Origin of the sequence: Henriciella aquimarina, from assembly GCF_002088975.1 — a bacterium.
Classification (GTDB): Bacteria; Pseudomonadota; Alphaproteobacteria; order Caulobacterales; family Hyphomonadaceae; genus Henriciella; species Henriciella aquimarina.
The window spans coordinates 1-53,103 of record NZ_NCST01000073.1 but is presented as its reverse complement, the minus strand read 5'-3'; the positions used below and the strand labels follow the sequence as shown (position 1 = coordinate 53,103).

Annotated in this window: 52 protein-coding genes, 1 tRNA gene and 1 pseudogene; 28 read left to right on the top strand and 26 right to left on the bottom strand. The window is 64.2% G+C overall.

Annotation, left to right across the window (positions count from 1 at the left end):
• The 3 genes from B8784_RS12095 to B8784_RS12085 form a co-directional block, all read right to left on the bottom strand.
• A partial coding sequence (locus tag B8784_RS12095) for a sensor histidine kinase (protein ID WP_084398212.1) occupies positions 1-1,094 on the bottom strand: 1,094 nt, incomplete at its 3' end.
• Positions 1,081-1,758: a response regulator transcription factor gene (locus B8784_RS12090; protein WP_084398211.1), complete on the bottom strand. Its 678-nt coding sequence runs from the start codon at positions 1,756-1,758 to the stop codon at positions 1,081-1,083. The genes B8784_RS12090 and B8784_RS12095, both read right to left, overlap by 14 nt.
• Positions 1,759-1,834: 76 nt before the next feature.
• Entirely contained in the window at positions 1,835-2,137 is a 303-nt protein-coding gene (locus tag B8784_RS12085) for a PepSY domain-containing protein (protein WP_084398210.1), read from the bottom strand.
• A 210-nt stretch (positions 2,138-2,347) separates the two neighbouring features.
• On the opposite strand from B8784_RS12085, the gene B8784_RS12080 reads away from it, so the two are divergent.
• From B8784_RS12080 to B8784_RS12050, 7 genes are all read left to right on the top strand, one after another.
• On the top strand, positions 2,348-3,727 hold the full coding sequence (locus B8784_RS12080) for a dicarboxylate/amino acid:cation symporter (protein ID WP_084398209.1): 1,380 nt from the start codon (positions 2,348-2,350) through the stop codon (positions 3,725-3,727).
• A 221-nt stretch (positions 3,728-3,948) separates the two neighbouring features.
• A complete protein-coding gene (locus B8784_RS12075; protein WP_084398208.1) occupies positions 3,949-4,359 on the top strand; it encodes a BLUF domain-containing protein in 411 nt (136 codons plus the stop codon).
• Positions 4,360-4,430: 71 nt separating this feature from the next.
• Positions 4,431-5,426 carry a hypothetical protein gene (locus B8784_RS12070; RefSeq protein ID WP_143435455.1) on the top strand — a complete coding sequence of 332 codons (996 nt, stop codon included), beginning with the start codon at positions 4,431-4,433 and terminating at the stop codon, positions 5,424-5,426.
• A gap of 4 nt (positions 5,427-5,430) precedes the next feature.
• Positions 5,431-5,898 carry an ion channel gene (locus B8784_RS12065; protein WP_084398206.1) on the top strand — a complete coding sequence of 156 codons (468 nt, stop codon included), beginning with the start codon at positions 5,431-5,433 and terminating at the stop codon, positions 5,896-5,898.
• A 112-nt stretch (positions 5,899-6,010) separates the two neighbouring features.
• Positions 6,011-8,008, top strand: coding sequence for an acetyl-CoA carboxylase biotin carboxylase subunit (locus B8784_RS12060; protein WP_084398205.1), 1,998 nt, complete (start codon positions 6,011-6,013; stop codon positions 8,006-8,008).
• A gap of 77 nt (positions 8,009-8,085) precedes the next feature.
• Entirely contained in the window at positions 8,086-8,625 is a 540-nt protein-coding gene (locus B8784_RS12055) for a DUF805 domain-containing protein (protein ID WP_084398204.1), read from the top strand.
• A gap of 79 nt (positions 8,626-8,704) precedes the next feature.
• On the top strand, positions 8,705-9,532 hold the full coding sequence (locus tag B8784_RS12050; protein ID WP_084398203.1) for a DUF805 domain-containing protein: 828 nt from the start codon (positions 8,705-8,707) through the stop codon (positions 9,530-9,532).
• Here B8784_RS12050 and lipB read toward each other — a convergent pair.
• Entirely contained in the window at positions 9,520-10,224 is a 705-nt protein-coding gene (gene lipB / locus B8784_RS12045; protein WP_084398218.1) for a lipoyl(octanoyl) transferase LipB, read from the bottom strand. The two genes, B8784_RS12050 and lipB, sit on opposite strands and share 13 nt — an antisense overlap.
• 84 nt (positions 10,225-10,308) lie before the next feature.
• Between lipB and B8784_RS12040 the strand changes: the two genes are divergently transcribed.
• The 3 genes from B8784_RS12040 to B8784_RS12030 all read left to right on the top strand — a co-directional run bounded on the left by B8784_RS12040 (position 10,309) and on the right by B8784_RS12030 (position 13,104).
• Positions 10,309-10,393 (top strand) — tRNA-Leu (locus tag B8784_RS12040).
• A gap of 59 nt (positions 10,394-10,452) precedes the next feature.
• The gene (gene mgtE / locus B8784_RS12035) at positions 10,453-11,844 is read left to right on the top strand and encodes a magnesium transporter (RefSeq protein WP_084398202.1); all 1,392 of its coding nucleotides are present in this window, start codon (positions 10,453-10,455) and stop codon (positions 11,842-11,844) included.
• 87 nt (positions 11,845-11,931) lie between these two features.
• On the top strand, positions 11,932-13,104 hold the full coding sequence (locus tag B8784_RS12030; protein ID WP_084398201.1) for a lysozyme: 1,173 nt from the start codon (positions 11,932-11,934) through the stop codon (positions 13,102-13,104).
• Here the strand turns inward: B8784_RS12030 and B8784_RS12025 are convergent.
• Positions 13,101-15,056, bottom strand: a complete 1,956-nt coding sequence (locus B8784_RS12025) for an ATP-binding protein (protein WP_084398200.1) — start codon at positions 15,054-15,056, stop codon at positions 13,101-13,103. The two genes, B8784_RS12030 and B8784_RS12025, sit on opposite strands and share 4 nt — an antisense overlap.
• Before the next feature lie 313 nt (positions 15,057-15,369).
• Here B8784_RS12025 and egtB point away from each other — a divergent pair, with 313 nt between their 5' ends.
• The 4 genes from egtB (at position 15,370) to B8784_RS12005 (ending at position 18,927) form a co-directional block, all read left to right on the top strand.
• The gene (egtB, locus tag B8784_RS12020) at positions 15,370-16,644 is read left to right on the top strand and encodes an ergothioneine biosynthesis protein EgtB (protein WP_143435454.1); all 1,275 of its coding nucleotides are present in this window, start codon (positions 15,370-15,372) and stop codon (positions 16,642-16,644) included.
• Entirely contained in the window at positions 16,644-17,582 is a 939-nt protein-coding gene (egtD, locus tag B8784_RS12015) for an L-histidine N(alpha)-methyltransferase (protein WP_084398199.1), read from the top strand. Before egtB ends, egtD begins: the two co-directional genes overlap by 1 nt.
• 41 nt (positions 17,583-17,623) lie before the next feature.
• On the top strand, positions 17,624-17,992 hold the full coding sequence (locus B8784_RS12010) for an MmcQ/YjbR family DNA-binding protein (protein WP_084398198.1): 369 nt from the start codon (positions 17,624-17,626) through the stop codon (positions 17,990-17,992).
• Positions 17,993-18,093: 101 nt separating this feature from the next.
• Positions 18,094-18,927: an aldo/keto reductase gene (locus B8784_RS12005; protein WP_084398197.1), complete on the top strand. Its 834-nt coding sequence runs from the start codon at positions 18,094-18,096 to the stop codon at positions 18,925-18,927.
• 13 nt (positions 18,928-18,940) lie between these two features.
• On the opposite strand, the gene B8784_RS12000 is transcribed toward B8784_RS12005, so the two are convergent.
• Positions 18,941-20,755 (bottom strand): patatin-like phospholipase family protein, encoded by a 1,815-nt coding sequence (locus tag B8784_RS12000; protein WP_084398216.1) that lies wholly within the window; start codon positions 20,753-20,755, stop codon positions 18,941-18,943.
• Positions 20,756-21,001: 246 nt separating this feature from the next.
• Between B8784_RS12000 and B8784_RS11995 the strand changes: the two genes are divergently transcribed.
• The 4 genes from B8784_RS11995 to B8784_RS11980 all read left to right on the top strand — a co-directional run bounded on the left by B8784_RS11995 (position 21,002) and on the right by B8784_RS11980 (position 24,035).
• Positions 21,002-21,586: an NAD(P)H-dependent oxidoreductase gene (locus B8784_RS11995; RefSeq protein WP_084398196.1), complete on the top strand. Its 585-nt coding sequence runs from the start codon at positions 21,002-21,004 to the stop codon at positions 21,584-21,586.
• A 127-nt stretch (positions 21,587-21,713) separates the two neighbouring features.
• Positions 21,714-22,031 (top strand): EF-hand domain-containing protein, encoded by a 318-nt coding sequence (locus B8784_RS11990; RefSeq protein WP_084398195.1) that lies wholly within the window; start codon positions 21,714-21,716, stop codon positions 22,029-22,031.
• A gap of 147 nt (positions 22,032-22,178) precedes the next feature.
• Positions 22,179-23,207 carry an acyltransferase family protein gene (locus B8784_RS11985; RefSeq protein WP_233356104.1) on the top strand — a complete coding sequence of 343 codons (1,029 nt, stop codon included), beginning with the start codon at positions 22,179-22,181 and terminating at the stop codon, positions 23,205-23,207.
• A gap of 33 nt (positions 23,208-23,240) precedes the next feature.
• Positions 23,241-24,035, top strand: coding sequence for an enoyl-CoA hydratase-related protein (locus tag B8784_RS11980; RefSeq protein ID WP_084398194.1), 795 nt, complete (start codon positions 23,241-23,243; stop codon positions 24,033-24,035).
• On the opposite strand, the gene B8784_RS11975 is transcribed toward B8784_RS11980, so the two are convergent.
• A complete protein-coding gene (locus B8784_RS11975) occupies positions 24,036-24,380 on the bottom strand; it encodes a hypothetical protein (RefSeq protein WP_084398193.1) in 345 nt (114 codons plus the stop codon).
• A 123-nt stretch (positions 24,381-24,503) separates the two neighbouring features.
• Between B8784_RS11975 and B8784_RS11970 the strand changes: the two genes are divergently transcribed.
• The 3 genes from B8784_RS11970 to B8784_RS11960 all read left to right on the top strand — a co-directional run bounded on the left by B8784_RS11970 (position 24,504) and on the right by B8784_RS11960 (position 26,620).
• Positions 24,504-25,370 (top strand): DUF817 domain-containing protein, encoded by an 867-nt coding sequence (locus tag B8784_RS11970; RefSeq protein WP_084398192.1) that lies wholly within the window; start codon positions 24,504-24,506, stop codon positions 25,368-25,370.
• Positions 25,371-25,485: 115 nt separating this feature from the next.
• Entirely contained in the window at positions 25,486-26,193 is a 708-nt protein-coding gene (locus B8784_RS11965; RefSeq protein WP_143435453.1) for a hypothetical protein, read from the top strand.
• A 10-nt stretch (positions 26,194-26,203) separates the two neighbouring features.
• Positions 26,204-26,620, top strand: coding sequence for a DUF1489 family protein (locus tag B8784_RS11960; protein WP_084398190.1), 417 nt, complete (start codon positions 26,204-26,206; stop codon positions 26,618-26,620).
• A gap of 9 nt (positions 26,621-26,629) precedes the next feature.
• Here B8784_RS11960 and B8784_RS11955 read toward each other — a convergent pair whose 3' ends face one another.
• On the bottom strand, positions 26,630-27,256 hold the full coding sequence (locus B8784_RS11955; RefSeq protein ID WP_084398189.1) for a TetR/AcrR family transcriptional regulator: 627 nt from the start codon (positions 27,254-27,256) through the stop codon (positions 26,630-26,632).
• A gap of 240 nt (positions 27,257-27,496) precedes the next feature.
• On the opposite strand from B8784_RS11955, the gene B8784_RS11950 reads away from it, so the two are divergent.
• Positions 27,497-28,342: a sterol desaturase family protein gene (locus tag B8784_RS11950; protein WP_084398188.1), complete on the top strand. Its 846-nt coding sequence runs from the start codon at positions 27,497-27,499 to the stop codon at positions 28,340-28,342.
• Between the two features lie 80 nt (positions 28,343-28,422).
• Here B8784_RS11950 and clpA read toward each other — a convergent pair whose 3' ends face one another.
• From clpA to B8784_RS11930, 4 genes are all read right to left on the bottom strand, one after another.
• The gene (gene clpA, locus B8784_RS11945; protein WP_084398187.1) at positions 28,423-30,744 is read right to left on the bottom strand and encodes an ATP-dependent Clp protease ATP-binding subunit ClpA; all 2,322 of its coding nucleotides are present in this window, start codon (positions 30,742-30,744) and stop codon (positions 28,423-28,425) included.
• Between the two features lie 6 nt (positions 30,745-30,750).
• Positions 30,751-31,122, bottom strand: a complete 372-nt coding sequence (gene clpS / locus B8784_RS11940; protein WP_084398214.1) for an ATP-dependent Clp protease adapter ClpS — start codon at positions 31,120-31,122, stop codon at positions 30,751-30,753.
• 71 nt (positions 31,123-31,193) lie between these two features.
• Entirely contained in the window at positions 31,194-31,598 is a 405-nt protein-coding gene (locus B8784_RS11935; protein WP_084398186.1) for a DUF1499 domain-containing protein, read from the bottom strand.
• A 121-nt stretch (positions 31,599-31,719) separates the two neighbouring features.
• The gene (locus B8784_RS11930; protein ID WP_084398185.1) at positions 31,720-32,151 is read right to left on the bottom strand and encodes a phasin family protein; all 432 of its coding nucleotides are present in this window, start codon (positions 32,149-32,151) and stop codon (positions 31,720-31,722) included.
• A 244-nt stretch (positions 32,152-32,395) separates the two neighbouring features.
• Between B8784_RS11930 and B8784_RS11925 the strand changes: the two genes are divergently transcribed.
• Positions 32,396-33,394, top strand: a complete 999-nt coding sequence (locus tag B8784_RS11925; protein WP_084398184.1) for a D-alanyl-D-alanine carboxypeptidase family protein — start codon at positions 32,396-32,398, stop codon at positions 33,392-33,394.
• A gap of 100 nt (positions 33,395-33,494) precedes the next feature.
• On the opposite strand, the gene B8784_RS11920 is transcribed toward B8784_RS11925, so the two are convergent.
• Both B8784_RS11920 and B8784_RS11915 read right to left on the bottom strand, forming a co-directional pair.
• On the bottom strand, positions 33,495-34,391 hold the full coding sequence (locus B8784_RS11920) for a division plane positioning ATPase MipZ (RefSeq protein WP_084398183.1): 897 nt from the start codon (positions 34,389-34,391) through the stop codon (positions 33,495-33,497).
• Positions 34,392-34,436: 45 nt separating this feature from the next.
• Positions 34,437-34,889 carry a hypothetical protein gene (locus tag B8784_RS11915; RefSeq protein ID WP_084398182.1) on the bottom strand — a complete coding sequence of 151 codons (453 nt, stop codon included), beginning with the start codon at positions 34,887-34,889 and terminating at the stop codon, positions 34,437-34,439.
• Between the two features lie 82 nt (positions 34,890-34,971).
• Here B8784_RS11915 and panC point away from each other — a divergent pair, with 82 nt between their 5' ends.
• The gene (panC, locus tag B8784_RS11910) at positions 34,972-35,835 is read left to right on the top strand and encodes a pantoate--beta-alanine ligase (protein WP_084398181.1); all 864 of its coding nucleotides are present in this window, start codon (positions 34,972-34,974) and stop codon (positions 35,833-35,835) included.
• A 77-nt stretch (positions 35,836-35,912) separates the two neighbouring features.
• Here panC and B8784_RS11905 read toward each other — a convergent pair whose 3' ends face one another.
• From B8784_RS11905 to cysG, 7 genes are all read right to left on the bottom strand, one after another.
• The gene (locus tag B8784_RS11905; RefSeq protein ID WP_084398180.1) at positions 35,913-36,563 is read right to left on the bottom strand and encodes a murein L,D-transpeptidase catalytic domain family protein; all 651 of its coding nucleotides are present in this window, start codon (positions 36,561-36,563) and stop codon (positions 35,913-35,915) included.
• A gap of 105 nt (positions 36,564-36,668) precedes the next feature.
• Positions 36,669-37,412, bottom strand: a complete 744-nt coding sequence (locus B8784_RS11900) for a phosphoadenylyl-sulfate reductase (protein ID WP_084398179.1) — start codon at positions 37,410-37,412, stop codon at positions 36,669-36,671.
• Positions 37,413-37,424: 12 nt separating this feature from the next.
• Positions 37,425-37,916, bottom strand: coding sequence for a DUF934 domain-containing protein (locus B8784_RS11895; protein ID WP_084398178.1), 492 nt, complete (start codon positions 37,914-37,916; stop codon positions 37,425-37,427).
• A 153-nt stretch (positions 37,917-38,069) separates the two neighbouring features.
• Positions 38,070-39,728, bottom strand: a complete 1,659-nt coding sequence (locus B8784_RS11890; protein ID WP_084398177.1) for a nitrite/sulfite reductase — start codon at positions 39,726-39,728, stop codon at positions 38,070-38,072.
• Positions 39,715-40,332, bottom strand: coding sequence for a glutathione S-transferase family protein (locus B8784_RS11885; protein WP_084398176.1), 618 nt, complete (start codon positions 40,330-40,332; stop codon positions 39,715-39,717). Before B8784_RS11885 ends, B8784_RS11890 begins: the two co-directional genes overlap by 14 nt.
• Positions 40,329-40,643 (bottom strand): DUF2849 domain-containing protein, encoded by a 315-nt coding sequence (locus B8784_RS11880; RefSeq protein WP_084398175.1) that lies wholly within the window; start codon positions 40,641-40,643, stop codon positions 40,329-40,331. The genes B8784_RS11885 and B8784_RS11880 overlap by 4 nt, the downstream gene beginning before the upstream one ends.
• Entirely contained in the window at positions 40,640-42,043 is a 1,404-nt protein-coding gene (gene cysG, locus B8784_RS11875) for a siroheme synthase CysG (RefSeq protein ID WP_084398213.1), read from the bottom strand. The genes B8784_RS11880 and cysG overlap by 4 nt, the downstream gene beginning before the upstream one ends.
• Before the next feature lie 117 nt (positions 42,044-42,160).
• Between cysG and gcvA the strand changes: the two genes are divergently transcribed.
• Positions 42,161-43,096: a transcriptional regulator GcvA gene (gene gcvA, locus B8784_RS11870; RefSeq protein WP_084398174.1), complete on the top strand. Its 936-nt coding sequence runs from the start codon at positions 42,161-42,163 to the stop codon at positions 43,094-43,096.
• A gap of 105 nt (positions 43,097-43,201) precedes the next feature.
• Positions 43,202-43,582, top strand: a complete 381-nt coding sequence (locus B8784_RS11865) for a hypothetical protein (RefSeq protein ID WP_084398173.1) — start codon at positions 43,202-43,204, stop codon at positions 43,580-43,582.
• Between the two features lie 28 nt (positions 43,583-43,610).
• Here the strand turns inward: B8784_RS11865 and B8784_RS11860 are convergent, their stop codons facing one another.
• On the bottom strand, positions 43,611-45,254 hold the full coding sequence (locus tag B8784_RS11860) for an AbgT family transporter (RefSeq protein WP_084398172.1): 1,644 nt from the start codon (positions 45,252-45,254) through the stop codon (positions 43,611-43,613).
• A gap of 208 nt (positions 45,255-45,462) precedes the next feature.
• On the opposite strand from B8784_RS11860, the gene B8784_RS11855 reads away from it, so the two are divergent.
• Positions 45,463-47,064: a peptide chain release factor 3 gene (locus B8784_RS11855; protein ID WP_084398171.1), complete on the top strand. Its 1,602-nt coding sequence runs from the start codon at positions 45,463-45,465 to the stop codon at positions 47,062-47,064.
• Positions 47,065-47,173: 109 nt separating this feature from the next.
• Positions 47,174-47,962 (top strand): hypothetical protein, encoded by a 789-nt coding sequence (locus tag B8784_RS11850; RefSeq protein WP_084398170.1) that lies wholly within the window; start codon positions 47,174-47,176, stop codon positions 47,960-47,962.
• 61 nt (positions 47,963-48,023) lie between these two features.
• Here B8784_RS11850 and B8784_RS11845 read toward each other — a convergent pair whose 3' ends face one another.
• From B8784_RS11845 to B8784_RS21600, 4 genes and pseudogenes are all read right to left on the bottom strand, one after another.
• Entirely contained in the window at positions 48,024-48,635 is a 612-nt protein-coding gene (locus tag B8784_RS11845) for an MlaC/ttg2D family ABC transporter substrate-binding protein (RefSeq protein WP_084398169.1), read from the bottom strand.
• Positions 48,636-49,313: 678 nt separating this feature from the next.
• On the bottom strand, positions 49,314-51,788 hold the full coding sequence (locus B8784_RS11840) for a mechanosensitive ion channel family protein (RefSeq protein ID WP_084398168.1): 2,475 nt from the start codon (positions 51,786-51,788) through the stop codon (positions 49,314-49,316).
• A gap of 91 nt (positions 51,789-51,879) precedes the next feature.
• Positions 51,880-52,200, bottom strand: coding sequence for a DUF6665 family protein (locus B8784_RS11835; protein ID WP_084398167.1), 321 nt, complete (start codon positions 52,198-52,200; stop codon positions 51,880-51,882).
• A 36-nt stretch (positions 52,201-52,236) separates the two neighbouring features.
• Positions 52,237-53,103, bottom strand: a pseudogene (locus B8784_RS21600) (hypothetical protein); the annotation flags it as partial.

Below are 53,103 nucleotides of genomic sequence, written 5' to 3'. Positions count from 1 at the left end.
GCAAGCGTGATGGCGATGCCCGGCGCATTGTGGCGCATCGCATTCTCGATGAGATTGGCGAGCATCTGGGTGAGCAGCGCCCGGTCGCCCGGCACCGAGACCGGGCCTCCGGCCTCGACGGTGAGCGTGTCGCCGCGCTCGGCGGCCACCGGCTCATAGATCTCGCAGAGCTCGCCCAGCAGGGCGGGCAGGTCGACCGGATCGCCCCGGATCTCGGCGGCCCCGCTTTCCAGCTCGGCAATGCGCAGGATGGCGGAGAAGGTGTCGAGCGTCTCGTCGAGCAGCGCGATGGCTTCGGCGGTCTCCTCGCGCATCGCCGCGTCGCTCTGCGCGCTGGCGAGTTTTTCCAGCCGCTGGCGCAGCCGCCCGAGCGGGGAGCGCAAGTCATGCGCGATATTGGTCGAGACGTGGCGGACATCGTGGACAAGCTCCTCGATGCGGTCGAGCATCCGGTTGATGGTCTCGATCAGCCCGTCGAAGTCGTCGCCGCTGCCGCTCGGCTCGAGCCGGGCCGAGAGTGTCGCCTTGCCGATGCGGTCGGCGGTCTGCTTGACGCGCTCGACGCGCAGCAGGAAGCGGTGGCTGAGCAGGGCGCCAACAAGGATGGCGAGCGCGAGCATCGGCACGACGACGATCAGGAAAGCGTGCCGCAAGGCGCCGGCCGTGTCGCCGATCGAGCGCGTATCGGCCGCGACGCCGAGCGTGTAGCCATCCTCGAGCGGCGTGGTGAGCAGGATGAGGGGCGGGGCGTCCTCGGGCGCAAGCCGGCTCCAGCCGGGGGGGTCGGGCAGGCGCAGGCGGTCGAACAGGGCGATGCCGTCGGGGCTTTCCACGGTGTAGCGCAGCCGCGTGCCGGGATTGCGCTCCAGCCGCTCGCTGATGTCGTGGCGCAGCTCGTCCAGCCCGTCATCGGCATAGTCGCCCATCAGCTGACGGGTCTCGGCGGTGATCTGGTCGCGCAGCTGGTCTTCCATGTCCTCGCGCACGCTGAGATAGATGAACAGCGCCATCGCCATCATGCAGAGCACGAACAGGCCCGCCGCCAGGGCGGCGAAGCGGAAGCCGGCGGTGCGCAGGAAACTAGGCATCGTCATCGATGATATACCCCGCGCCGCGGACGGTCCGGATCAGCTCGCGCCCGAAGCCGCGGTCGACCTTGGCGCGCAGGCGGCTGACATGGGTCTCCACGATGTTGGTCTTGGGGTCGAAATTGAAGTCCCAGACATTCTCAAGCAGCATGGTCCGGGTCACGACGTGGCCCTTGTGGCGCAGCAGGAATTCCAGCAGCCGGAACTCGGTCGGCTGGACGGGGATCGGCTCACCGCCGCGTTCGACGGTGCGCTTGAGGCGGTTCAGTGTCAGATCGCCGGCGGTGTATTCGCTGTCTTCGGCGGGCGTGGTGAATTTTTCTCGGGTCATCACGCCGATGCGCGCCTGAAGCTCGGCAAAGGCGAAAGGTTTGACGAGATAGTCTTCGGCGATCTCAAGGCCGTTCACCCGGTCGTCGATCCCGCCAACGGCGGTGAGGAAGATGGCCGGCGTGGTCGTCCCGCCCGCACGCAGCATGGACAGCAGCCTGTAGCCGTCGAGGCCCGGCAGCATCCGGTCGATGATCAGCGCGTCATAGGCCGCATCGGTGGCGAGCATGAGGCCGTCCTGGCCGTTGGCGGCATGGTCGACGACATGGCCGGCCTCGCGGAAGCCGCGCGTGATATAGTCGGCGGTTTCCCGGTCATCCTCGACGAGCAGTATGCGCAAGCGGACGCTCCATGATTGCGGTGGCCCTGCCACATATAGGTGCGGCAGGGCCGGGGGTGGATGGAAACGCTCAAGATCAGTCGTCGTGATCCTCACGCGAGGAGAGAACCTCGCCGGTTTCGCCGTTCACGCGGACTTCGTAAACCGTATTGTCGGCCACGATGCCGACCTCGAATTCCGGCGAGAAGGAATCATCCTCGATCTGGGCTTCATAGGCCTTGCCATTGGTGTGGGCTTCAGCCGCCTCGATGGCCTCAGTGAGGGTGATCTTGGCATCGGCCAGGGCGCGGGCGTCCTCGGTGTCGGCCATGGCGAGCCCGGCTGTGGCGGTGCCGCCGACGAGAAGGGCGGCGATGGCGGATTTGGCTGCAAGTTTCATTGTCTGTCTCCTTTTTTCGTTGCACCAGTCTCAAGCTGGTGAGCCGGGTGTAGCCCGCCGCGCATGGAGGCGACTTTGCCCCGACTATACAAAATCCCAATCTTGCCGCGCCGCTGGCCTTTCCGCCCACGAAGAGCCTCCGTATAATCCCGCATTGTGGGCGTTTCTGCGGGCGATATAGCTCGGGCCCGAACCGGTAATGGGTAGAGGATGGCCACAACCCAGTATTTTTACAGCCGCCTGACCCGGCGCCTCGACGTGCTCGTGCGCGGGCGCCTCTGGCTGCAGGTGCTGATCGCGCTGGTCACGGGGGCGGGCCTCGGTGTCCTGCTCGGGCCGGATCTCGGCTGGATGAGCCGGGCGCATGCGGAGACGGCCGGCAACTGGCTGGCGCTGCCCGGCAAGCTCTTCCTGGCGCTGATCGGCATGGTCATCATCCCGCTGGCCGCCAGCTCCATCGTGCTTGGCATTGCCGGCAGCGGCGGCGGCGAAGCGATGCAATATGTCGGACGCCGGCTGGCCGTGTTCGTCCTGGCGACCACGGTGCTGGCCGCGATGATCGGGGTTACCCTGGCGCGCCTCATCCGGCCCGGCTTCTCCATCGATACCGAGGCCATTCCGCCGCCCAGCCTGAAGCCCGATCTCAGCCATCTGCCGCCGCCCGAACCGTCCGCCATCGAAGGGCTGACGCGCGGCCTGCCGGATCTCATCGTCGGCCTCATCCCGCAGAACATCACTGCCTCGATGATGGACCGCGACATGCTCGCCATCGTCATCTTCTCTCTGCTTGTCGGCATCGCAGTGGTCGGCGCGGAAAAGCGCGAGCTCACCCGGCCCATCGTCGCCCTCAGCGAGGCGGTGCTGGAGGTTTCCATGACGGTCATCCGCATCGCGATGCGCTTTGCCCCGCTCGCCGTCTTCGGGCTGATCGCCCAGACCACGCTGACCAATGGCGTCGCGACGCTGGTCGATCTCGCCCTTTATTGCGGGGTGGTGCTGTCGGGCCTTTTCATTCTGCTGCTGGTTTACCTGTTCCTGGCCGGGACGTTTGGCGGTGTCTCGCCGCTGGCCTTCCTGAAGAAGGTGGCGCCGGTCCAGTTGCTCGCCTTCTCCACGTCCAGTTCGGCGGCCGTGATGCCGCTGACCATGAAGACCGCCGTCGATAAGTTGGGCGTGCCGCCGAGCCTCGCCGGGGCGGTGATCCCGCTTGCGGCAACGGTCAACATGGCAGGCACGGCGCTCTACCAGGCCGCGGCGATTGTCTTCCTGGCCGATCTCGCCGGCGTCACGCTTACACTCGGGGATATGGCGCTGATCATGATCACCCTGACCGGCGCCTCCATCGGCGCGCCGGCGGCCCCGGGCGCCAGTATCGCCATCCTGTCGGCGACCGCGACCAGCTTCGGTGTGCCGCTGGTCGGTCTGCCGCTCGTCATGGGCGTCGACCGGATCCTGGACATGGCGCGGACCACGGTGAACGTCACTGGCGATCTCGTCCTCTGCCGCATTCTCGCCCGCAGCAGCCGGGCGCATGGCCTTGAGGTCGCGGACGCCCCAGCCGTGGCGGACAGCCTGCCCGCCGGCTCGTAACCGCCCGGCTCAGCCTGGCGCTGTCGTTTCCCTTGCGGTTGAAAGCGGGGCGACGCCGCGCGGTCTTTAGCGGAATGGCAGCTCACGCGTTTGCGGACAGGGAATCGCACACGTTCAGCTTGCATCGGCTTGTAACGCGTCCAAAAAATGCGGACATTAAGGCTTGGCGTGTCAGACTGTTGAGGGAAAACCGCCATAATATGAGGGAAAATCCGCAAGACATGTATCGTCTGGTTTATGTCAGCACGGCTGTCGACAATCTCGGTGACGAGGACATCGAGAACATTCTCAATGTGTCTCAATCGAATAATGATGAGCGCTACATCACAGGTTTCCTCGCGCACAATGGCAAAAGCTTCATGCAGGCGCTCGAGGGTGAGCGTCAGGAAGTTCACGAGATCTATGACCGGATCGCGAAGGATGACCGCCACTTCGGGGTCACGCAGATTATCGGCGAGCCGGTGGAGCATCGCGCCTTTCCGGAATGGTCGATGAATTACCACCGCGTCGATGGCCATGAAGGCTCGTCCACCATGGTGATCCGCAATGATGACTCGATCGATGCGCTTTTGAACCCTGACATGCCGCGCGATCTGCTTTATCTGTTCTCGAAATTCATCCGCATGCGCTGACCGGGCCGGGCCCGGCGGTCAGGCCTCTCCTGCTAACGGTCTGGAAACCGATTTCTGGAAGGGTGTGCGGCATGTCTATGACCGTGGCCCCAGAGGATTCGATGGAAAACGAGATGCAGCTACTCATGGCCCGCATCGCACATCTCGGTGAGCTCACCGAAGCTGACGCCCGGCGCATCGTGAACGATGTGTACAAGGATGGTGTGGTCAGCCGTGAGGAAGCCGAAGCGCTTTTCCATCTGAACGAGCAGCTTTCAGACCGCGATCCGCTCTGGGTCGAGCGTTTCATCGAGGCGATCAAGGATTTCCTGCTGACCCGCGAAGCCCCTGAAGGCTGGATCAGCGACGACGAGGCAGACTGGCTTATCGGGATCATTGGCCGCGACGGCCATGTCGAGACCGAGAGCGAGATCGACCTGATGCTGGCGCTGCTGCGCCAGGCCGAAGGCGCGCCGGAAAGCCTGTCGCGCTTCTGCCTGGAAGCCGTCTCGCGGCGCATCATCGAAGCTGGTGTGGCCGACGAAGCCATGTCCGACCGCATGCGCCGGGTGCTGTCTGCGCCGGCCGGCGAGGGGGCACTCTGGGTCACCCGTCACGAGGCGACGGTGCTGTTCCGGACGAATGATGCCATCGCCAATGCCCCGAATGCCAAGAGCTGGAACAATGTGTTCGCCAAGGCGATCCTCAACCATCTCGTCTCGGCCGCCCATCCCGACCCGACGACCGAATCCGATGCGCTGGCCCGCGACGCCTGGCTGAAGGACAACAAGGCCAGCGTCGGCGGGTTTTTCTCGCGCATGGCCAACGCCTTCACCAGCGGCACATGGTTCGACAAGATCAGCCAGGATGAAGAGGCCGCCGCACGCGCCCGCTATATGGCCAAGGAGGCCGCGGCGAAGACCGGCAAGGCCGTCAGCGAAGAGGAAGAAAAGTGGTTCCTGCGCCGGCTTGGCTGGGACAAGACCGTCAGCCCCGCCGAGCGCACCCTGATCGATCTTCTCAACAATGAGGCGCCCGGCTTTGCGCGCGGCTTGAGAGAGGCGACGCAGTCCATCGAGGCAGCCTGAGGCGATGGACCTGATCGGCATCTTTGCCCTTGCCGGGGTCCTCGCCACCCTGACCTGTATCATCCATCTCGGCGGGCTCGTGGCGCTCTCGGCCTTCATGCGCCGCACCCGCGCGCACCCGGCCCACCTGACGACCATGATCGGGCAGGGCGCGTCCATCATCGTGCATGTGATGACGATCTTCGCGCTGCACTCGGCCCAGATCTGGGTCTATACGATCGCTTTCCTGGTCCTCGGCGCCTTCGACACCCTCAATGACGCGGTCTACTATTCGATCTCGTCCTTCACGACGGTCGGTTTCGGAGACCTGCGCCCCGAAGAGCCCTGGCACATGCTGGGCGCTATCGAATCGGCGAACGGCTTCCTTCTCATCGGCTGGTCGACCGCCTTCCTGGTTTCGCTGTCCAGCCGTATCCGGATGTTCGAGGCCACGCTGGAAGAGAGCACCGCGCCGAAGCCCAATGACGGGTAGCGCGCTGAAAAAACTGGCAGGTCTTACGCAAGGTGAGATGATGGACAGACTGCCGGGCGGGCTATAAGCCACTTCGGATTGTATTTAGTTTCTGTTGTTTCAAGGGGCCGTCATGTTCAAGAAGATTTTGATCGCGAACCGGGGTGAGATTGCGGTTCGTGTCATCAAGACCTGCAAGCGCATGGGCGTGAAGACAGTTGTGGTCTATTCCGATGCCGATGCCGCTTCCATGGCCGTCGAGATGGCCGACGAGGCTGTTCATATCGGCCCGCCGGCGGCATCCGAATCCTATCTCGTCATGGACAAGATCGTCGACGCGGTGAAGCAGACCGGCGCGGAAGCCGTCCATCCGGGTTTCGGCTTCCTGTCGGAGAACCCCGAATTCGCCAAGCGGCTCGACAAGGAAGGCATCACCTTCATCGGCCCGAACCCGCACGCCATCGAGGCGATGGGCGACAAGATCAGCTCCAAGAACCTCGCCGCCGAAGCGGGCGTCTCCACGGTCCCCGGCCATATGGGCCTGATCGAGGACACCAAGGAAGCGGTGAAGGTCTCCAACGACATCGGCTATCCGGTGATGATCAAGGCCTCGGCCGGTGGCGGCGGCAAGGGCATCCGGGTCGCCTATAATGACAAGGAAGTCGAGGAAGGCTTCCCGGCTGTGAAGGCCGAGGCGAAATCCTCCTTCGGCGACGACCGCATCTTCATCGAGAAATTCATCGAGAGCCCGCGCCACGTCGAGATTCAGGTGATGGGCGACAAGCATGGCAACTGTGTCTACCTGTTCGAGCGCGAATGCTCGATCCAGCGGCGCAACCAGAAAGTCATCGAGGAAGCCCCGAGCCCGCTGCTCGACGAGGCGACCCGCAAGAAGATGGGCGAGCAGGCCGTCGCGCTGGCCAAGGCGGTCGATTATGACAGCGCCGGCACGGTCGAGTTCGTCGCTTCCGGCGTCGACAAGAGCTTCTACTTCCTCGAAATGAACACCCGCCTGCAGGTCGAGCACCCGGTCACCGAGATGATCACCGGCGTCGACCTGGTCGAGCAGATGCTGCGCGTCGCCTATGGCGAGAAGCTCGCCATCGAGCAGGGCGACCTGAAGATCAATGGCTGGGCGGTCGAAAGCCGCGTCTATGCCGAAGACCCGTACCGCAAATTCCTGCCCTCCATCGGGCGCCTGAAACGCTTCCATCCGCCGGAGGAAGGCGCGCTCAATGGCGGCACGGTGCGCATGGATTCCGGCGTGCGCGAGGGCGACGAGATCTCGATGTTCTACGACCCGATGATCGCCAAGCTGGTCACCCACGGCAAGGACCGCGACGAGGCGCTGGACGTCCAAGCCGCCGCGCTCGACCGCTTCCACATCGAGGGCATCCAAGACAACATCCCCTTCGTGGCCGCGGTGATGGACGAGGAGCGGTTCCGCTCCGGCGACATCACGACGAAATATATTCCCGAGCAGTTCCCGGACGGGTTCAAGGGCACTGAACCGACCGACTATCAGACGTTGATCCTGACCGCGGCGGCCGCCTATGTGCATGGCGTCTTTGCCCGGCGCGCGGAGAAGATTTCCGGCCGCATGAGCGAGCCGGGCGCGCAGCGCAAGGACTGGGTCGTCATCCTCGGCGACCAGCATTACGACATCGAGCTTGAGCTGGGCGAGGGTGAAGCCACGATCACCATCGACAAGACGGCGCACACCCTGGTCAGCAACTGGCGTCCGGGCTCGCACCTCTTCGAGGGCCATCTCGACGGTGAGCCCTTCGCGGTGAAGTTTGCCGACAAGACCGAAGGCTATGTCTTCCGCCATCGCGGGGTGTCGGTGACGGCGCTGGTCTGCACGCCGACGACGGCGACGCTGCATGCGCGCCTGCCGGAGAAGCCCAAGCCGGACATGTCCAAGCTGGTCATCTCGCCGATGCCGGGCCTGGTCGTCTCGATGGATGTCGAGGTCGGCATGGCGGTCGAGGAAGGCGAGGCGGTCTGCATCGTCGAGGCGATGAAGATGCAGAACATCATTCGCGCCGAAGCGACCGGAACGGTGAAGTCCGTCAATGTCGGGGCCGGCGACAGCGTGGCTGCCGACGAGGTGATGGTCGAGTTCGAATAGGCGTGTCCTGCAGCAGGCCGGGTCTTCCCGTCTGCTGCAAATCGCGCGACAGTAGGCCGGTCTGAGATGAGGGCCTGATGAACTATCTGCTTTTCAACCCGACCGGGCGGATCCTGAAGAACCGTTTCTGGCAGGGCCTTGTGGTCCTGACCGTGGCCTCGATCATCTTCCGCGCGGTGCAAGTCTATCTCGGCCCCGCGCTCGGCATGGGCGGCGGGCTGCTCTTCTTCCTGGTCGGGCTGGCCCTGATCTATGTCGAGATCTGCGTCTACGCCAAGCGCTTCCACGATGCCGGCACGACGGGCTGGTGGATCCTCGCTGTCTGGGTCGGCAGTTTCATCCTGAGCATGGTGCTCAACGGCCTGTTCGGGCCGATTTTCCTTGGCGAAGAGGGCGCGGCCGTCCAGCAGGAAGTGGCCGAGCGTCTGGCCCAGGGCGACTGGGCGATCGCGCTGGAAGGCGCCGAACGTATCGCCGAGTTGACCCTGCCGTTGACCATACTGACGCTGGTCGTCAACGCCGTTGTGCTCGGCTTCATCGTCGGTTCGCTGGCCACCGAACCGCGCACCAACAAGCACGGCCCCGTCCCCGGCACGCAGGACGATGAGTTCCGCTGACAAAGCTCTTATCGTTTATTGATAAATAAGAAAAAGCGCGTATAACCGTTTTTCGATAAGAACGGGAAAGCCCTGACGGATGTCCGATACAACACAAACCGTGCTCGATCCGAAACGCCCCTGGCTGACGGATCCCCGCGAGCTGCCCTCGCAGATGAACTGGGTGCAGACCCTGTTCAATCCCACGGGCGAGTCGCCGAAGCTGCATTTCACGCGGGCCTGGACACTGCTCTTCTTCCTGCAGCTGCTGGTCATCGTGATCCCGTTCAGCGTGGCGCTGGTGCTCGACATGGCGGGCGGGGATGGAAAACCGGTCGGCATGATTGGCGTCTATGCCACGCCCGTCGTCTTCATCGTCACGACGCTGATGTCCTATGTGATCCATACGCGCCGGCTCAACGATGCCGGAAAGCCGGCCCTGCTGGCGCTCCTCCCGCTCCTCCCGCTTGTTCTGGCCATGGGGGCCTTCATGGTCGCCGCCGGCCAGCAGGCGACGCAATATGACAAGCGCTTCGAGATGCGCCAGGAATACCTGGCCGATCCGGATGCCTTCCGCGCGAAACAGAAAGAGCAGCAGGACAAGAGCCGCGAGGCCGCCGAAGCCAAGGCGGCCGAGTCCGGTGAGGACGGCACCTCGCAGGCGGGCGGCGGCGCCGAAGGTCAGCAGCACGCCGCCGGTGCCGTCGGGCCGGGCGGCCACCCGCTCAATCTCGACAAGCCAATGGACCCGAAAGCGCAGACTGTGCTCAAGGCCGCCTTGCCGACCATCCAGTATGTGATGATCCCGCTGTCGGCCCTGGTCGCCGTCTGGAGCCTGCTCTGGGTCGCCCGCGTGCCGTATTTCGGGACCTATCCGGGCCCGGCCTCATCCGGCAGCGGTGAAGGCCGCCGCGCCTACGAGGCCTGAACCTCGGACAGCGGCGCCGGCACGTCGACCAGGTCCGACAGGAAGATCTCCCGGAAGGCCTGTTTCAGCGCCTCGTCGGCATCATCCATCGTGACCGGCAGGCCGAGATCGACCAGGCTGGTCACGCCGAGCCCGTCCTGCGAGATGCCGCACGGCGTGATGCCGCCAAAGTGGCTGAGGTCCGGCTCGACGTTCAGGCTGATGCCGTGGAAACTCACCCAGCGTTTCAGGCGCAGGCCGATCGCGGCGATCTTGTCCTCGCGCATCGGTCCGCCCGGCTGTGTGCGGTCGACCCAGACGCCGACGCGGCCGTCGCGAATCTCCCCGGTGACATTGAAGGCGTCCAGCGCGGCGATGACCCAGGCTTCGAGCTTTGCCACGAAATCGCGCACATCCTTGCCGCGCTTCGAGACGTCCAGCATGACATAGGCCACGCGCTGGCCGGGGCCGTGATAGGTGTACTGCCCGCCGCGCCCGGCCTCATAGACGGGGAATCGGGTGGCATCCTTGAGGTCTTCAGGCTTCGCACTGGTGCCGGCGGTATAGAGCGGCGGGTGTTCCAGCAGCCAGACAAGTTCGGGCGCACCGGTGTCGCGAATGGCGCGCACACGGCGTTCCATGAAAGCCACAGCGGCCTCATAATCGACGCGGGAAGGGCTGACAGCCCATTCTACAGCAGGATAATCTGTCATTTGACGCATATAGAGATGCAGGGAGGGCTTCACAAAGTCTTCCTGCGCACTTATACCGCGCGGACTTCCCCGACGGGACTCTTTGCGGTCGTGGCGGAACTGGTAGACGCGCAGCGTTGAGGTCGCTGTGGAGCAATCCGTGGAGGTTCGAGTCCTCTCGACCGCACCATCCCGGGGGAAGCTGGCAAGGGGACAGGGTGACTGTCCGGACGAGAGGAGACTCACCCCATGTCCGAGCAGCCTCAGACCCAGACATCCGAACAGGAAGACGAGCCCGTCCGCGAGCGCCATCTGGCGCTGGAGCAGGATGTGCGCGAAGCCGTCTGGGACGAGGATGCCCGCTGGCTGTCGCGTACGCTGAACCGGCTGCACCCGGCCGACGCCGCCGACCTTCTCGAACAGCTCTCCACCGAGGACTTCTCCGAAGCCGTGAAGCTGCTCGGCGGTCAGCTGCCGACCGAGATCATCATCGAGCTGCGCGACGAGTATCGCGAGGAAGCCGTCTTTGTCCTGCCGGACGAGGCGGTGGCGGCCGTCCTCGAAGAGCTCGACTCGGACGATGTCACGACCATCCTCGAAGACCTCGACGAGGACCGGCGCGAGCGCATCCTCGATGAGCTGACCCCGGCCGACCGGGCGACCTTCGAACAGGGCCTCGCCTATGAAGAGGATTCGGTCGGGCGCCTCATGCAGCGCGAATATTTCGCGGCGCCCGAATTCTGGACGGTCGGCCATGCCATCGACCATGCCCGCGACAATGCCGAAGCGCTGCCGACCGAGTTCTACGAAGTCTATGTCATCGACCCGACGCACCGGCTGAAGGGCCAGGTGCCGCTCGGCACGCTGCTTCGCACCCCGCGGGACGTGAAGCTCGCCGACATCATGGAAGAGGTCCAGTCCGGCATCACCGCCGAGATGGACCAGGAAGACGCCGCCTACCAGTTCCAGAAATACTCGCTGGCCTCGGCGCCGGTCGTCGACAAGGCCGGACGCCTGACGGGCATGCTGACCGTCGATGACGTGGTCGACGTCATCCAGGAAGAAAACACCGAAGACCTTCTCGCCCTGTCGGGCGTGAACTCGGCCGAGGGCACCGACACAGTGCTGGACTCGGTGAAGGCGCGGGCGCCCTGGCTGGCGGTGAACCTGTTCACCGCCTTCATTGCCTCCGGCATCATCTCGCTGTTCGAGGGCACGATCGACCAGATCGTCCAGCTCGCCATTCTGATGCCAGTCGTCGCCGCGCTGGGCGGCAATGCCGGCAGTCAGGGCCTGGCGGTGGCCGTGCGCGCCATTGCCGAGCGCGAAATGGACGGCGATGCCAGCCGGCGGGCCATCGTCCGCGAGACGCTGACAGGCATCGCCAATGGTGTTCTTTTCGCCATCGGTGTTGCGCTTATCGCTGGTTTCTGGTTCCAGAGTGCCGCGCTTGCCCTGACGATCGGGGTCGCGATGTTCGCGACCTTTGTCTGGGCGGGGTTCTCGGGCGTTATCGTTCCGCTGTCGCTGAGAAAGGTCGGGGCTGACCCGGCGGTTGCCTCCTCCGTCTTCGTCCTGACGCTGACGGACATCATGGCTTTCTTCAGCTTTCTCGGGCTGGCGACGCTTATCCTGCTGTAATTGCGGGAAATTCGCGTATCAGGCGTCAGACTTGCAACGCGACGCCATCAAGAGGTGCCGATTGTATCGGTATGGAGCAGTTTGTTTATGGCGTCAGAACTTCGCACGTCCGAGGCCGGGCTGAAGCTGATCATGGCATATGAGGGCTTCCGCGCTCATTCCTGCCGCCTGCCGGATGGCCGGTGGGTGATCGGCTATGGCCACCTCAAGGCCGCGCGCGAAGGGCTGCGGGTGAGCCAGGCTGAAGCGACCGCCATCCTGCGCGAATTTGACCTGCCGCCCATCGAACAGGCCATCCGCGACCTTGTCCTGGTGCCGCTCAACCAGAATGAATTCGACGCGCTTGTTTCCTTCGTCTTCAACATCGGCACCGACCAGTTCGCGGCCTCCAATGTGCTCACCGATCTCAATGCCGGCGACCGGATGATGGCCGCCTCCTCGATGGAGCGCTGGCGCAAGGCGAAGGTCGGCCCGCGGGACATGGTGGTCGATCCGCTGGTCCGCCGCCGCGCCGATGAGAAAGCGCTTTTCCTGAAGACGACCGGAGCGGTGCCGCTGGCCGCCTCCAGCCGCTTCCGTCCGATCCAGGACCTTTACGATGTCCGCGAAAGCGGGCGCAATTTCACGATTGTCGAGACGACCGATATGGATGCTGCCGAAGAGCTTGAGGACGAGGTCACCGAAACCGCGCCGGAAGCCGCCGCCCGCAATGTCCGCGAGCGGCTGACCCGTATTCTGGGCGAGCAGGCGCCCGCTGGCATGGCCGCAGAGGCCGCGGCTGCTGGCGAGGGCGCCGGGCACGACGCCTCCGTCGAGGAAATCCGCGCGGCGATCTCCGCGCTGGTCGCCGAAGAGGAAGACGAGACCGGCGAGGGAGAGCCGTTCGATCTCGAAGCCAGCAATGACAATCCCTATGAGGTCGAGACCGGCCCGCTGAAAATGGCGCCGGGAGAAGCCGCAGAGCATCGCGGCCTCTATATCGACGATGTCAGCCCGGTCGACATCCCGCCGGCCGATCCGAGCCTGCAGCGCGATGACAGCCGGGAAGGGCCGCTCGAGACCGGCCTGTTCGGCCTTGTCGCCCTGATCGGCGCGCTGTTGGCCGTCTATGGCGGCGCGAAAGTGTTTGGCTGGCTCGGGACGGCGGGGACGCAAACGGGCCTTGCCGCCTATCTCTCGCCGTTTCTGCTGCTCTGCGGCGGGCTGATCTTCGTGATCATGGCCTATTACTTCGTCCGCGCCGTGGGCGCGCGGGACTAACCTGCCGCCTGCATCGTGCCGGCGTCGGCGCCCGCATTCAGGGTCTGGCCCATCGCCGTGAGAAGGGCGCGTTCGTCGATCGGCTTGGAGACATAGCCGTCAAAGCCCATGGAGAGATACTTCTCCCGGTCGCCCGCCATGGAGTCGGCGGTCAGCGCGATGACCGGAACACGCCGGTTCATGCCCTCGGACTGGCGCAGGCGCCGGAAGGCTTCGGCGCCGTCGAGGCCCGGCATGTGGATGTCCATCAGAACGATGTCGAACGTCGCTTCCTCAAGCGCGGCAAGCGCCTCGTTGCCATCCTCGGCGACACTCACGGTGACCCCGTAAGGCTCCAGGAAGGTGCGCGCGACGCGCAGATTGATGCCATTGTCGTCGACCACCAGCGCCCGGGAGCCTGAGAGTCCTCTGCGCGGCATGCGCCGGGGCAGGGCGACGGGTCTGGCCGAGGAGGCCGTGGTGCACATCTCCGTGGCCGGCGCGGTAAAGGTGAGGGTGAAGACCGAACCGCGGCCTTCCTCGCTGACGGCAGAGACATCCCCGCCCATCATTCGCGCCAGCTGGCGGGTGATCGACAGGCCGAGGCCCGTGCCGCCGAATTTCCGGGTGGTCGAGCCGTCGGCCTGCGAGAAGGACTCGAAGATGCCGTCGATCTTGTCCTGCGCGATGCCGCAGCCCGTGTCGGCGACATGGATTGTGACGAGATGCTCGCCTGCGCCCTGATCCTGCGAGGTGACGACCACCTGAACCTCACCGCGCGCGGTGAACTTGATGGCGTTCGAGATCAGGTTGCCGACGCACTGGCGCACACGCACCGCATCGAAGACGAGGGCGGCGGGCACGTCCGGGGCGACGAAGAGCTCAAGCTCGATGCCTTTCTCTTTGGCTGCGGTCTCGTGCATCCTGTACAGGCCGTTCAGCTTGTGGCGCAGGTCGCCGGGCACCGGGCTCACCTGCATCTTGCCGGCCTCGATCTTGGAGAGGTCCAGAATATCGTTCAGCAGCACCATGAGCGAGCGCCCGGACTCCAGGATGATGGAGACCTGTTCGGCCTGTGAGGGGGTGAGGTCGTCATGGACGAGCGTCTGCGCCATGCCGAGCACGCCGTTCAGCGGGGTGCGGATCTCGTGGCTCATATTGGCGAGGAATTCCGACTTCATCCGGGTCGCCTGTTCGGCGCTCTGCAACGCCTCGCTCAGCTCATGCGCCTTGCGGCGCTCCTCGCGCACATCCTGGATGTGCATGATGTAGACCGGGTCGCTCTCGCCCGGCAGATAGGCATTGTTTAGCGCGATGGACACGCGGATGCGCTCGCCCGACAGCGACACGATTTCCGCGTCGGAGACGTGGCGGATCATGTCGTTGCTATCGAGCTTGCGCTGCAGGGCTTCGCTGCGCATCGCCTGGCCGGGCCCCATTAGCGTATCGACATGCTGGCCCATCATCTCGTCGAGCGTATGGCCGGTCAGCTCGGACAGGGCGTCGTTCATATAGAGCAGGCTGCCCGTGTGGTCGGCAATCGCGATGCCGTGTAGGGCATGGTCGCAGGCCAGCCGCAACAGCTCGGCCCGGCCAATCGCCTCATCGCGCTCCTGCACGATGTCGGTAACTTCGTGGGAGCAGGAGAGCACGCCGCGCTCGGTCGGCAGCAGCATGGTCTTCATGATCTTGCTCAGCTTCTTCGCGGCGCGGCCCTGCCGGGTATAGAAGGTGGCGGGTTCCCCGGTCTCCATGCATTTGAGCACGGCCTTGGCCATATCGGATTCGCGATAGGAGGGGTCGAACTTGAAAACGTGCGTGCCGACGACGCTGCCGCCCTCGGGCAGGATCAGCTCGTTCATCATGGTATTGGCGTCGATCCACTCAAGGTCGACGATATTGCCCGCCTCGTCGTGGATTGGCGCGGTTTCGGCCACGATTATCGGAAGCCGGTCAAATGTGCTGGCGTCCATCCAGTCTGTCCCTACTCTGTAGCAAGCGCTACAGGATATGCAGGAACATGCTTAACACGGTATTGAAAAATCAAGGTATCGTGACGTAACCATAGAATTTTTTTATCTTGCGGCGCAAAGCCCCGCCACACGGGGCTGGCCGGCCTGGCATGACGTGCCTTTCATTGGATTTCCCCGGTCAATCTGCGAAGCTGGCCCACAGGTTCCGCGCGGGCCGGGCTTGTCAGCCGGGCGTCGTAAAACATCTCTAGGGTGGAACGGACAGGACAGACCTGCGCTTTCTCCAAGGCAGGTTACCGAAAAGGAGCGCTCCATGCCGCAGCAGGCCCTCTCGACCCGTGCCGGGGCCCAGTCGGGACCCTTGGCCGAGGCCTTTGACGAGGTGCGTGCCGCCTCGATGGCACTGGCCGAGGGGCTGTCGGATGCCGATGCCACGGTCCAGTCCATGGAGGATGCGAGCCCCGCGAAATGGCATCTGGCGCATGTCACCTGGTTCTTCGAACGCTTCGTCCTGAAGCCGCACCTCAAGGGCTATGACGGCTTCAGCGACGATTTCGACTATCTCTTCAATTCCTATTACGACGCCGTCGGCGACCGCCATCCGCGTCCGCGCCGGGGCATGCTGACCCGGCCGCGCCTGAACGAGGTGATGGCCTACCGCACGCATGTCGATGCCGGCATGCGCACGCTGCTGGATGGAGACATCAGCGACGACCTCGCCGCGCTCATCACGCTCGGCCTGCACCATGAGGAGCAGCATCAGGAGCTGTTCCTGACCGACATCCTGCACCTCTTCGCGCAGAACCCGCTGAAGCCCGCTTTCCGCCCGTCAGAGCCGCGCCTGATGCAGCAGCCGGCGAGCCCGCTCGCCTGGCAGCGTTTCGAGGGTGGCCTCATCGAGACCGGCCATGAAGACGACGGCCGTTTCGCCTTCGACTGCGAAGGCCCGCGCCACAAGGTCTGGCTGGAGCCGTTCGCGCTTGCCAACCGGGCCGTCACCAATGGCGAATGGATCGCCTTCATCGAGGAGGGCGGCTATGAGCGCCCCGATCACTGGCTCTCGGATGGCTGGGCGACCTGTCAGGCCGAAGGCTGGAAGGCGCCGCTCTACTGGCGCAAGGAGAAGGGCGAGTGGTGGACGATGACCCTGCGCGGCTGGCAGCCCGTCGATCCGGAGGCCCCCGTCTGCCATGTCAGCCATTACGAGGCCGATGCCTATGCGAGCTGGGCCGGCGCGCGCCTGCCTGCTGAAGCCGAATGGGAGCTTGCCGCACGCGGCCATCCGCTCGCGGGCAACGATGCCGGCACCGGGCGCCTCAGCCCGGCCCCGCAGACAGGTGGGGGGCTGGCCGGCCTCTTCGGCGATGTCTGGGAATGGACGCGCAGCGCCTATTCGCCCTATCCGGGCTTCAGGGCCGCCGAAGGCGCGGTCGGCGAATATAATGGCAAGTTCATGAGCGGGCAGATGGTGCTGCGCGGCGGCTCCTGCGCGACGCCGCCCGGCCATATTCGCGGGACCTATCGCAACTTCTTCCATCCGGGCAAACGCTGGCAGTTTTCCGGCCTGCGCCTGGCGAGGGACGTCTGATGGACGGCATGATGAGCGATCCGTTTCGCGAGGATGTGCTGAAAGGCCTGTCCAATCCGCAGAAATCCCTGCCGAGCCGATGGCTCTACGATGCGCGGGGCTCCGAGCTTTTCGACGACATCACCGAGCTGCCGGAATATTACCCGACCCGCACCGAGCTGAAGATCCTGCGCGAGCGCGCGCCCGAAATGGCAGAGGCCATCGGGCCGGAGGCCGTGATCGTGGAATATGGCGCCGGCTCGCTGCTCAAGGTGCGCATCCTGCTCGATGCGCTGGAGAATCCGGCCGCCTTTGTGCCGGTCGACATTTCCGCGAGCCATCTGGAAGCCGCTGCCGATGAGCTGAAGGCCGACTATCCGGGGCTCGCCATCAAGCCGATCGCGTCGGATTTCATGGCCTCCAATCTCGGCGAGGGCCTGCCGGAGGCGAAGGGCCGCCGGGCCGGTTTCTTCCCCGGCTCGACGGTGGGCAACCTCTCCGACGCGGAGATTCTGCGCTTCCTGTCCAATGCGCGCGCCGACCTTGGCGACGGGGCCTGTTTCATCGTCGGGCTCGACCAGCCGAAATCCCCGGACGTCCTCGTTCCGGCCTATGACGACGCCCAGGGCGTGACTGCCGCCTTCAACAAGAACCTGCTCACCCGCATCAACCGCGAGCTGGGCGGCGATTTCGACGTGGACAGCTTCGAACATGAGGCCCGCTGGAACGCGGACGAGAGCCGCATCGAGATGCACCTGAAGAGCCTCAAACCGCAGTCCGTCACGATTGCCGGCGAGCGGTTCGACTTCGAGGCCGGCGAGACCATCCATACCGAGAATTCGCGCAAGATCGCGCTCGACCTTTTCGCCCAGATGGCCGAAAAAGCCGGCTGGCGCCTGACCCGGCGCTGGATGGACGAAGATGAGCTGTTTGCCGTGCTGATGCTCGAGGCGGTCTAGCCGCCGGCAGACCGATCCGGCCTCAAGGGGGAGGGGCCCAAATGACACTCGGGGAATACAACGCCTTCTGCGAAAGCCTCGCCCACACCACCCATGTCGTCCAGTGGGGCGGCAGTCATGTCTGGAAGGTCGGCGGCAAGGTCTTCGCGATTGGCGGGGACAATGGCCCGGAGGGCTTCCGGGTGAGCTTCAAGGTCTCGCCGCTCGCCTTCGATATCCTGAAGGAGCAGCCCGGCTGCCAGGGCGCGCCGCATCTTGCTTCGCGCGGCATGAAATGGATCCAGCGCTTCTCCGATGAGGCCGTCGATGACGCAGCCCTGAAGGACTATCTCAGCGAGAGCTACCGGCTCGTCTCGTTGGGTCTGACGAAAAAGCTTCAGAAGGAGCTGGGCCTCAACCAGCCGGATTGAGCGCGGGCGGGCCTGCGGTGAACCGCCATGTGTCTGGAACCGGCCGGCCCGGGCTCCCGTTGCATTTTCAGGATGAATCTCGAGGACAAAGAGGCCCGCGCATGACCCTGACAACAAAGCATTTTGGCGTCGACATTCCGAAGATCGGTTTCGGCACGTGGAAACTTCAGGACGAAACCGCGCAGATGTGCGTCGCCAAGGCCATCGGGGCTGGCTATCGCATGATCGACACCGCCCAGGCCTATGAGAACGAAACCCATGTGGGGCGCGGCATCGCCGATTCCCCGACACCGCGCGAAGAGCTGTGGGTTACGACCAAGATCTGGATGTCGGAGTTCAAGGATGGCGATTTGCAGGCGTCGCTGAAGCAAAGCCTGGAACGGCTCAAGCTCGATCAGGTCGACCTTACCCTGCTGCACTGGCCCAACCGGGACGTGCCGCTGGAAGAGACGATAAAGGCGCTGAACGACGCCTGCGACCGGGGCATGACGAAGCATATCGGCGTGTCGAACTTTACCGTCGCCCAGATGGGCGAGGCCGTGAAGCATTCCAAGGCGCCGATCCTGACCAACCAGGTCGAGTACCACCCCTTCATCGACCAGACGCCGGTACTCGAAGCCGCCCATGCGATGGGCATTTCGGTCACGGCCTATTCCCCGCTGGCGCAAGGCCAGGTCTTCGACAGCCCCGTGCTGAAGGAGATCGGCGAGAAATACGGCAAGTCGCCGGCCCAGGTGACGATGCGCTGGTTCGTGCAGCAGCCGGGCGTCATCGCCATTCCGCGCTCATCATCGCCGGACCATCTGGCCGCGAACAATGACGTTCACGATTTCGAACTGACCGCCGAGGAGATGGGTCGCATCCATGCGCTGAAGGCCAATCACCAGCGCCTCATCAATCCGAGCTGGGCGCCTGATTGGGACAAGGCCGCGTAAAGCCGACGGCTGCTCAGACCTCTTCCATGGTCACGCTCGGAATCTCGTTGACCGGGCCATAGCAGAACTCGTGAAGCGCGCCGCGCGCGATAGCCGTCTTGGCCGCCTCGTAGCCGGCCTGGACAGCCTCTTCATAGGCTTCCCAGTCCCGCAGCTCGATGTCGCGCATTTCCGGCAGGATCAGCACGTCGGCCAGTTCGCGCCCGGCATTCGGGTTCACGCTGACCGTGGCTGAGCGCATCAGCAGTCCGGCAATCGGCGGCGCCGAGGAGAAGCCATGCTTCCATACCCAGCGGAAGAAGCCCGGCGGGTCTTCGAAGTCGCTGGCATGAAGCCCCTCCGGAGAGCGCGCCACATCCGAGCCGACGATGACGCCGCGATGCAGCTCGCGCATGACGTCAGTGGGGAAGTTGTTGAGCACGGCGCCATCCACCAGGATTTCCCCCTCATGCACGACCGGCGGCAGGATGCCCGGCAGCGAGATGGTGGCGCGCAGCGCATCGCGCAGCACGCCGGAGCGATGGACCCGGTAGGTCCCGTCGCTCAGATTGGTCGACACCGCAAAGAAAGGGATGTCCAGCTCGCCGATTTCGGTCTCGCCGAAATGTTCGTGCAGACGGGACTTCACCCGCTTGCCGCGCACCAGGCCGACGACCGGCAAATTATAATCGCCCAGCGGATTGCTATCGACGAAGGCCTTGCGGATGCGCATGTCGATTTCATCATCGTCCCAGCCCATTGCCACGCAGGCCGCCACGACCGCGCCCATAGACGCGCCACCGGCAAAGTCGATCGGGATGCCGGCTTCGCGGAAGGCGCGCACGAGACCGATATGGGCATAGGCGCGCGCCCCGCCGCCTGAGAGCACCAGGCCGACAGAACGTCCCGCCATCACGCGGGCGAGCCGGTCGCAGGAGGGGCCGTCCATGCCTTCCCAGTGGAAGAGCCGGGCCGCGCCGGCGGCTTCGCGCCAGTCGACCGGGCGCGAAGCCTTTCGTTCCGAGCTGTGATGCAGCAGCACCACGTCGATCAGCTGCAGCTGGCGGGCCGGGGAATCGTCTTCCGGCATCAGGGGGCGCGAGGGCCGGGCATCGGCGCGCCCCACCACCCAGATCCGGTCGGCCTGGCGGGTCGACAGCCGGAACCAGGAGGAGTCGCCGACCGAGGCCACCAGCATGACGACATCATTATTGGCTTCCAGATCGTCGAAATAGCCCGTCGGCTGGTCGGTGCCTTCCACCTCGTCGATGATGCGGGACTTCAGGCCGAGCGTGTCGAGCGAGGCCTTCAGCGCGCGGGCGCGCAGCTTCAGGTCGATGGTGGGGGAGGTCGCGATCAGGGCGAAAACTTTCGGCGCATTGCGGCGGCTGGGTTTGCGCCCTTCGCGCAGGCGCGTCAGCATCAGCCGGATCATCGCGGTCAGGATTTCCGGCTCGGCCTTTACCAGCCGGTCGAAGCCCTTGCGTGAAATCTCCAGGATCTCGGCATCGCGCAGCGCATAGACCGAACTCGTATGCGGGGCATTGTCGGGTATGCCGTCGCCATTCGCATCGATGGCGCCTTCAAACAGCGCCATCTCGCCGACCGGCTCGCCGGCCCGGATATGGCCGATGAAGTCGCTGCGCCCGTCGGGCATGGTGCGGAAGGCGCCGAGCGAGCCCGACAGGACGAAATAGATCGAATTGGACATCTCGCCGGCCCGAAACAGCTCCCACCCGGCGGGCAGGGAAAACCAGCGCGCTTCCCGCCCGGCAGCCTTCAGCGCGCGCTTGGGCACGTCTTCCAGGAAGGGGATGGTTTTCAGGGCCGGGGCGATGTCGAGACTCATGGCCCTGAATGTGTTCATCCCGAAGGCATCTGAAAAGGGTTTTTTGCCCTTATCCTTGCTTGATGCGGGGAGTGTTTTGAACATCGTCATGCTTCGGGATGACACCACGTCATTGCGACAATCGTTTTGCAAGAACCGGTCCAGACGGGGGCCAGACAGCGGCAAACGCGGGGCTAGGGAGTTTCCCGGATGGCGCTGGGGAAGGGCGCGCTGATAAGGCTGGCCACGTGCCGAGCGGAGGTGGTCATGGCCCGGATCTGTATAATCAACGCCCATCCCGACCCGACGCCGGGCCGGTTCTGCCATGCCTTGGCGGACGCCTATGAAGAGGGCGCGCATGAGGGCTGGCACACGATCGAACGCATCAATATTGCCGAGCTCGATGTCGCGCCGCTCTCATCGGTGGCCGATTTCGCGACCCCGCCGCCGGAGCCGGTCTTCAGCGAACGCGAGAAGCTCGCCGGGGCCGACCATGTCTGTCTCATCTTCCCGCTCTGGCTCGGCGCGATGCCGGCAAAGGCGCGCGCCTTCTTCGAACAGATGGCGCGGGCGGAGTTCCTGCTGGCGGCCGCCGACAGTTCGAAATCCTGGCCGAAGAAGATGATGAAGGGGAAGTCGGCCCGCATCATCGTCACCATGGGCATGCCAGGCTTTGCCTACAAACTGGTCTTCGATTCCGGCAGCCTGAAAGCGCTGGAACGCGGCATGCTCGGCATCTCCGGGTTCAAGCCGGTGCGCCACACCATTCTGGGTGGGGTCGAAGCCGCCGGCGCCGACAAGCGGAAAGCCTGGTTGCAGAAAATCAATCAGCTCGGCCAGAAGGCTGAATAGAAAGATTTTTCCGGGGCTAAGCCTACCCGCTCCTGACGTCTGTCCAATTCTTAACGCAGCCTTTTGGCGGTTTCGTGCGTCTTTAGGATGCGTCTCAGAAATTGACGCCAAACAAAGGGAGTAACCCATGAAACGCTTCGCAATCATCGCATCCGCCGCCGCAGCTGCCGGCGCCTTCTCGGCCGCTTCTGCCGGCGAAATGGCATCCTTCACCAAGATCGATGCCAATGGTGATGGTGTCGTCAGCGAAACCGAATTCGTCGACTACAAGACGGCGGAAAGTGACATCTCCGAAGCCGAGGCTTCCGAAAAGTTCGCCAAGGTCGATGCGAACTTCGACGGATCCGTCACCGAGGCTGAAATGGAGGCCGCAGTGGAGAAGTGGAAAGACAAGAAAGACGCAGACGTTGAAGTCGACGTCGACACCGATTCGGGCAGCTACTAGAGCGTCCGTCTCACCCCCTCAGAGACTGATTGGGCCTGCCTCCTCAAGAGGCGGGCCCTTTTCATGCGCGCTTGATTTTGTCATCCGGACGCGCTTGCAACGAGGAAGTGGATCAGGGAGGCGATTCTGAGCGGAAACAGGTTCGATTTGCTCCGGCTCGTTTTCGCCATGGGGGTCTTCGTCTATCATGGCCATGTTCTGGCCGGGCCCGCGCCGGACGACGCGCTGCTGGAGGCGCTCATCCGGCTGGCGGCGCTGTCGATCGAAGGCTTCTTCATCGTGTCCGGCGCGCTGGTCTTCGGCTCGCTGGAACGTTCCGGCTCGCTGGCAAGCTATGCCGGCAAGCGCGTGCGGCGGCTCTATCCGGCCTATGCCGCGGTGATCCTGCTGGCGGCGGTGGCGAGCCTCGTGGTGACAGGCGGGGGCGATCTGGCTGGCGTCGCGCGCTATCTCGGCGCCAATCTCGTTTTCCTCAATTTTCTCGAGCCGACCCTGCCGGGGCTCTTCACGGGCAATCCGCATACGGAAGTGAACGGCGCGCTCTGGACGCTGAAGATCGAGGTGATGTTCTACATCGCCTTGCCGGTCATCGGCTGGCTGATGACGAAGTTCGGCACGGCACGCTGGGCGGTGATCGGCCTCATCTATGCCGGCGGTGAGGCGTGGCGCATCGGCCTGCCGCTTCTCCTCGACCATCCGTTCGCGCCGGCCTTTGCCCGCCAGCTGCCCGGTCAGATGGCCTTCTTCGCCAGCGGCATGGCGCTCTGGCTGGTCTGGGACCGGGCGAAGGCGCAGCCGGGGCGTTTCGGCCTTGCCGGGGCCGGGCTTCTGGCGCTCTCCTTCGCGCACCCCGTTCTGGAGCCGCTGCGCGCCGCCGGGCTGGCGGGGCTGATCGCCTTTGCCGCCTTCCAGCCGGGCCCGAAGCTCGATGCCGCCCGCTTCGGTGACATCAGCTATGGCGTCTACATCACCCATTTCCCCGTCCTTCAGGCACTCATCGCGGCCGGGGCCTATACCGCGCTGACAGGGCCGGGCGCCTTCGCCCTGGCCGTGGCGCTCGTGCTGGTGGCGAGCTTCCTGCTCTGGCACCTCGTCGAACGCCCGGCGCTGCGCCGCGACAGCCATTACCGCCGCGTCGAGGCAGCGCATCAATCGCCGTTTCCAAGCCAGCATTGAGGCCCTAGTGTCACGGCCAAACAGGAGACAGCCATGGACGAATACGAAACCATCAATCTCGACGCCACACCGGGCGGCATCGGTGTCATCACGCTCGACCGGGCCGACAAGCACAATGCCTTCAACGCCCAGGTCATCGAGGAGCTGACGGACGCGCTGGAAACCATCGAGGAGCAGGAGACGCTGCGCATGGTCATCCTGCGCGCCAACGGCAAGAGCTTTTCCGCCGGCGCCGATCTCACCTGGATGAAGGCGGCGGCCGACTATACCCGCCACGAGAACGAGCAGGACGCCTACCGCCTCGCCGAAATGCTGCGCAAGCTCGCCAACCTGCCGCAGATGACGGTCGCGCTGGTGCAGGGCGCGGCGATGGGCGGCGGGGCCGGTCTGGTCGCGGCCTGCGATATCGCGGTGGCGATGCAGGATGCGAAGTTCCGCTTTTCCGAGGTCCGCCTCGGCCTGACGCCGGCGACGATCAGCCCCTTCGTGATCTCGGCCATCGGGCCGCGCTGGGCCAAGGCACTGTTTGTCTCCGCCGAAAGCTTCGACGCCGCCTTCGCCGAGAAGATCGGCCTCGTCCAGTATGTCGTGGAAGATCAGGCCGGGCTGACGCAGATGGAAGAATATCTCGCCAGCCTCGCCATGCAGGCTGCGCCCGGCGCCGTCGGCGATGCCAAGCAGCTCGTGCTGGATCTGGCCGGCATGGAGATCAACCAGGCGCTCAGCCATGAGACGGCCAAGCGCATCGCCCATCGCCGCGCCAGCGACGAGGGCAAGGAAGGGCTCGCCGCCTTCCTAGAAAAGCGCAAGCCCGACTGGGCGGAGTGATCAGCCGCCGGTGGGCGGGGCGTCCCCGTTCACCGGCAGGCCGAAATTCTCAAGCACGGTGAGGACCGAATCGACCGGGTCCATGCCGGTCATCTTCTCGATCGGGCCGCGCGCGAAATAGACAATCGCCGCGATCAGCAGGATGAAGATCAGGAACTGGGCGAGCGATTTCAGGATGAAGGCGCCAGCCATGCCGATCACGAAGCCCGCGCCGCCAAAGATCAGCGCCCCGAGGAATGGATTGACCCCGGTGGCCGCGGCCTGCTCGAAGCCGAGCCAGGCGCCGATCCCGCCGGTGATCACACCGGCCAGTACGCTGGTGTTGCGATTGTGCATGTAAGCCATTGAGCGTCCCCTCTCTCTGTGGTCGCCGCGAGCCTAGACCAGCTTGGCGGGACTGCCTAGGACATCGCGAAATGACCTGTTTTGGCGCCATTTTTGGCCGTCTTTTCAGGCCAAGCAGGGCCCATGTCACGATTCAGCGCCCTCCAGGACTGGCTGACGCGCGAGCGCGAGGCGCTTCGTTTGCGCGCGGTGCGCGGGCCGGTCAGCGCCGGCCTGTTCGAATTTGTGAGCTTCGGCATCAAGCAGGGCTGGGCCTGCATCTTCGGCGGCGCGCTGCTCGCCCTGATCCTCGCCACCCATCTCTGGTATCCCGATGGCGCCCCGCTCAGCCGCTATGACTTCCTTGTGCTCGCCGCGATTGCCATCCAGGCGCTCTTGCTGGCAACCGGGCTCGAGACCTGGGAGGAGGCACGCGTCATCCTGGTTTTCCACCTGGTCGGCACAGCGATGGAGGTCTTCAAGACGGGCGCGGGCAGCTGGATCTACCCTGAGGAGAGCCTGCTCAGGCTGGGCGGCGTGCCGCTCTTTTCGGGCTTCATGTATGCCGCCGTCGGCAGCTATCTCGCGCGCGTCTGGCGCATCTTCGACTTCCGCTTCGACCGCTTCCCGCCGCTCTGGCTGCAGGGCGTGCTGGCTGCGGCGATCTATGTGAACTTCTTCAGCCACCACTACACTCTCGACATCCGCAATGCGCTCTTCGTGGCGAGCGTGCTGATCTATGGCCGCACGGTCGTCTGGTTTCGTGCCGACCGCGCGCCCCGGCCCATGCCGCTGGTTATCGGGTTTGCGCTGGTCGCGCTCTTCATCTGGATTGCGGAAAATATCGGCACGCTGGCCGGGGCCTGGGCCTATCCGGGCCAGGAGACAGGCTGGACGCTCGTTTCCCCGGCCAAGTTCGGCGCCTGGTATCTCCTGATGATCATCAGCTTTGTCCTGGTCGCCTTCGTCCACCGCACACCGGGCAGGGCGCGACAGGGAAAGCGCGCCTGATTTTCGCCTTGTTCAGGCGCTGTAAATATCACCGGGGTTAACCATGCTTCAGGCGGCGACAGCGCCGACGCATGTTAACCGGAGGGGAGTCTTGGTTTTCGGGCTGGTCATCAGCATGGCATTCCAGATCTCGGCCCAGAGCGGGCCGGTCGATGAGGCCCTGCGCGCCACCGAAACGCCCGACACGCTGCGCGCCGCCTTCACCGTCACGCTGGAAAGCCCGCGCGCCATGCGCATCTACGATTTCGACCCGCGCCGCGATGCCGGCGAGCGCTGGCAGCTGGTCGACCGGCGTGGCAGTGACGAGGATCTCGATGCCGCCGCCATGGCCTGGGCCCGCGAAGCCGCGCCCGATGGCCGGCTCTTCCCGGACGATCTGCGCGCCAGCATGGGCCGGCGCGTCGAGGTCAGCGATCTCGGCATGGCCTGGCGGGCCGGGTTTCACCACAAGCCGTCGCTGAACGATTCTGATCTCGACGTCTGGTTTGCCGAGCGCGTCGATGCCGAAGCCTGGCTCGACCCGGAAAGCGGCCGCTTCCTGCGGATCGATTACAGCCTGCCGCATCCGGTGAGGGGGCCTGATGGCGGGCGGCTGACCGAATTCCAGCAGAGCTATCTGCTAGAGACCGAGCCGCACTGGGGGCTGTCCTACATCGCCTCCTACACCATGTCGCTCGAAGCCAAGGGCGGGTTCACCACGATCCGGCGCAACTATACCGCCACGGTGACGTCGATCGATTTCTTCTTCGCCAGCCATGAGGCCGAAGCAGATTTTGAAGCCGAGCGGCATCCGGCCACTGGCCGAAATCTCGCAGGGCGTTAAATTCCCCCTTGTGACCTTGCACATGGTAAAACTCTGCGTCGGGGCCGAGGATGTCGGCGACCTTGAAGCCTGGCAGGCCCGCCTGATGAAGACGCTTCCCGCGCCGGTCCACCGCACGCGCATGGTGCCCAAGCAGATCGACAAGCTGCTCGATGGCGGCTCGATCTACTGGGTGATCAAGGGCGTCATCCAGGTCCGCCAGCCCTTTGCCGACATTCGCGTCATCGAGGACAGGGGCGGGCGCAAGGCCTGCGAACTGGTCTTCGAGCCGGAGCTGATTGCGGTCGACCCGACACCGAAACGCCCCTTCCAGGGCTGGCGCTATCTCAAGCCGGAAGCCGCCCCCGCCGACCTGAAACAGGGCAGCGGCGGCGAGGACATCCCGCCCGAGCTTCACGCCAAGCTGAAGGATGCGATGGTCTGGTAGGGGCGGCGGTCAGTTACCGAGGAAGAGCAGGCGGACATAGGTCCGGTATTGCAGGATCTGGTCGGCCAGAACTTTCGGATCGTTGAAGACCTTGGACAGGACAATGCCGCCTTCCACGGTAGAGGAGAGCATGTCGGCCAGCACGTCGATATCCACCTCTGTTCGGGGAGGATAGGTGCGCACGATGTCTTCAAGGAAGCTCAGGAAGAGGCTGCGCCAGCGTATCATGCCGGCGCGGTTCATGGCGCGGATCTCGTTGTTGAACTGCTTGTCGTGATAGGTCACCGTCGCGACCATGCATCCGGGATGGGCCTCATCCATGTCGCCCATCGTCTCCGCAAACATTTTGAGCCCTATGAGAAAGGCATGGAGCGGATCGTCGCTGAGTTCCCGTGCACGCTCGAAAATGCCGCCGAGGATTTGATCGTCCTGCTCGAATGACCGCGAGAGCAGCGCTTGCGCCAAGGCGGTCTTGTCGCGGAAATGGTAGAAGAAGCCGCTTTTCGTCAGTTCTGCTTCGGCGATGATCTCATCAATCGAGGTGTTCGAGAAGCCCTTGGCCAGGACCGCGGACTCCGCGATTTCCAGGATACGCTCACGAGTCGTCTCGCCCTTGGTCTTGCTGGTCGCGCTCATCGGTTGGCTCGTATGTCCGGGATTTACTGGACTGAAGGTACAGTTTTCGCGGAGACATGGGAAGTTGATCCTCGGCGATCACTATAAGCCATTACGGCAAGCGTCAGATAATAAATGAAAATTACTGAAAATCAGGAAACCGTACCACGCGCTTTCTAGTCCAGAAGGCCTCCGACGGCGATCTTCCGGCCATCGGAGGCACGGTGCCTCCCGATCAACTCTAGAACAAGGGAGGCAGCCATGTTTGGCCTGCTCGACTATTTTTTCTTTGGCGTGTTCGCAGGGCTGGCATGTCTCGATCTTCTCGTGCCCGCGCGGCAATTCCCGGCGGTTCGCGGCTGGCGGCTGAAGGGCCTTCTGGCCACAGCCATGTACTGGTTCCTGGCCGGTTATTCGCCCTTCATCTGGGATGCATGGCTCGGCCAGTACCAGCTGATCGACGGCACGGCCTGGCCGGTCTGGGTGGCTGCCCCGGCGGCGCTTCTGCTCTACCAGCTCGGCATATATGCCTGGCACCGGACCATGCATAACAGCAACCTGCTGTGGCGGGTGTTCCACCAGACCCATCACAGTGCCGAACGTGTGGACATCTGGGGGGCGCTCTACTTTCACCCGCTGGATGTGGTCGGCTTTGCTTTCGTCGGGAGCCTGGCCCTGACCCTGATCCTCGGCGTGTCGCCGGAAGCGATCATGTTTGCGGTCCTGGTGAGCACCTTCTGCGGCCTGCTCCAGCATGCGAACCTGAAGACGCCGCACTGGCTGGGCTACATCATCACCCGCCCGGAGAGCCATGCCTTGCACCATGAGCGCGGGGTCCACCGCTACAATTACGGGGACATTCCGATCTGGGACATGGTGTTCGGCACGTTCCGCAACCCGAAGCAGTGGAACGGGCAGGCTGGCCTGGTCGATGGCGGCTCGTCGAAATATCTCGACCTGCTTCTGGCCCGCGACATCACCCGCCGCACGACACGCCGCGGGCAGGCGGGGCCTGATCTCCTGCAGACGGCGAACCTGTTCGTGCTTGGCCTCATTTCGCTCGGCGTGATCGCTTATTCGGAAAGTCTGGTCTTCGCCATCGCCTGAGCAGCGGCCAGACACAGCTCACAAAAAAGCGGCCGGAGGACAACTCCGGCCGCTTTCATGTCTTCTGCAGGCAGACAGGATCAGTCGACCTGTTCCGGCTTGCCCTTCTTCTTGGGCTTGGACTTCTTGCCCTTGTCTTCGATGTACTCGAAGGCGAGCTTTTCCGGATCGTCCTTGTCGACGTCGATCTTGACCGCGCCGCCCTTGGCGAGCTTGCCGAAGAGGAGCTCTTCGGCCATCGGCTTCTTGACGTGCTCCTGAATGGTGCGCGACAGCGGCCGGGCGCCGAACTCCTCGTCGAAACCGCGGCCGGCGAGCCAGTCGCGGGCGGCATCGGAGAGCTCGATGGTGACGTTGCGGTCGGCCAGCTGGACTTCCAGCTGCAGCACGAACTTCTCGACAACCCGCTCGATGATCTCCTGGGTGAGACCGCCAAAGGTGATCGTCGCGTCGAGACGGTTGCGGAACTCCGGCGTGAAGAGACGCTTCAGCGCATCTTCCTGCTCGTCGGTCTTCTTGCCGCGGCCGAAGCCGATGGAGTTCTTGGCCGCGTCGGCCGCACCCGCATTCGTCGTCATGATCAGGATCACGTTCCGGAAGTCGACCTTGCGGCCATTGGCGTCCGTCAGCGAGCCATTGTCCATGACCTGAAGCAGGATGTTGAACAGGTCCATATGCGCCTTCTCGATCTCGTCGAGCAGGAGCACACAGTGCGGATGCTGCATCACGCCATCGGTGAGCAGGCCGCCCTGGTCAAAGCCGACATAGCCCGGAGGCGCGCCGATCAGGCGCGACACGGTATGCCGCTCCATATATTCCGACATGTCGAAGCGCAGCAGCTCGACGCCCATGATGGAGGCGAGCTGGCGGGCCACTTCGGTCTTGCCGACACCGGTCGGGCCGGTGAACAGGTAGGAGCCGATCGGCTTGTTCGGTTCGCGCAGGCCGGCGCGGGCGAGCTTGATGGAGGAGGACAGCGCCTCGATGGCGTCGTCCTGGCCATAGACCACCCGCTTGAGGTCCGGCTCGAGATTCTTGAGCGCGACCGCGTCGTCCTTGGTGACCTGTTTCGGGGGGATGCGGGCGATCTTGGCGATGATCGCCTCGATCTCCTTCGTCCCGATCTGCTTGCGCCGGCGGCTTTCCGGGATCAGCCACTGGGTGGCACCGGCTTCGTCGATCACGTCGATCGCCTTGTCCGGCAGCTTGCGGTCGGTGATGTAGCGCGCCGACAGCTCCACGGCCGTCTTGATCGCTTCATTGGTGTAGCGGATGCCGTGGAATTCCTCGAAGGTCGGCTTCAGGCCGGTGAGGATCTTCACCGCGTCCGGCACGGAGGGTTCGACCACGTCGATCTTGCGGAAGCGCCGCGCCAGTGCCCGGTCCTTCTCGAAGTGCTGCTTGTACTCCTTGAAGGTGGTCGAGCCCATGCAGCGGACCTCGCCGCTTTGCAGGGCGGGCTTGAGCAGGTTGGAGGCGTCCATCGCGCCGCCGGAGGTGGCGCCCGCACCGATCACGGTGTGGATCTCATCGATGAACAGGATGCCTTTTTCCTGCTCGCTGATTTCCTTCATCACGGCCTTGAGGCGCTCCTCGAAGTCACCGCGATAGCGCGTGCCCGCGAGCAGGGCGCCCATGTCGAGGGCCCAGATGACGGCGTCTTCCAGGATTTCCGGCACTTCGCCGTCGACAATCTTCTTGGCGAGGCCCTCGGCGATGGCCGTCTTGCCAACGCCCGGATCGCCGACCAGGACCGGATTGTTCTTCGACCGGCGGCACAGCACCTCGATGCAGCGCTCGATCTCGTAATCGCGCCCGATCAGCGGGTCGATCTTGCCCTGGCGGGCCTTCTCGTTGAGATTCACGCAATAGGCTTCGAGGGCTTCCTTGGCCGGGCCCTGTTTCTGCTGCTGTTCGGTTTCTTCCGCGCCGCGCGGGGTGGAGCTGCGCGACATGCCCGGCGACTTGGCGAGGCCGTGCGAGACGAAGTTCACCGCGTCATAGCGCGTCATGTCCTGCTCCTGCAGGAAGTAGGCGGCATGGCTTTCGCGCTCGGAGAAGATCGAGATCAGCACGTTCGCGCCCGAGACCTCGTCGCGCCCGGAGCTCTCGACATGGAGAATGGCGCGCTGGACCACGCGCTGGAAGGCGGCGGTCGGCTGGACACTGGCGGCGGGATTGTCGGTGATCAGGCTCGACAGTTCCTCGTCGATATACTGGACCAGGGACTGGCGAAGCTGATTGATGTCGACCTTGCAGGCCGTCATCACCTCAACTGCGTCGGTGTCTTCCGTCAGCGCGAGCAGGAGGTGCTCAAGCGTGGAATATTCGTGCGACCGTTCGCCAGCGAGGTTAAGCGCTTTTTCCAGTGCGGATTCGAGGCTGTCGGTGAGTGAAGGCATATGCTTCTAGTCCTCTTTTTCCATCGTGCATTGCAGAGGATGTTCGTTGCGCCGCGCCAGGTCCATGACCTGAGCCACTTTCGTTTCAGCGACTTCGAAAGTGTATATGCCGCAGACGCCCACGCCCTTCTGGTGGACATGCAGCATGATCCTGGTCGCCTGTTCGCGACTCTTGTGAAAGAACTGCTCGAGAATGAAGACGACGAATTCCATAGGCGTGTAGTCGTCGTTCAGGAGCAGAACGCGGTACATTGACGGCTTCTTGGTTTTGACGCGGGTCTCTGTCGCGAGCCCTGTGCCGTCAGTGTCGTCGGGACGATCCGGCCCGTCCGGATCGGGCGGGTCTGCAAGCTTGGGTCTGTCGTCTCTGGCGGTCATGATAAAAAGATATGGTTTGTATTTGGCAATTTTAAGCCTGAACGGATGAACCTTACTGATCAAGCTGTCGTTCATCGTTTTTGCGTCAAGTCTCCAATCAGTGCCTCAACCCGTTTCCGATTAGCTCCCAAGTCATGATAACCGACTCGCGAGCGGGAATAGATGGCTAATTGCGAACAATCGGGCTTTCCATCCACAGGAACGACCTCGATTGCCACATCATCCTTGAATTTCAGAAGCTTCGTCTTGGCGATCGCTTCGATATGGCGGGCCGTGTCATCGCGAAGCGTGATGTCCCACCGCTCTTTACCGGATATGATTGTCGCGATTTCACCAAACAAGGCGTCAGGTGCAGTGGCGAACACCGGCGAAATGGCGTCCGGGTCTTCAGCCTGGCAAAAGCCCTCGGGGGCGAGCAGATAGGTGTTTGGCGAGGCCGGCCGCCGCAAGGAGTGAAAGTCAACACGCTCGCTCATAAGTGTACCCTAGCAAGTGAAACGGTCTTGGCACCCTCGCCATTGCAGTCAGCCGGAAAAAAATATGGCCGGCTGATATCTCAGCCGGCCACGGTGCATTTCTGCCTGATTTTCCGGCAGCTTAGGAAGCGGCCGCTTTGGCTTTCGCGGTGGCCTTCTTGGTTTCGGCCATCACGTCCTTGGTATAGCCGGCGAACGGCTCAAGGCAGTCTTTCATCGCGGTGGAATAGATGCCCGCCAGTTCGTTCAGGCCGTCCATATGGGCCTTGAAAGCGGTCTTCATGTAATCCGACTGGATTTCCATCGCTTCTTCCACGGTCTTGGCGCCGGCGAGGGTCTTGCCGGTCTCGACCGTCATGCTCATGCGGTCCTGCGCCTGACGCATCATGGCCGCGCTGGCATCCTGGAAGCTTTTCACGGACGCCTTGGCGCTTTCCGTGCTTGCGTTCATCGCGTCCTTGCCCATGTCGCCGAACTGATTGGCGAACGGGAACGCTTTGACAAAAGTCTCGGGATTGAATGCCCCGAACATATTTGGTTCAGTCTTAGCCATGGGGATACTCCTTTAATGCTGCCTATATAGCCTATCTTTTTCGCACATGCAACATTTTTTGTGCGCCGCACAAATTTTTTCGTTCATTTGTGTTTCAGGATCGGTATGCTTCCTGCAAGAAGGAATATTCAGGGAGTGGAAGGGCAATAAGGGTGTGCTTAACGGCTGGATAACCGATTCCGGTCACCTTATGCTAAATCCCCGAGGGCAGGGGGTGGCAACGTTTTGGGACGGAGGACCATCTATGGCAATTCGCGCTGGCGGGAAGAAGATCCGGGCAGTACTTGGTGCACTCGCCCTATGTGTGGCGATGGCTCCAGCGGCGATCGCGGAGAAATACGCATCCATCGTCGTGGATGCCCAGACCAATGAAGTCCTACATGCGCGGCACGCGGACGAACCCCGCTACCCCGCCTCGCTGACAAAGGCGATGACCCTCTACATGCTCTTCGATGCCCTCAAGGCCGGAGAGGTGACCTTCGACGAAAAGCTCTACGTCTCCCGGCACGCGGCCTCGCAGCCGCCCTCCGCGCTGCGGCTCAGGGCCGGTTCCTCGATCAGCGTGCGGGATGCGATCAATGCCCTCGTGACCAAGTCTGCCAATGATGTCGCCGCCGTCGTCGGCGAACGGCTCGGCGGCACCGAGTCCCGCTTCGCGACCTTGATGACGGCCAAGGCCAAGGCGCTCGGCATGAGCAACACCACCTTCCGCAACGCCTCGGGCCTGCCGGACACCCAGCAGCTCTCGACGGCCCGCGACATGGCGATCCTGGCCGAGCGTCTGCTTGAGGATCATGCCGACTATTACCACTATTTCGCGACCTCCAGCTTCGACTGGGGCAGCCGGACCTATAAGAACCACAACAACCTGCTCGACCGTGTCGACGGGGTGGATGGCATCAAGACCGGCTATACCCGCGCGTCGGGCTTCAACCTGATGGCTTCGGCCACCCGTGACGGCCACCGCATCATCGCCATCATGTTCGGCGGCTCCACCTCGAAATCGCGCGACGCCCACGTCACCGACCTGATCGAGGCGGCCTATGAAAGCTATGACGAGAATGACAAGGCCGATGCGCTCAAGGCCGACTATGCCTTCAGCGCGCTTCAGTCGCCGGTCAATCCGAACGGCGCGGCCATGCCGATGCTGAACGGGCAGGTCTATTCCGACCGTCCGGTGGGCGAGGGCGACGAGAGCACGCTCGAAGAGCTGGTTCCGTCGGGCGGCCAGGGCGGCAAATAAGAAAGCCGCCGACCCGGTCACCCCGGTCCTTCTTCAAGCCATGAAAAAAGCGCCCCGCGGGGCGCTTTTCTTTTGTTCGGATTGCGTGAGCCGTGCGACCTCAGAAGGCGATTTCGGCCCCGGCCAGCGCCGGCAGCTGGAGCAGGATCACAAGGTCGCGCAGCTCCTGGCGGGCGGCGACGTGGCTCATCGTGAAGGCGACATTCGAGCCGCGCTCGGTCAGGTCCAGCAGGGTCAGCCCGGCCGGGAAGAGCTCGCGATAGATGACGCGTTCGGAAAGCCCCGGCGCCAGGCGGAAGCCGATGCGCCGCGAAAGATTGCTAAGCGCCTCGCCGACCTTCTGCTTGTTGCGTGCCTCCAGCGGCGAGACCCGGTTGCGCATCACGATCCAGTCGATCGGCTTGCGCGATTCCTGCGCCTTCTTCTTGCGGCAGTTCCAGACCATTTCCGAATAGAAGCTCGGCCGGATGACTTCCAGCGTCTGCGGGTTCACATCGCCCAGCAGGTCGAAGTCGACGAAGCTGTCATTCAGCGGTGTGATCAGCGTATCGGCGGTGGTGTGCGCGAGGCGCGAGAGAAAGGTGTCGCCGCCCGGCGCATCGATGATGATGTAGTCGCTGACGGCCTTAAGCCGGTCGATGGCGCCCATCAGCCGGCTGGTCTCTTCCTGTTCGGCGGTGTCGAGATCGCGCTCGGTACTGGCATCGACGCGGATGATCTCCGGCATCGGCAGCTGTGAGCCGGTCGACTGCATCCAGCGGTGCCGGTTCTCGAGGTAACGGGTCAGCGTGCGCTGGCGCACATCGAGGTCGATCACGCCGACGCGCTGGTCCATGCGCATCAGCGCAACGGACAGGTGCATGGCGACCGTCGACTTGCCGGCGCCACCTTTTTCGTTACCGACGACGATGACACGGCAATCCCGGTCAGACGACTGCTTCAGGGTGAGGGCATCATCCTGTCCCATGCCGACTGTTCCGAATCCATCTGCTGGCATCTGGGAGTACTCCACTTTCGCCCGGCGTCACGGATGCGGTAAAGCTCAGGCCGCGTGCCGGTAAATTACGTCTGTCTTGGTGCCGGCGCCAAAGAAGATAGCGCTGTCGGCTTCCTCGAACAGGAAGGTGTCCATATCCTCGACCGGCTGCTCGCCCGCCAGAACCGGCATCGGTTCGCCGTCGAACAGGTCGCTGTCGAAGCTCATCGCGCCCAGCGGCATGACCGGCTCACGCTCGACGGTGATCGGCGCATGCTCGGCCAGGCCCGAAAGGGTCTTGCGCAGACGCTCGAGAGAAGAGGAAAGAGAATTGAGGGCGCCAGCATGGGCGCGGCGCTCCGAATCAGCCTCGAAAAGCCAGCTGTCTGTGGCGTCACCCTTGTCATTTTCGTATGAACGCCGGATAGGCTCAATCGTGAGATCTGCCTTGGGCATTGCAGCCCGGCGGGTGAGTGAAGACAGGCCCGCGCAGGCGAGCAGGGTTTTCAGTCGGGGCATGATGGGCTTTCTCATAAGTGAACAAATCAAGCGAAATGGTTAACAGGCCGTTTACGAAATCAGAGTTCGGAGCCATCTCCAAGTGACCAAACAGCAAGCCAGGATCTACAGAACCCGCACCGACCTGCAGGCCGCGATTGCCGCCGAGCGGGAAAAGGGCAGCAAAATCGGGTTCGTACCGACCATGGGCGCCCTGCATGACGGACACATCTCCCTCGTCGAAAAAGCTGGGGAAAAGTCCGAATGCGTTGTCGCCAGTATTTTCGTCAATCCGACGCAGTTCGCGCCGGGAGAGGATCTCGACCGCTATCCCCGCAATGAGGAAGGCGATGTCGCCCGGCTCAGCGCGGCCGGCTGCGACCTCGTCTATTGCCCGAGCGTGGAAGAGATGTACCCGGACGGTTCGCTCACCAATGTGCGTGTGGAAGAGATGTCCGACCTGCTTGACGGCATCCACCGCCCGCACTTCTTCTATGGCGTGGCGACCGTGGTCGCCCGGCTCTTCATCCATGTGAAGCCCGACGTCGCCGTCTTCGGCGAGAAGGATTACCAGCAGCTGCAGATCATCCGCCGCATGGTGCGCGACCTCGGCTTCGGCATCGAGATCATCGGCGGCAGCACCTGGCGCGACGCTGACGGTCTCGCCCAGTCCTCGCGCAATGCCTATCTCTCGGAGGGCGAGCGCGAGACGGCGAACGCCATATCCTCCGCGCTGCACCGGGCGGCCTGCCGGCTGCATCTGGGCCGGCCCGTAAGCGAGGTTCTCGCCGAAGCACGCGCCTTTATCCTCGCGGCCGGGTTCACGAAGCTCGACTATGTCAGCGCCGTCGATCCGGTGACGCTGCAGGATCTGGAAGAGGGCCCGCTCGCCGAGGGGCAGGAGTGCCGCCTGCTGGCCGCCGCCTGGCTTGGCACCACACGACTGATCGACAATATCGGGGTGTAGCGGCCCAACGCCGCCTATAAGAAAAGCCCGCCGACCGACGTCAGCGGGCTTTCAAGTCCTTGTGGGTGAGGCGGGGCTTAGCCAGCCTTGCCGTCGACCTGTGCAAATTGCTGGGCTTCGGCGCCCGGGCCGCGCGTATAGATCAGAGCGCCTTCGGCGATCTTGGGGATGAGGTCGGCAGCAACCGCCTGTTCAAGCGCCGGGCAGCCCCAGCTGCGGCCCATCTTCGCGCGGCTGGCATTCACATAGTCGGCGCCGTGAATGACGATGGCGCGGGCACGCGCGGCGTCATTGCTGTCCTCGAGCCCGTCGAGGCGCAGCGAGAGGCCATGCTTGCCGTAATAGGTCTCGGCGGTGACATAGGTGCCGAGCGAGGTCATCTTCGAGCCGGATACGTTGGAGAAGGCGTCGGCGATGCCGTCATTGTTCTTGTCGGAATTGCGCCCGTGGGAGACGAGATACGCCTTGGCGGTCTCTTCCTGCATGTCGATCACGAAGAAGCGCGCTTCGCCGGACGGGCGCGCATAGTCGATGACGATCATATAGTCGTCATTCGTGATGCTGTCGGCATGGGCGTCATGCGCGGCCAGCGCTTCCTGCCAGAGGGAATCCCCCATGACGGCGCGGGCCGTGGATCCCATATCCCGCACCGTCTTCGCGCTCGCGAAGGAGGCGGGCAGGGTGATTGCGATAAAGGCGGAGAGCAGCAAACGTGTGATACCAGTCATGGTTCCCGACTATATGACAAAATTTGACGGAACTATGGTAGCACAACTGCGTTGAAGCGGGGAGCCGCAATTTTTGCGGCGATTTGAGCGGCGTTGCCGCGCGCCTTAAAAGACGCGCGGACGCTCGTTTTTCTCGACATGCAGGCCGCATTCGCTCTTTTCCATGCCGGCCCAGCGGCCCGAACGGATATCGCTCGGATCGGCGGCCGGCTGGGTGCAGGGCCAGCAGCCAATGGAAGGATAGCCCTGCGCGACCAGCGGGTGGCGCGGCAGATTGCGATGCGCGAAGAAGGCGTCGACATCGTCCTGCGTCCAGCTCGCCAGCGGGTTCACCTTGAAGCGCCCGTCGGCAAACTCGAAGACCGGCAGGCTCATCCGCGCACCGCCGTGGAAACGCTTGCGCCCGGTGATCCAGGCGTCGAAGCCTTCCAGGGCGGGCTCCAGGGGGCGGACTTTGCGAAGCGCACAGCAGGCGTCCGGATCGGACTTCCAGAGCGTGTTCTTCGGATCGAGCACCTTGCGCTCGGTTTCGCTCGGCGGAATCTCGCGGACATTGGTCAGGCCGAGCCGGTCGATCAGCTCGTCCTTGTAATCCAGCGTCTGCGGGAAGTGCATGCCGGTCTCGAGGAAGACGACCGGGAAATCCGGATCGACATCGGCGATCAGCGACAGCATCACCGCGCTCTCGGCGCCGAAGCTCGAGACATAGGTGAGCTTCTGCGGCCATTCGCGGATGAGCGAGGCGCGCAGGATCGTCGTGGCGGACGCATGACGCAGCTCACCGTTCAGCCGGGCGAGTCGCTCGTCCACAGGCTGCATGAAACGTGTGTTCTGGTCCGCATAAGGCATGAATATGTGCCCCTAATCTTTGCTGTGTCGGCGCGCGAAAACGGTTTTTGCCCCGTCTGCGGCCGGTTGATAAAACACTGAAAATTCTTCCAGTGCCTCTATGATGGAAGGTAGTTCGGCCCTCTCAGTCTCGAAAGCATCGAACCCTGAACGGTTCATATAGAGAATCTGATCTCTCAGGACGTGGCCCACTGCACGAAGTTCGCCCTCATAGGCAAGCCTCCGGCGCAGAACCTGTGCCTGCGAATAGCCGCGCCCGTCTGTATATTTCGGAAAACTGATCTCGATGAGCGACAGCCGCTCAAGGTGATCCTCCAGTTCGTGCGGGTCGTCGGCGGGCTCCAGGCGCACCCCGATCTCGGTGTTGCGCGCCAGCAGAAGCTCCTGCTCGCTGCGGAAGCGGCCGAGCGAGACGGTGATGCAGCCGCCCGGCGAGAGCGGGGCGTCATCGGGGACAAACGCCCAGATATCATCGACTTCCTGTCGGTTCTTGATGAGTGGCATTCCTGGAAAACCTTGTCTTGTCATCCCGGCCGTGGAGGAGGGCTCAGGGAGCGATTAGTCGTCTTTCGATCAATTCTTCTGACACGCTTCACCACGATTTATCCGTGGGAAGGCGTCCAAACAGCGGTCCGGCGCGACACATGAGCAAACCCGTTACGCGCCCGCATAGATCGCCTCCTTGAAGGCGTCCATGCCTTCGCGTTCGAAGGTCTCGATGAAGCTCTCATCCTTGCTGGTGCGCAGCTCGCGGTAGCGGTCGACCAGCCGTTTCAGTGCCACCGGCACATCCTCGGCTTTCAGGCCCGGCCCGGCGATCGCGCCGATGGCGGCCTTCTCGTCGGCGCGCCCGCCCAGCGTGATCTGGTAGTATTCCTCGCCTTTCCGGTCGACGCCCAGAATGCCGACATGGCCGACATGGTGGTGGCCGCAGGCATTGATGCAGCCGGAAATGTTGATGTGGAACTTGCCGATATCGGCCTGGTCGTCCGGGTCGGCGAAGGCTTCCTGGATCGCCATGCCGACCGGGATGGAGCGGGCATTGGCGAGGTTGCAATAGTCGAGCCCCGGGCAGACGATCATGTCCGAGATCAGGCCCTCATTCGGCGTGGCGAGCCCGGCCGCATCCAGTTCGCGGTAGACGTCATAGAGATCGTCCAGCGCGATATGCGGCAGGACCAGGTTCTGCGCATGGGTGACGCGGATATCGTCATGGCCATAGGTCTCGGCGAGATGCGCGACGACCATCATCTGCGTGTCTGTCGCGTCGCCGGGGGCCACGCCCAGCGGCTTCAGGCTCACCGTCACCGTCGTATAGCCGTCCACCTTGTGCTCATGCAGGTTGGCGCGCGTCCAGCGGGCAAAGGCCGGATCGGCGGTCTTGGCCCGCTCGAAGCTTTCAGACGTCGCCGGCCTGGCCTCAAGCGCGGGCGGGGCAAAATAGGCATGGATGCGGTCGATCTCGTCCTGCGGCAGGTCGATCTTCTCATGCTCGCGCTGGGCGGCATATTCTTCCTCGACCAGGCGGCGGAACTCTTCCTCGCCGGTTTCGGCAACGAGGATCTTGATGCGCGCCTTGTACTTGTTGTCGCGACGGCCGAACCGGTTATAGACGCGCATGATCGCTTCCAGATAATCGAGCAGTTCGCGCTCCGGCACGAAGTCGGCCACCTTGGCGGCGATGTGCGGCGTGCGGCCCTGGCCGCCGCCGACGAAAACCTCGAAGCCGACCTCGCCATTCTTCTGGCGGATGTTCAGCCCGATATCGTGGACCTTGATCGCGGCGCGGTCATGCTCGGCCGCCGTCACGGCGATCTTGAACTTGCGCGGCAGGAAGGCGAATTCCGGATGGAAGGTCGACCATTGCCGGATGATCTCGCACCAGGGGCGCGGATCCATCACCTCGTCCTTGGTCGCGCCGGCATAATGGTCGCTCGTCGTGTTGCGGATGCAGTTGCCCGACGTCTGGATGGCATGCATCTCGACCTCGGCGAGCTCCTCCAGCACGTCGGGAATATCCTTCAGCGCGACCCAGTTGAACTGGATGTTCTGGCGCGTCGTGAAGTGGCCGTAGCCGCGGTCATAGACGCGTGCGATCCGCGCCAGCCGCCGCATCTTGGACGGGCTCAGCTGGCCATAGGGCACGGCCACGCGCAGCATGTAGGCGTGCAGCTGGAGATAGACGCCGTTCTGCAGGCGCAGCGGCTTGAATTCGTCTTCCTTCAGTTCGCCCGACAGGCGGCGGTCCACCTGTCCGCGGAACTGCTGAACGCGCTCGCGCACCAGCTGTGCGTCGAATTCGTCATACCTGTACATCGGTTACCTCGTGGAGATGGGGAAGGCCGAGTTCGCGCTCGCAGCGCGCAATCCAGCCATGGACGGCTGGAAACTCGGACACGTCGAACCCGCCTTCGTGGGCCAGGCGGGTATAGGCAAGCAGCGAGATGTCGGCGAGCGTCATCGTCTCGCCGCCGGCGATCCAGTCATTGCCGAGCAGGGCCATTTCCATGCGCCCCAGCGCCCGGCGGCCCTTGGGGATCAGCTGCGGATCGATCTCGTCGTCGGATTTTTCCTGGTAAAGCTTCTGGAAGCGGCGCACGGCGATGGCGGTCTCGTGGGAGTATTGCTCCCAGAACATCCATTCCAGCATCTTGGCGCGCTCGAACGTGTCGTCGGGCACGAGGTCGCTGCCCTCGGCCAACCAGGAAATGATGGCATTGGACTGGGCCAGCGTGCGCCCGTCATCGAGCTGGATGACCGGGACCTGGCCGAACGGGTTGATGGCCAGGAAGTCGTCGGTGCGCGTCTCACCCTTCAGGATGTCGACCTCGACCCACTCATGCGGAATGTCGAGCTGCTCCACCACCCATTTCACCTTCTGGCAGTTGCCGGAAATGCTGTCGCCGAAAATACGGATCATTCCGCGCCTCGCTGGAATTCGGGGTGGATGGTCGGGCCATTGGCGCGGATCGTTTCGCGCAGCGTCTCGCGCCCGTCGACCTCGCCGCCTTCGGTGACCTGCATGAAATACGGATCGGTGACGGTGCCTTCCTGGGCGGCGGCATCGGCGAGGCGCTTGTCGGCCTCCTCGCCGGTGAAGACGCCGATCCTGGCCGGATCATTGCTCCAGCTGCCATCCTCGGCCATCCAGACGACCTTGCCGGTCGCGGTTTCCCAAGCGGTGACGGCCTTGGGCTGGTCGGGTTTCAGTTTCGGGCGGACGGACGTCATGCAAGCGCCTCTTCGATGATCTGTTGCTGGGCTTCGGCGGGCAGTTTCGCCACCGTGCCGATGATGAGCAGGGCCGGGCCCTTGATGCCGCGCTTCTCGATGATGGCGGGCAGGTTGGCAAGCTCGCCGAAGGCGCGTTTCTCATTTGCGCGGGTGCCGTTCTCGATCACCCCGACCGGCGTCTCGCCCGACAGGCCCGCCTCCTGCAGCTTGCCGGCAATGATCCCGGCTGTGCCGACGCCCATGAAGACGACGACGGTCTGGTGCGGCTTGGCAAGGCCCGCCCAGTCGAGGTCCGGCACGCCGCCCTTCTGGGCATGGCCGGTGACGAAGGTGACCGACTGGGCATGGTCGCGATGGGTGAGCGGCAGCTTCGCCGAGGCCGCGCAGCCAAGCGCGGATGAAATGCCCGGCACGACATGCGCCTCGATCCCGGCTTCGCGCAGCGCGTCGACTTCCTCGCCTCCGCGCCCGAAGACGAACGGGTCGCCGCCTTTCAGGCGCACCACGCGCTTGCCCTCGCGGGAGGCGGCGATCATCAGTTCGTGAATGCCGTCCTGCGGGACGAGATGCTCGCCCTTCGACTTACCGACCGGCACGCGTTCGGCGTCGCGGCGGATCATGTCGAGGATCTCGGCGGAGACGAGCTTGTCGTGGAAGACGACATCGGCCTGCTGGATCAGGCGGAAGGCTTTCAGTGTCAGCAGCTCCGGATCGCCGGGGCCGGCGCCCACGATGTGGACAGGGCCGAGTTCAGCCCGGTCGGTGCCTTGGGCAAACCTTTCCAGCGTCTCGCCCATCAGCGCTTCGGCGCGGGCATCCTGATTGGCATAGACCGCTTCGGCGACGGGGCCGCGCAGCGCGGTTTCCCAGAAATGCCGGCGCGCCGTACCGTCGTCGATGGCGGCCTTCACCGCCGGGCGCCAGCGCTCGGCCAGGGCCGCCAGTGCGCCGACGCGTTCGGGCAGCAGGCTTTCGAGCTTGGCGCGGATATCCTTGGCGATGACCGGGGCCGCGCCGCCGGTCGCGACAGCGGCGACGACATCGCCGCGGTCGAGCAGGCTTGGGATGGTGAAGTCGCAGAGATCCTTGCGGTCGACGGCATTGACCGGCACGCCATAGGCGCGGGCCAGCTCATGGGCCCATTGCACTTCGGCTTCGGTCTCCAGCGCGATGATGGTGAAGCGGGCGGTGTCGAGCGCCTGGCCGGCCTGTCTGGGCTGGATCAGGCTGATCTGCTCGCCGAAGCTTTCCGCCCAGCGGGGCAGGGCATGAGCGACAAGGGAGATGCGCGCCGGGGTCTTTGCGACAAGGCGTGTCTTGCGTTCGGCTTCGGGGCCGTTGCCGAAGATCACGACATGGGCATCGTCCATCTGGAAGAAGGCGGGAAACAGGCGCATGAGGCGGCTCGCTTGGATGATCGTCGATATCGAGCCCGGAAAATGGGACTTGTGGCCCCGCCTCAGCAAGCGTAGACCCCTCATCCGATCGTTTAGATAAACTATGGAACGCCGGATATGGCCGAGAACAATGACCGTCTTCCCCCGCTGAATGCGCTGCGCGCCTTCGAGGCGGCGGCCCGGCGTCTGTCCTTCAGCAAGGCGGCCGAGGAACTGAACGTCACGCCCGGCGCCATCTCCCAGCATATCCGCCAGCTGGAGGAGTATGCCGGCACGCCGCTCTTCAAGCGGACCGGCCGCAGCGTCCTGCTGACCGATGCCGCGCAGGCCAGCCTGCCGCTGGTGCGCGAAGCCTTCGCGAAGATTGCAGAATCCGGCCGCATCATGCAGCAGCCCGCCCGCAAGGGCCGGGTCATGGTCTCGTGCGCGCCCTCCTTCGCCGCCAAGTGGCTCGCCCCGCGGCTCGACCGCTTCCATATCTCCAATCCCGGCATCGAGGCCTGGATCTCGGCTGATATCGCGCTGACCGATTTTACCACCGCCGATGCCGACTTTGCCATCCGCTATGGCCGGGGCGACTATGACGGGCTGAAATCAGAAAAACTGATGGACGAGACCGTCCTGCCCGTCTGCTCGCCGCGCCTGCTGGAAGGCTCGGACGCCATCCGCCGGCCCGAAGACCTCGCCAAGCACACCCTCATCCACGATGAGAGCACCGAGCAGGATCCGTCCTGTCCCGACTGGATGAGCTGGCTTGCCGCGCGCGGGGTGGCCGACCGGATGGAGGCCCAGCGCGGCCCGCGTTTCAACCAGTCCTCCATGGCGATCGAGGCGGCCGCTTCCGGCCGGGGCGTCGTGCTGGCCAAGCGCGCCATTGCGTCGGCCGACATGGCGGCCGGCCGTCTGGTCGCGCCCTTTGCCGACGGCTCGACCAGTATCGATTTCGGCTACTGGCTCGTCTGGCCGAAGGGCCGCCACATCTCCGAGGATGTGCGCGCCTTCATCAAATGGGTGAAGGCCGAGGCGGCTGCCGGCGAGATACACGGCGTCTGAGGTCTAAGGGCCGTCCCTTAGTTACGGCCTCCGCCTCGCCCGGTAACCCTCCGTTAAGAGCAAATCAGAGACACCTTGATTGCAAGGGCTTGGGGGATCGGGCACATGCTCTTCCTGCTGAACGATCACATTGTCGATGTCGAGATGCCCGAAATGCATCTCGAGCGCCGCTGGCAGTCGCTCGGCTGCGGCGCGCCGCATGCCTTCATGGCGCAGGATGTGGTCGACTTCGTGCATGCCCGGCTGGACGAGGCGCGCATCAGCCAGCGCGCCATCGGCTATCAGGAAGCGCGCGACCTCGCCGCCCTGATCATTGCCCGCACCGGTGCCAACAGCTTCATCCTGCGGATGCGCCCCAATGGCTCGACCTTCCCGATGCTGCGGGCGATCCCGGTCTATGTGCTGGAAGTCTTCGCGCGCGGTGTCAGCCATGAGGGTGACGAAGCGGCCGACCGGCCGGGCGGGGCCCTCTCGGCGCTTCAGTAAGCCTGCAGGGCCGGACCGCGCGCCGGCCTCAGCCCGCGCCTGAAAGCTCGAACCGCATCGGCGCGCCCGGCCCGAGATCCCAGCCGAGATAGACCCAGGCGACGACGAGAAGCACGCCCGACAGAAGCATCCAGATCGAGTAGGGGATCATCATGGCCGTCAGGCTTCCCAGCCCGAAATCCGTCTGCCAGCGCTGGGCGAAGACCAGGATCAGCGGGAAATAGACCATGAGCGGGGTAATGATGTTGGTTGCCGCATCGCCCACGCGGTAAACCGCCGTGGCCCCGTCCGGCGACACGCCGAGCAGCATCAGCATCGGCACCATGACGGGTGCCAGCAGGGCCCATTTCGCACTGGCCGATCCCACAAACAGGTTGATCAGTGCCGAGAAGAGCACGATCAGCCCCAGCAAGATGGGCAGCGGCAAGCCGGAATTCTCGATGGCCGAGGCGCCATGCACGGCACTGATCAGGCCGAGATTCGACCAGCCGAACATCGCCACGAAGTGCGCGGCCGCAAAGGCGAGAACCAGATAATAGCCCATATCCTTCATCGCATCGGCCATCATGGCCACGAGGTCGCGATGGTTCCGGATCGTGCCCGCCCGCGCCCCGTAGGCCCAGCCGCAGGCCAGGAAAAGGACGAGGAAAGCCGCCACGAGCGAGCGGAAGAAGGGGCTCAGATTGGCGACCGGATTACAGGTGCCGGCTGCCGCCTGGTCGGGCGGGCAGAGCGTCTCGTCGATCAGCGGCGTGCCGGGGCCGAAGGTCATGGCCGCCCAGAGCGCGACCACGGCGATCAGGGCGAACCCGGCCCGCACGAGCCCGGCCTTCTGGTTGTCGGTCAGCGGCTGGTCTTCTGCCGCCTGGCTGGCGACCTCGTCCCCGTCCGCGGGATTCCATGTGCCGAGGCGCGGTTCGATGATGCGGTCGGTCACGAACCAGATGATCGGCAGGTAGACGAAGAGCAGGGCGATGATGAAATAGGTGTTGCCGGCGATGTTGGCGTCATAGTCGGCCACCAGGATTTCGCCGGCCTGCTCGGTGATGCCGTAGAGCAGGGCGTCGAGCTGGCCCGGAAAGAGGTTGGCCGAAAACCCGCCGGAGACCCCGGCAAAGGCGGCCCCGATCCCGGCAAGCGGGTGACGCCCGGCCGCCGCGAACAGGACGCCGGCCAGCGGGATCAGCACGACATAGGCCGCGTCTGCCGCATGGTTGCCGACCATGGCGACGAGCGCGACCACAGGCGTCAGCAGATAGGTCGGCGCCCCGCGCACGGCCGAGCGCATCCCGGCGGCAAACAGGCCGGAGCGTTCGGCCACGCCGGCGCCGAGCATGACGACCAGGACATAGCCGAGCGGGTGGAAGTGCGTGAATGTCGCCGGCATCTCCACCCAGAGACGCTGGATGTTTTCGGCAGACAGAAGGCTGACGGCCGAGATGATGCCGTCCTCGCCGATGCCGAAACGGGCCTTCTGGTCATCGGGCATGCCGCCGAGCACCTGGTCGTTGAGCGTCGCATTCACGCCGAGCAGGGAACAGGCGACCGAAACCACCATCAGCGCGATGATGAAATAGAAGAAGAGGAAGACCGGGTCCGGCAGCTTGTTGCCGGTTTTCTCGACCCAGCCGAGAAAGCCTTTCGCTTCATTTGCCGCCGATTGGTCAGACATGCCCTTACCCCGTGCAATTGCTCTTTCCGGACCCTAGCCAGGTCCGGCAAAACAAGGCAATGGCAAGTTCGGGGCGGCCGCCAGCCTTGCGCGCCAGACCGCCGGCCCGGCCTCGTCCCGGACGGCACCGAGAGGATGCGGCAGATTTTGCCGCTCGCAATGGCATGCTCATCTCGACAAATCCGCCATTCCCCCCTAATTCGCGCGCATGAGTTTGACCCCTGCAGATCAAGCCGCCCGGCGGCGCACCTTTGCCATCATTTCCCACCCGGACGCCGGCAAGACCACGCTGACGGAAAACCTGCTGCTGGCCGGCGGGGCGATCCGGCTGGCCGGCCAGGTCGCTGCGCGGGGCGAGCGCCGGCGCACCCAGTCGGACTGGATGAAGATCGAGCGCGACCGCGGCATCTCGGTCTCGGCGTCGGTCATGACGTTTGAATTCGAGAACCTCGTCTTCAACCTGCTCGACACGCCGGGCCACGAGGACTTCTCCGAGGATACCTACCGCACGCTGACGGCTGCCGACTCCGCCGTCATGGTGCTGGACGCGGCCAAAGGCATCGAGCCGCAGACGCTGAAGCTGTTCGAAGTCTGCCGCATGCGCGACATCCCGATCGTCACCTTCATCAACAAGATGGACAGGGAAGCCCTCGACCCGCTGGAACTGCTCGACGAGATCCAGGACAAGCTGCAGCTCGACACCGCGCCGCTCTACTGGCCGGCCGCCTCCGGCCAGCGCTTTGCCGGCATGAAGGATCTGCGCAAGGGCGACTTCATCACCTTCCGCAAGAAGACCGCCGACGAGAAGACCGAGGTCGGCCCGAGTACCCGTATCGGCCTGCAGGAAGCGCGCGGCACCATCGACACCATGGTCATGGACGAGCTGGAAGAGGGCGCGGAACTGGCCACCGAAGTGCTGCCGGATTTCGACCGCGCCGCCTATGAAGAAGGCCACATGACGCCGGTCGTCTATGGCTCGGCGCTGCGCCATTTCGGGGTGAACGAGCTGCTCTCCACGCTGGCGGAATTCGCGCCCGGCCCGCGCCCGCAAAAGGCGCACAGGAAGGATGAGCCGATCACGGTGGAGCGTTCCGACAAGACGGTCGCCGGCTTCGTCTTCAAGATCCAGGCGAACATGGACCCGAACCACCGCGACCGCGTCGCCTTCCTCCGGCTCTGTTCCGGCGAGTTCAAGCGCGGCATGCGCCTGAAGACGACTTCGAACAAGCAGATCAATGTCCACGCGCCGCTGATGTTTCTGGCGCAGGACCGCGAGATCGCCGAGACCGCCTATGCCGGCGACGTGATCGGCGTGCCGAACCACGGCCAGCTGCGCGTCGGGGATTCGCTCTCGGAGAACGGCGATATCCGCTTCCAGGGCATCCCGAACTTCGCGCCGGAAATCCTGCGCCGGGCGCGCCCGAAGGATCCGATGAAATCGAAGCACCTGCGCAAGGCGCTCGAAAGCCTGGCGGAAGAGGGCGTCACCCAGCTTTTCACCCCCTCGCTTGGCTCCGACATGATCGTCGGCGCCGTCGGCTCGCTGCAGATCGACGTGATGGCCGAGCGTGTGGCGGCGGAATACAATCTCGAAGTCGTCTTCGAGGCCGCTTCCTACAATGTCGCGCGCTGGATCTCGAGCGATGACGAGGCCAAGCTCGAAGCCTTCTTGGAAAAGAACAAGTCCTCGGTCGGCACCGATCTCGACGGCGCCCCGGTCTATCTCGCCAAGAATGCCTGGGAGGTTGGCTATGCCCAGGAAAAGAACCCGGACCTGCAATTTACCGCGACCAAGGAACGGATGCTCTGAGCGGGGCATAAAATGCGCCCGGCGCCATCTGGACAAACCCGTTAACCAAACACCACAATATCGCCTTCAATGGCGGTACTATCCCGTGCGGGCTTGTTGAGGTGGACCGATGTTCCGACTGCTAACCATACTCCTGCTGCTGGCCGGCCTCGGCCTGATCATCCTGGGCGGCAACCGCTATCTCGAAAGCCGCTCGGGCGAGACGGCCCAGGCGCCGGCGCCCGTCACCGAGGAGGCGGCCGCCCCGGACGATGCGGTGGATGGCGAGCCGCGCTCTCTCTTGCCAGAGGGACGCCGCTCGGCCCCAGGGGGCGACGTGCAGGACGGCGGCTTCGAGGCGATGATGGACACCGGCGACGACACGTTCGGCACCGCGCGCGCCACCAGCCCGATGATGCAGCGGCTGCGCTCGGTTCCCATCGCCCACGAAACTCCGACCTCGGCGAGCTATAACCGCGCTTTCGAGGTCACCGTCGCCATTGATGCGACCGGCGACGACACGGCCGCCGATGCGCTGCCGGGCGAGGGCAATATCATGGAAGGCGAGGCCCAGGTGCTCGACAAGGCGCAGGCGACGCTTTCGGGCAGTGCCTTCGATATCGAGCCCATCTCGCCGGCGATCCAGACCGTCTCGCCGGTCACCGAGAATGTCTGGCGCTGGAAGGTGAAGCCGGTCGAGACCGGCACGCACGAGCTGCGCATCGAGCTGTTCGCGCTGGAAAACGACGAGGCGCTGCCGATCCGCACCTTCACCGACCGGGTGGAAGTGAAGGTCTCGCGGCTTGGCCAGGTGATCGCGGCGGCCGACGAGTTCGACCCGCTCTTCATGGTGGTCGGCGGCATCGGCTCGCTGCTGGGCGGCCTGTTCGGCGTCTTCCGCTTTTTCCGCAGGCGTTAGAACGACAAGGGGCGCGCCTGTTTCCCAGACGCGCCCTATACTTGCCGGATGTCGAGCTGTTCTAGCTCTTCAATTCGGTGATCAGCGCTTCGATGTCGCCATTGTTCTTGTCGAGAATGGCGTCGAACTGGGCGCGCTGTTCGATGGCGAACCAGACGTCCTGGGCCTGGATATCGACAATGCCCCATTCGCCATCGGCCTTGATGACCCGCCAGTTAAGCTTCTGCATCGGGTCTTCCGCCGTCTTGACGTTGGTCATCACGATGGCATCGCCATTGCCGCGCGTCTCCACATCGGCCACCTCGACCTCTGCCTTCGACAGGCCGGACAGGTGTTCCTGCAGCTGCTGCTTGGCATAGACGTGGAAGGCGTCGACATAGCGCTCCTGCTGGTCGGCGCTGATCGTTTCCCATGTCTTGCCCAGTGCGAACTTCGCGACACGGTCGATGGCCACCAGATCGGCGATGTTCGAGGCTTCCGACTCCGAAATGGTGGAATCTTCCAGCGCCACCATCGTCCTGTCGACAGCGTCATTGACGATCTCGACGGCGCCATCCTGACCGGAGGCGGCATGGGCGGCAGGCGTGAGCGCAAGGGCGCTCGAGAGGGACAGAAGACCGGCAATCATGCCGTTCCTGATATGGCGGGTCGCCGGACGGCGCAGATGGGTCATGGGTCAAACTCCTTGTGCATTCTGCACGGTGACTGGTTTCTCCAGCGCCGGCCCGCAGCGGGTGGCGCACTCATCAGAACGCCGTTTGGCGGGATCGGTTCAATTTTGGCCTGAAAAGAGCGCTGTAGCGACTGCGGCGAAGCGCGGACCAAAGCAATCCATCCGCCCCCTTCGCCTGCCAGCTATACCCCTCTCCATCCCATCGCTCTGACAGGGCGGTCCGGACCGGCCGGGTGGCGGTGGGGGTGCGAAGGTGACTTTTGGCTGCGGGCAGGGCGTAACGCCCCTGCCATGTGGTGAGCATCGTGTGGGACGAAGGCGGACGCCAGCAGCCTGGCGTTGCAGACCGTTACCGAGATGGGCCGGGAGAGGGACACCTGAACGGCCGACACCCTTCGCAGGGCGCGTCCTCAACGGGCGCTCATAGCCACGCCGAAAGGCTGGCAGTTCCATCAGCGTCCCTTCAGGACGCGCCCGGCCCTGTCTTTCGGGGCGATGAGGAGCGCCAGGCGGAGACGCCGTGGCGGGTTTGGTGCTGCTTTCACGCCGCTCATCCCGGCGCAGGCCGGGATCCCGGACCGCTTGAATGGCCTGAGACCCCGGCCTTCGCCGGGGTGATCGGGCAAGGGGCAGCCCTGAGCGCGATCCATCGCGAAGCGGGGACAAGGCAGAAGCCCCCTAAGATTCCCCCGCCTCGTCTTTGTCCGTCCTGCCCTTGCTCTCCCGCAGGCCTTTCGGCCAGTCGACATGCAGGTCGCGCTGCGGGAACGGGATGGTGACATCCTCGCGCGTGAAGATGGCGGCAATGGTATGGCGCAGCTCGGAGGGGGCGGTGACGATGTCGTCGGCAATGATATAGCCGCGCAGCTCGAAATTGAGCGAGCTGTCGCCGAAGCCTTTGAAGACGACATAGGCCGGGGGATAGGAGCGGACCTTTTCGACCGTTTCGGCGGCTTCGAGCAGCAGCTTCTCCACCAGCCGCGTATCCGTGCCGTATTTGACGCCAACGGCGACCGTGACGCGCATGACCTCGCTCTTGTGGGTCCAGTTGCCGAAGGAGGAGCTCACCAGTTCGGCGTTCGGCACGATGACGGACTGGCGGTCGAAGGTCTCCACCTCGGTCGCCCGGACGTTGATCTTGCGGACCGTGCCTTCGCCGGACGGGGTCACGATCCAGTCGCCGATCTTGAAAGGCCGCTCGAAGAGGAGGATGAGCCCGGCCACGAAATTGCTGACAATGCTCTGCAGGCCGAAACCGATCCCGACCGACAGCGCCCCGGCGATGATGGCGAGGCTGGAGAGGTCGAAGCCGATCACGCTGATCGCCGCGATCCCGGCAACGAGGACACCGGCATAGCCGAGCAGGGTGATGAGCGAATTGCTGGCGCCGGAACTGATCTGCGTATGCGGCAGAATGCTCTTCTCCAGCGCCCGCTGGATGAGCCGCGTGGCCAGAAGCACAGCGGCGAGCGTCAGCAGCGCCGAGAGAATCCGGCCGAGAGAGATCTGCTGTCCGCCGACCTCGACGCCGGCGATCAGGCGGCGGATCTCATTGACCAGCTCCTGGGCCGGCATGCCGAAGGCCAGCAGGAGGAAAGGCGGCACGATGATGATCATGACCGTATCGACCAGAAGCCGGACCCAGAATTCGCCTTCAATGGCGGAATGGCTCTCCTGCGGTGGCTGGTCGTCTTCGCGCGCGGAAACGAAACGCCGCCGCTCGACGACCCCGGAGAGGACCTTGAGGGCCGTCGCCCGCAACAGCTCGCGGGCCAGGATGGCGATCAGGAGGATAAAGGAGACCATCACGATCTGTTCGACAAGCGTGCGCGACAGGGTCGAGTACCCGGCCATGGAGGCGCCGAGAATGAACAGGCCGAGCGCGGCGATGAGCAGACGCATGAGCCGCCGCAGCCAGGTCGAGCCGACATCGCTTTGCGGCTTCAGCTTCAGGGCCAGCCAGAAGAGCAGGCCGGCGGTCAGGAGCGACAGCAGGAAGGTCCCGGCCGCCAGCAGTTCCGGTCCGGGGGACGTCATGGTTCCGGTCGCTTCGAAGATGCTCGCGATCGCGAAAACGAAGACCAGTGAGACAAAGGCGAAGCAGGCCGCCCTGGCCCCGGTGTCGCCAATGGCGATCAGCCGGAAGGCGGTGGTACGAGGCGCCATGACCGACTCCACCAGCGCGCGGGCCGAGATGACGGCGATGGTCACCAGGCCCAGCGTTATGGAGACCGAGGTTGGCATCGTGTCGAGCGCCCCGATCGCTTCGGCCACCCCGGCCATGAACCCGACGGCCACAAGCGCGAGGCCGAGCCTCAGGAGGAAGCTTGTCATCGCCGCGGACGCGACGGCCTGGCGGGTCGGCGACTTCTCGGAGAAGCGGCGCACCTGCCAGTTGTAGAAGCGGTTATTGACGATGAGCAGCACAGCAATGGCGAAAGCGCCGGCCAGTCCCAGAATGACAAATGGGGTGGGCTTGCCTTCCGCCAGCCGGGCCTTTCGCCAGTTGGCGAGACTGGTCGCGATGTCGTTCATCGCGGTCGACATGCGCGGCAGCGCTGTTTGCCACACACTGGCCTGCAGGGGCGAGGGGCCCTGGTCGAGCGCGGACGAGACCCGGGCCTGGTCGCGGATGCTGGCGAGTTCAAGGCTGAGGCGTTGGGCGTCGATCTGGGCCAGCCGCGCCTCGGCCACCAGGACGCTTGCCTGCGAGCGGGTCTGACGCAACGGGGCCAGAACGGCTTCGAGCGCCGGATCGCCGGACGGCACCGGCTGTGCCTCGCCCCCTTCAGCGCCAGAGGCCTGCTCGCCACTGTCCTTTCCGGTCTTGAGAAGCGGCGTGACCGCATCGATGGAGTCGATGGCACGCTGGCGGATACCGTCTGCGGAGTTCTCGACGGACTGCAATTCGGTCCAGATCTCGTCGATGCGAATGATGGCGCGGTTCAGCTCTTTCTCGCCGACCTCCCCTTCAAGCAGGCTGGCGGTCTCGTCGACTTCCGCCTGCAGGCCGGAGAGCTCCTGCTTGAGGTCGGTAATCGCGGCTTGCGTCTGGGGCTTCGTCACGGGCTGGGCCAGGGCGCCGGCATGCACGAGGCCAGCAAGACACAGGACCAGAAAACAGCGAAGGAGCGGCAGGCAGGAGCGATACATGAGCGGTCTGTCTAATTCCCGGACGACTTGGTTGTCCTGTACCTATTAGAGCCTTCGGGCGAGGGAAAGTGGCGATTGCGTGCGCGGGGGCCTAGCGCTGACTTATTATCCCGATGCGGTTCAGCACCTGCCGGGGGATGCCATAGGCCCGGATGATCTCGCGCTGGTCGCGCAAGCCGTTGAGTTCGCGGATGAGAAAATAGGCCTGGACCTTTTCGGCCGCCGTCAGCAGCAGGGCTTCGCGGTCGATGTCGGCATCGTCCTCTTCAAGCCGGGCCATGGCGTCTTCGAGCGCCCGTCCGGCCCGGCCGAGCGCGGCGGCCTTTTCGGCGGCGATCTCGGTGTCGAGCGGGCTTTTCGCTTCGGCGGCCTGGGCGCGGTTGAAGGCCTGACGGGGCGGTCTGAGGGACATGACGCCGAGCCTAGGACAGCCCGGCGCCGGTCTCAATCATCCAAGCGCGGCGTCGATCAGCATGAAGGCCGACAGGCGCGCGCTGGCATTCTTGGAGGAGTGGCAGGTCTTGTCGAGCGCCATCAGGGCATCGGGCTCTTCCATGGCCAGGAATTCCCGGGCCATGTGCATGAGCTGGCCGTCGCCATCGAGGCGCTTCTGCACGCGCTGTACCTGGCGCGAGGCGGAGTCGACGATGGCCTTGCGGCGGAAGCCTTCGCCCTTGCGTGCGGCATTGGCGATCTTCTTCTTGTCGCGCGGGCGGAAGACATCGCCGAGCCGGATGCCGGATTCCATCAGCCGGTGGATGACCTCTTCAGCCGTCTCCTCGCGCGGCAGGGAGACGTGCTCGTCGCGGTCCATGTCGGCGAGGATGTCGCGCCACTCATGGCTTTCCTGACGCTGTGCGGGCGCAGCCTCCGGCGTGGCGGCGGTCTCGGCTTCCTCGGCGGGGGCCGTTTCGGCTTCGGCGGCGGCTTCGATCTCGGTCTCGGCCGACGGTTCGGCGACCTCGGCCTCTTCGTCCTCGTCGGTCTCTTCGGCGGTGGCGAGATTGACCGCCTGGCTGCCGCCCACCGGCTTCAGATAGGAGGGCGGACGGTCGGTGCGGCGGCGGAAGAACTGGACCGGCTGGCTGGGCTCAGGGCTCGCCTCGGGGGCGGGCTCGGGCGCCGGCTCGGCCTCGTTCTCATTGCTGGCTTCGCGAACCGTCTCGGCCTTTTCCGGACCGGGCGGCGGCGTGTCGGGCATGTCGCGCTCGGTGGGCTCGTGGGTGTCGCTGCTGTCGGCCTGCTGTTCGAACAGGTCGGTATCGTCGCTGTTCGTGCCCACCGGCGCGGCGGACGAGGCGGCGGGGGCGGCTGG

Bases quoted from the DNA above. Each gene is read 5' to 3' on its own strand.
- B8784_RS11925 (WP_084398184.1), top strand. From the start codon at position 32,396: ATGGCAATTCGCGCTGGCGGGAAGAAGATCCGGGCAGTACTTGGTGCA.
- B8784_RS11880 (WP_084398175.1), bottom strand. From the start codon at position 40,643: ATGACGTCCGTCCGCCCGAAACTGAAACCCGACCAGCCCAAGGCCGTC.
- lipB (WP_084398218.1), bottom strand. From the start codon at position 10,224: ATGACAGATTATCCTGCTGTAGAATGGGCTGTCAGCCCTTCCCGCGTC.
- B8784_RS11865 (WP_084398173.1), top strand. From the start codon at position 43,202: ATGCTCTTCCTGCTGAACGATCACATTGTCGATGTCGAGATGCCCGAA.
- B8784_RS12075 (WP_084398208.1), top strand. From the start codon at position 3,949: ATGTATCGTCTGGTTTATGTCAGCACGGCTGTCGACAATCTCGGTGAC.
- B8784_RS11885 (WP_084398176.1), bottom strand. From the start codon at position 40,332: ATGATCCGTATTTTCGGCGACAGCATTTCCGGCAACTGCCAGAAGGTG.
- mgtE (WP_084398202.1), top strand. From the start codon at position 10,453: ATGTCCGAGCAGCCTCAGACCCAGACATCCGAACAGGAAGACGAGCCC.
- B8784_RS11835 (WP_084398167.1), bottom strand. From the start codon at position 52,200: ATGTCCCTCAGACCGCCCCGTCAGGCCTTCAACCGCGCCCAGGCCGCC.
- clpS (WP_084398214.1), bottom strand. From the start codon at position 31,122: ATGACCGCCAGAGACGACAGACCCAAGCTTGCAGACCCGCCCGATCCG.
- B8784_RS12050 (WP_084398203.1), top strand. From the start codon at position 8,705: ATGTCCGATACAACACAAACCGTGCTCGATCCGAAACGCCCCTGGCTG.
- B8784_RS11995 (WP_084398196.1), top strand. From the start codon at position 21,002: ATGGCCCGGATCTGTATAATCAACGCCCATCCCGACCCGACGCCGGGC.
- B8784_RS12070 (WP_143435455.1), top strand. From the start codon at position 4,431: ATGTCTATGACCGTGGCCCCAGAGGATTCGATGGAAAACGAGATGCAG.
- cysG (WP_084398213.1), bottom strand. From the start codon at position 42,043: ATGCGCCTGTTTCCCGCCTTCTTCCAGATGGACGATGCCCATGTCGTG.
- B8784_RS12010 (WP_084398198.1), top strand. From the start codon at position 17,624: ATGACACTCGGGGAATACAACGCCTTCTGCGAAAGCCTCGCCCACACC.
- B8784_RS12055 (WP_084398204.1), top strand. From the start codon at position 8,086: ATGAACTATCTGCTTTTCAACCCGACCGGGCGGATCCTGAAGAACCGT.
- egtD (WP_084398199.1), top strand. From the start codon at position 16,644: ATGGACGGCATGATGAGCGATCCGTTTCGCGAGGATGTGCTGAAAGGC.
- B8784_RS11990 (WP_084398195.1), top strand. From the start codon at position 21,714: ATGAAACGCTTCGCAATCATCGCATCCGCCGCCGCAGCTGCCGGCGCC.
- B8784_RS11955 (WP_084398189.1), bottom strand. From the start codon at position 27,256: ATGAGCGCGACCAGCAAGACCAAGGGCGAGACGACTCGTGAGCGTATC.
- B8784_RS11900 (WP_084398179.1), bottom strand. From the start codon at position 37,412: ATGCCTTATGCGGACCAGAACACACGTTTCATGCAGCCTGTGGACGAG.
- B8784_RS11915 (WP_084398182.1), bottom strand. From the start codon at position 34,889: ATGCCCCGACTGAAAACCCTGCTCGCCTGCGCGGGCCTGTCTTCACTC.
- B8784_RS11920 (WP_084398183.1), bottom strand. From the start codon at position 34,391: ATGCCAGCAGATGGATTCGGAACAGTCGGCATGGGACAGGATGATGCC.
- clpA (WP_084398187.1), bottom strand. From the start codon at position 30,744: ATGCCTTCACTCACCGACAGCCTCGAATCCGCACTGGAAAAAGCGCTT.
- B8784_RS11935 (WP_084398186.1), bottom strand. From the start codon at position 31,598: ATGAGCGAGCGTGTTGACTTTCACTCCTTGCGGCGGCCGGCCTCGCCA.
- B8784_RS11930 (WP_084398185.1), bottom strand. From the start codon at position 32,151: ATGGCTAAGACTGAACCAAATATGTTCGGGGCATTCAATCCCGAGACT.
- gcvA (WP_084398174.1), top strand. From the start codon at position 42,161: ATGGCCGAGAACAATGACCGTCTTCCCCCGCTGAATGCGCTGCGCGCC.
- B8784_RS11845 (WP_084398169.1), bottom strand. From the start codon at position 48,635: ATGACCCATCTGCGCCGTCCGGCGACCCGCCATATCAGGAACGGCATG.
- B8784_RS11840 (WP_084398168.1), bottom strand. From the start codon at position 51,788: ATGTATCGCTCCTGCCTGCCGCTCCTTCGCTGTTTTCTGGTCCTGTGT.
- B8784_RS12000 (WP_084398216.1), bottom strand. From the start codon at position 20,755: ATGAGTCTCGACATCGCCCCGGCCCTGAAAACCATCCCCTTCCTGGAA.
- B8784_RS11965 (WP_143435453.1), top strand. From the start codon at position 25,486: ATGGCATTCCAGATCTCGGCCCAGAGCGGGCCGGTCGATGAGGCCCTG.
- B8784_RS11975 (WP_084398193.1), bottom strand. From the start codon at position 24,380: ATGGCTTACATGCACAATCGCAACACCAGCGTACTGGCCGGTGTGATC.
- B8784_RS11860 (WP_084398172.1), bottom strand. From the start codon at position 45,254: ATGTCTGACCAATCGGCGGCAAATGAAGCGAAAGGCTTTCTCGGCTGG.
- B8784_RS11855 (WP_084398171.1), top strand. From the start codon at position 45,463: ATGAGTTTGACCCCTGCAGATCAAGCCGCCCGGCGGCGCACCTTTGCC.
- B8784_RS11980 (WP_084398194.1), top strand. From the start codon at position 23,241: ATGGACGAATACGAAACCATCAATCTCGACGCCACACCGGGCGGCATC.
- B8784_RS12030 (WP_084398201.1), top strand. From the start codon at position 11,932: ATGGCGTCAGAACTTCGCACGTCCGAGGCCGGGCTGAAGCTGATCATG.
- B8784_RS11890 (WP_084398177.1), bottom strand. From the start codon at position 39,728: ATGTACAGGTATGACGAATTCGACGCACAGCTGGTGCGCGAGCGCGTT.
- B8784_RS11970 (WP_084398192.1), top strand. From the start codon at position 24,504: ATGTCACGATTCAGCGCCCTCCAGGACTGGCTGACGCGCGAGCGCGAG.
- egtB (WP_143435454.1), top strand. From the start codon at position 15,370: ATGCCGCAGCAGGCCCTCTCGACCCGTGCCGGGGCCCAGTCGGGACCC.
- B8784_RS11905 (WP_084398180.1), bottom strand. From the start codon at position 36,563: ATGACTGGTATCACACGTTTGCTGCTCTCCGCCTTTATCGCAATCACC.
- B8784_RS11850 (WP_084398170.1), top strand. From the start codon at position 47,174: ATGTTCCGACTGCTAACCATACTCCTGCTGCTGGCCGGCCTCGGCCTG.
- B8784_RS12080 (WP_084398209.1), top strand. From the start codon at position 2,348: ATGGCCACAACCCAGTATTTTTACAGCCGCCTGACCCGGCGCCTCGAC.
- B8784_RS11895 (WP_084398178.1), bottom strand. From the start codon at position 37,916: ATGCCACTCATCAAGAACCGACAGGAAGTCGATGATATCTGGGCGTTT.
- B8784_RS12065 (WP_084398206.1), top strand. From the start codon at position 5,431: ATGGACCTGATCGGCATCTTTGCCCTTGCCGGGGTCCTCGCCACCCTG.
- B8784_RS12060 (WP_084398205.1), top strand. From the start codon at position 6,011: ATGTTCAAGAAGATTTTGATCGCGAACCGGGGTGAGATTGCGGTTCGT.
- B8784_RS11950 (WP_084398188.1), top strand. From the start codon at position 27,497: ATGTTTGGCCTGCTCGACTATTTTTTCTTTGGCGTGTTCGCAGGGCTG.
- B8784_RS12025 (WP_084398200.1), bottom strand. From the start codon at position 15,056: ATGGACGCCAGCACATTTGACCGGCTTCCGATAATCGTGGCCGAAACC.
- B8784_RS12005 (WP_084398197.1), top strand. From the start codon at position 18,094: ATGACCCTGACAACAAAGCATTTTGGCGTCGACATTCCGAAGATCGGT.
- B8784_RS12085 (WP_084398210.1), bottom strand. From the start codon at position 2,137: ATGAAACTTGCAGCCAAATCCGCCATCGCCGCCCTTCTCGTCGGCGGC.